This window comes from uncultured Eubacterium sp., assembly GCF_937958975.1.
Taxonomy (GTDB): Bacteria; Bacillota; Clostridia; order Lachnospirales; family Lachnospiraceae; genus Eubacterium_G.
This window is the reverse complement of sequence record NZ_CALGRE010000009.1, coordinates 1-44,270: the sequence shown is the minus strand read 5'-3', so window position 1 is coordinate 44,270 and position 44,270 is coordinate 1. Positions and strand designations below refer to the sequence as shown.

Sequence of the window (44,270 nt, the reverse complement as noted above, 5' to 3'; positions counted from 1 at the left end):
TTTTTAATGATACGGCGACCACCGAGATCTACACTCTTTCCCTACACGACGCTCTTCCGATCTAGAACAGGAAAATATAGGTTCGATTTTGAAATAGATGATGTAAACAAAGGTTATGTATTTTATATATTAGATTCAAAACAAGAAGAGAAGAGTAGAGGATATAGTTATGACACGGGAGTAACTGTTGAATTACAAGCTAATATGGAATATAAATTGGTAGTAGAGCATCAAGAAGATGAAAAAGTTAAATATAGTATAACAATTAATGTACCGGAAGAAGTCAAAAATATAGAAGGAGGGGTGATAAAAGATACAATTAGATATAAGGACCAGGAAAACGAATATACATATTTAGCAGTTAATTCAGGAGTATATAGATTTGATTTTGAAATAGATGATGTTAATAAAGAATACTATTTTTATATATATGATTCTAAAAATGAAGAATTGATGTCTAAAAGTTCCTCTGACGATGGAGGAACGATTGAATTATCTGCAGGTCAAGTTTATAAAGTGAAGATAGTTCAACGAGAAGAAATGCCACAATATAGTGTAATTATAAATAAACCTAATAGTGCCAAAGATGTAAGTAAAAATATAATTAAAGGAAATACTAAATTTACCGACCAGTTAGATATTTATTTTTATGAGGCTCCGAGAACAGGAAAATATAGATTCGATTTCGAAATAAATGATGTTAATGATAGATATGATTTTATAATATTAGATAGCAAAAAGAAAGAAATTGTCAATACTAATTCTTATTATGAAGGAAAGACAATAGAACTGGAAAAGGGGATGAGATATGAAATACATGTTATACAAAATATTGGATTTGCTAAATATAATGTACAAATACATGTACCGGATAAGGCTAAAATAATTGATAATAATGTTTTAAGAGGGAATATAAAATATATTGACCAACAAAATATTTATTATTTTACTGTAAAGAAGACAGGGAGATATTGTTTTAAATTTATGGCAAATAACAATGAAAATAGATATAAAATTACCATGTATGATTCAAAGAATAGAGATGTTTTTGATACATATAGTTCTGATTTTAATGAAGAGATAGAGTTGAAAAAAAATGAGAAATATAAAGTTTATATATGCTATTTTCAGGGGTTTGGAAAATATAAGGCAAGTATTAAAAGAGTATAAACGTATTATTTTAGAATGGGGGATTAAGGATAGAAATAAAACAAAGTAAAGGATAGGAGAAAATTTTTTCTATGTGATAGCTAAATTTTTGAAAGAGTATCTATAAAATATATAATTTATCTCAAGTATTTTATAAGAAATAGTACATTGAATATGAAGGTATTGAAACCTTCTGTCTGATAGTATAAGTGTCAGACAGAAGGTTCTTTTTTCTTTATGGTAATCGAAAATGAGAGCCTATGTTAGAAATAAGATAGGAGGAATCATTATTATGGCAAACTATTTTTATGAGGGAAATTTAAATGAGCAGGTGAATTACCATAAAAAAGGTAATATTGAATATTATGTTCGTGGTACATTGGAGGTAAATGGACGAGTTTATGAACGTTATGGCATGAAAACGCATTTTGTAGAAGAAGGAGAAGACTATATTGAATTGATAAGACAATATGTGGCTCCTTTTGTTCAGGAGGGAGATATATTAAGCATTAGTGAAAAAGTAATTTCCATATGTCAGCAAAATGTTATTCATATGGAAGATATGAAGCTATCAGGAATTACAAAACTGATGAGTAAGTTTGGCAAGAAAACAGAGAGTGGTATCGGCATTACAGAACCATATAAGCTGCAATTAATGATTGATATGAATGGTATGGGAAAAGTTTTATACGCAGGTGTTGTGGGAATGTTTGGAAAACTGATAGGAAAACATGGAATATTTTATAAAATTCTGGGAGAGGAATCGGCAGAAATTGATGGTTTTTATAGTCATTCTGCGTTTAAAGAATATAGCACTATGGCGATTCTTGTACCTCAAAAAGCCGGTGAGGTTTGTGATGAGATTTTTGAGGAGTTTCACATTCCTTCTATGATTGTGGATGCAAATGATATAAGTGTCAATATTCTTGGGAAATGTAAGATGTTGAAGGACATTTCTGACGAAGACCTTGCTGCCTATATCAGGGATAATCCGGCGGGTCAGGATGATGAGATGACACCATTTATTATTATTCGGGATATTACCGGACAAAAATCCCAACCTTATACGCCGAAGAAACCAAGAAAGCAGGCTTGAAAATTATCCTTGATACAAAATAGTTACATCTAACAACTATAAATAGTACCACAACCAATTTTTTCACCGGAGTTGCCGGATGGCTGTGTAGTAAAGTCATCTGGTGAACCGTGAATAATTACGGAGCGTCCAACAATATCCTTTATCATAAATCTTCCAGTGTAAAATACAGAGTAGGCATAGCCGTGACTTCCGAGAAGCGGCGGCATATCTCCTGCATGCATTGGGTGTGGAAAGTCACAGGGATTATAATGATTTCCCGTTTTATCGAAGGGAAGAGAACAGTCTCCGTTTTCGTGTATATGCATACCGTAAAAAGCGCTTGGATATTCATTTGACATATCCGGGAGATTTCTGATTTCTGCTTTTACTAAAGTACCGCTGCAGGGAACGTCGTAAAAACATACAGTACCATTTAAATCGGGATTATTTTCATTGCCGCAAATATTGGCATAAGCGGCAGGGCATGTGTTATTTAATATGTGCATAAAAGATGTTCTATAATTCATATGAAAGATTATCCATATTTTTTTATATTATATGTCGTAGTTAAAAATGCGTGAAAGTAAAAATAATAAATTTAAAATAGACTACCATATTAAAATCTGATTACTTGCAAATTAATTTAGGATAAAACATAATAAATGCAAATGGGAAGCGCTATATGAAATGAAGATATTGAATAGAGATATTATTTTTGTTATAATAATATGGTGTGCGAGTAAGGAAGAGATATTGAAAAAGAACAGGAAGAATGAACATGGGAAAATTTACGGGATACTTAATTTGCACAGATTGTGATGGAACACTGACATATGAGCAGGGAAAACTATCAGATGAAAATGCGAGAGCAATCAAATACTTTCAGGAGGAAGGTGGGTTGTTTACGCTTGCCACAGGTAGATTTCCAGACCATGCAAAGCTGTTTCGGGAGAAATTTCATAGTAATGCACCAATTGTATCTTTAAATGGGACAATACTATATGACGAGCAGACAGGAAAGTTATTAAATACATGGCCAATGAACAAAAAAGACTGTTTTGAACTATTGTCATATATACATAAGACTTGGCCTGAGGTTGGAGAATACTGGTTAAACGGTCTGAAGGATGATGGTAAGACATTTGAAAGCTCAGGTTTCATAGCAAGAGACCATCACAGTGATAGTAATGCATTAAGAGAATATATGGACAAGTTATCTGATACACAACTAAAAATGGTCATTATCCAGCATGAAGATATGACATCTATCGTACAAAAAGATTTAAAACAAAAATTTGGTGATAAATTTTGTTTTGATTCGAGTTGGGCGAATGGTATTGAAATAAACAGTGTGGATAGTGGAAAGGGTGTCGCAGTACGATACTTGAAAGAACATTTGGATAGGGATATTCATACAACAGTGGGTATCGGAGATTATGAAAATGATATTACTCTCTTAAAGTGTGCGGATATCGGTTATGCAGTAGGAAATGCCCTGGATAGTGTAAAAGCGGTTGCAGATAGGATAACAGTGAGAAATACTGAAAATGCGATTGCAAAAATTATAAGTGATTTGGGACAATTTTAGAAATTTATCACACAAAATAATTAGAAGTTGTTAGCAGGAGGATAAAAGATGGATAAGAAAAAGAAAAATATTATTGCGATAGCTGTAGTTGCAGTTATTTTAATTGTTATTGTTATACTTGTTGTTGTGGGTAGAAATAATAAAGATGATAAAGAAAAAGAAAGCACGGTAACTACCACAGTATCAACAGAGACAACAATTGCAGATAAGAATGCAGATAAAGCGACAGACCCTCAGGATTTACCGGTAGGTGATGAAGAGTCAACAAAGAAAAAATCGGGTTCTAAGAAAAAAGATAAGAATAAAGAAACGAATTTCTGGGATAACGTATCTGTAATAGAAGAAACACAGAGAAGCGAACCTAAGACAAACAAAAAAGGTGAAACGATAACAGAGGAATATCCGGGGCAAAATGACGGATGGTCACCAATTGTATCGCCAGATGATTTGGAAAAGGACAAATAAAATATAAAATATAGTAATTTTCAACAAAATAACAAAAAAAATGGGCTAGTGTGTTTACACTAGCTGTTTTTTGTGTATAATATAATGTGGACCGACAGATACTTTAAAGGGAAACAAAAGTTTCGTAAGGAAGAAAGGATACTGTATTGAAACAACAAGATTTTAATCAAAAAATTGAAGAGCTAGTTGAAAAATGTCAGAACAAAGATAATCAGATAACAACATCTGAGATAAAAAAATTTTTCTCAGAGGACAAGCTTACAGCAAAGCAGGAGATAACTATTCTTGCAAGATTAAGTGAAAGTAATATTAGTGTTGTCATGTCTGATATCGATGCAGAATCTAAGAGTGCAGATGTCGATGAAAAGCCAAAGACAGCAGATGGAGCAGAACCGGATAATCCGGAGGAAGAATTGAGTGAAATTGATTTAGTAACTGAGCCTACGGATGAGGAGATAGCATTGGTTGATGTCGATGCGGACGACTTACTGGGACCTACAGACGAGGACTTTGAAAACGATGATGATGAGGCAGTAGAATTAGATGCTGTAGATTTGCTCGAGGGTGTAGGAACAGAAGACCCCGTGAGAATGTACTTAAAAGAGATTGGTACAGTAGCTTTGTTGACAGCAGAAGAAGAACTTGAGCTTGCAAAGCGTAAGACAGAGGGCGATATGCTCGCAAAGGAAAAGTTAATAAATGCGAATTTACGTCTTGTAGTTAGTATTGCAAAGAGATATACAGGGCGTGGTATGAGTTTTCTTGATTTGGTTCAGGAGGGAAATCTGGGCCTTATTAAGGGTGTAGAAAAATTTGATTACACAAAGGGTTATAAGTTAAGTACATACGCAACCTGGTGGATTAGACAGTCGGTTACCAGAGCATTGGCAGACCATGCGAGAACAATTCGTGTGCCGGTTCATATGGTAGAAACCATTAACAGAATGTCAAAGATGCAGAGAAAACTTACATTAGAATTGGGGTATGAGCCATCTACAAAGGAATTGGCAGATGCATTGGATATGACAGAGGAAAAGGTTTTGGAAATCATGCAGATAGCCAGGAAACCTGCATCACTTGAAACACCGATTGGCGAGGAAGATGATTCCAATCTTGGAGATTTTGTGGCAGATAACAATACGGTTACACCGGAAGCGAATATCGAATCGGTTATGCTCCGTGAACATATTGATGTGTTGTTACAGGATTTAAAGGATAGAGAGAGAGAAGTCATCATTTTAAGATTCGGATTAAGAGATGGACATCCGAGGACGCTTGAAGAGGTTGGCAAGATTTTTAATGTCACAAGAGAGCGTATCAGACAGATTGAGGCGAAGGCTTTGAGAAAGCTGCGTAATCCTGTCAGAAGCAAAAAAATTAAAGACTTTTTAAATGATTAAGAAAAATGCTTAATAATTAAAGGATTTTTTATAAAATAGTAAGTTGAATCAGACGATAGCTTAATATAATAATAAAAAAATACACTAAAACTTAATTTTACTTGATTTTTCTTTGAAAATAGTTTATAAAATTAAGTAGTAAATAAAGAGGGTGCAAAGGCGTACCGTAGCGATTGCTATGTGTTTCTTTGCACCCTTTTTACATTAGGAGGATATATCATGAATCAGAATGTATTATTCAAACAGGCGAAAGAAAATGGATTGTATGACGAACGCTTTGAACATGACAATTGCGGTATTGGTGCTGTAGTGAATATTAAGGGCGTGAAAAGTCATGAAACGGTAGAGAATGCGTTAAGGATTGTAGAAAACTTAGAACATCGTGCGGGAAAGGATGCTGAGGGAAAAACCGGAGACGGCGTAGGTATTATGCTGCAGATTTCTCATAAGTTTTTTAAAAAAGTGACCAAATCCTTAGGATTTGATATTGGTGGAGAGAGAGAATATGGTGTGGGAATGTTCTTTATGCCACAGGATGAGTTGAAACGCAATCGTGAAATGAAGATGATTGAAATAATAACGGAAAAGGAAGGATTAGAGTTTCTCGGCTGGCGACAGGTTCCTGTCCATCCGGAAGTCCTTGGAACAAAAGCGTTGGAGTGCATGCCTTGCATTATGCAATGTTTTATAAAAAAACCGGAAAATGTAGAAAAGGGTCTGCCTTTTGACCGTATGCTTTACATAGTAAGAAGAGTTTTCTCTCACAGTAATACAGGTACTTATACAGTTTCATTGTCAAGTAGAACTATCGTATATAAGGGAATGTTTCTGGTAGACCAGTTAGGCTCATTTTTTGCCGATTTAATGGATAAAAACTATGATTCAGCAATCGCATTGGTACATTCCAGATTTTCTACCAATACACAGCCAAGCTGGAGACGTGCGCATCCAAACAGATTCATTGTTCATAATGGAGAAATTAATACAATTCGTGGAAATGCTGATAATATGCTTGCAAGAGAGGAGTCAATGTCCAGTGAGTATATGCAAAATTCTCTTCAGAAGGTTATGCCTGTTGTCGATGTAGAAGGTTCAGATTCGGCAATGCTGGATAATACATTAGAATTTTTGGTAATGAATGGAGTGGAACTTCCTTTAGCGGTTATGATGTGTATTCCTGAACCTTGGGAGAAAAATGATACCATCAGTCAGACAAAGAAGGATTTCTATCAATATTATGCCACAATGATGGAGCCTTGGGATGGTCCCGCATCTATACTTTTTTCCGATGGAGATTATATGGGCGCTATCTTAGATAGAAACGGATTAAGACCGTCAAGATATTACATTACAAATGATGATTATTTGATTTTATCTTCGGAAGTCGGTGTTTTGGATATTAATCCGGCTAAGATTGTTGTTAAGGAGAGACTGCGTCCGGGACGTATGCTGCTGGTAGACACGGTTAACGGAAAGTTAATAGATGATGATGAGTTGAAAGAAAGTTATGCGGCAAGAAAACCATATGGAGAATGGTTAAACAATAATCTTGTGTACTTAAAAGATATTAATATTCCAAATGTAAGAGTTGAAACATTCGAAAAAGAAGAAAGGCAGAGATTGCAGAAAACTTTTGGATTTACATTTGAGGATTTAAAGAGAATTATTCCTATGGCAAATAATGGAATAGAGGCGACAATGGCAATGGGTAAGGATACACCACTTGCCGTGCTGAGTGAAAAAACGCATCCATTGTTTAATTATTTTAAGCAGTTGTTTGCACAGGTTACAAATCCACCTATCGATGCCATTAGAGAAGAAATTGTGACTTCTACATCTGTCTATATTGGCAAGGATGGTAATATTCTTGAGGAACAGCCGGAAAATTGTAAGGTGCTTAAAATTAAACATCCTATTTTAACGAACACAGATATTTTGAAATTAAAAAATATTAATGTACCGGGATTTAAGACAGCAGTCGTTCCAATTATTTATTATAAAGGAATTTCTCTTGAAAAAGCGATTGACCAGGTATTTGTAAATGTAGACAAGGCACATAAGGATGGAGCGAATATTATTATACTTTCTGACAGGGGAGTAGACGAGTACCATGTACAGATTCCATCTCTTCTTGCGGTTTCGGCGGTACATCAGTATTTGGTTAAGACGAAGAAGAGAACAACCCTGTCCTTAGTTCTTGAGAGTGGCGAGCCAAGAGCAGTACATCATTTTGCTACACTTTTGGGGTATGGTGCCAGTGCAATCAATCCTTATCTTGCACATGAGACGATTAAACAGATGGTGGACGAGGGGATGATTAATAAAGACCCATATGCAGCCATTGATGATTATAATGAGGCAGTTCTCGGCGGTATCGTTAAGATAGCATCTAAGATGGGAATTTCAACGATTCAGTCCTATCAGGGGTCTCAGATTTTTGAGGCAATTGGTATTTCGAAAGAAGTCATTGATAAATATTTCACAGGAACAGTAAGCCGTGTGGAAGGTATTACAATGAAAGACATTGAGGATAACGTTGAGAAGCTTCACTCGAAAGCATTTGACCCATTAGGACTTGATGTTGATTTGACATTAGAAAGTAATGGTGACCACAAACTAAGAAGTGGAAAAGAGGAACATAAATATAATCCTGCAACGATTCATACATTACAGCAGGCAACTTGGACGGATAATTATGAGTTGTTTAAACAGTATACTCATATGATAGATGAAGAAATGGCGCCGGTTCATTTGAGAGGTCTTATAGACTTTAACTATCCGGAGGATGGAGGTATTCCTATCGAGCAGGTAGAGAGTGTTGAATCTATTATGAAGAGATTCAAGACAGGAGCTATGTCTTATGGTTCCATTTCTCAGGAAGCACATGAGACAATGGCAATTGCAATGAATATGATAGGAGGACGTTCTAATTCAGGTGAAGGAGGAGAGTCTATCGAACGTCTTACGATTGGAGAAGACGGACTGAATAAATGTTCAAAGATTAAACAGGTTGCTTCGGGACGTTTTGGAGTTACATCAAGATATTTAGTGAGCGCCGAGGAAATTCAGATTAAGATGGCTCAGGGAGCAAAACCGGGTGAAGGTGGACATCTGCCCGGAAAGAAAGTTTATCCTTGGATAGCAAAGACCAGATATTCTACACCGGGAGTTAGCCTGATTTCACCACCACCACATCATGATATATATTCTATTGAGGATTTGGCGCAGCTTATTTATGATTTGAAAAACTCTAACAGAGATGCCCGCATTTCGGTTAAACTTGTTTCGGAAGCAGGTGTTGGTACTGTGGCGGCAGGTGTGGCAAAAGCAGGAGCACAAGTTATTTTAGTTTCAGGATTTGACGGCGGTACAGGAGCTGCACCGGAAAACTCTATTTATAATGCAGGGCTTCCTTGGGAGTTGGGTCTTGCGGAAGCACATCAGACATTAATTGCAAATGGACTCAGAAATAAAGTTGTTGTTGAGACAGACGGTAAGTTAATGAGTGGTAGAGATGTGGCTATTGCGGCAATGCTCGGAGCAGAGGAGTATGGATTTGCAACAGCACCTCTTGTTACTATGGGATGCGTTATGATGAGGGTATGTAACCTGGATACCTGTCCTGTAGGCGTGGCAACGCAGAATCCGGAACTCAGAAAGAGATTTCAAGGAAAACCGGAGTATGTTGTAAACTTTATGAAATTTATCGCTCAGGAACTTAGAGAATATATGGCTAAGTTAGGTGTTAAAACATTAGATGAGCTGATTGGAAGAGCAGATTTATTAAGAGTGAAAGAAAATATCGAGTCTGATAGGGCAAAAGAAGTGTGTCTGTCAAGGATTTTGAATACGGATTTTGCAGACAAGAGAGTTGAATATTTAAAGAAAAATGAGTATGACTTTGAACTGGAAAAGACAAAGGATATGACAGTTCTTCTTAAGAAATTAGGAAAGGCATTAGATGCCAAAAAAGCAGCATCTGTAGAAGTAGATGTCACAAATATTGACCGGTCTTTTGGAACAATCTTTGGTTCGGAAATTACAAAGAAGTATCATGATACATTAGATGATGATATGTATATGATAAGATGTAATGGCGCCGGTGGACAGAGTTTTGGTGCGTTTATACCAAATGGTATGACAATCGAGCTTACAGGTGACAGTAATGACTACCTTGGAAAAGGTTTGTCAGGTGGAAAGATTGTTGTGAAGCATCCAAAGGAATCCACGTTTAAGCAGGATGAAAATATTATTATCGGAAATGTTGCCCTTTATGGTGCAACCAGTGGTAAAGCATATATTGGCGGCGTAGCAGGTGAGCGTTTCTGTGTGAGAAACTCAGGTGCAACGGCAGTTGTTGAGGGTGTCGGTGACCATGGTTGTGAATACATGACAGGTGGACGTGTCGCAGTTATCGGAAAAGTTGGAAAGAATTTTGCAGCCGGAATGAGCGGTGGTGTTGCTTATGTATTGGATGAAAACAATGACCTTTATAGAAAAGTAAATAAAACTTTGGTATCTACTGAGGAACTTTCAAATAAGTATGACGTATTAGAACTCAAGGGAATGTTGGAGGAACATGTAAAGTATACCAATTCCGTTAAAGGTAAGGAAATATTAGAACATTTTGAAGAATACCTACCAAAATTCAAAAAGATAATTCCTTATGATTATAAGAAGATATTGAATGCTATTGCAAAGATGGAAGAAAAAGGTTTGAATCCGGAACAGGCACAGATAGAAGCATTCTATGCGGCAACAAGATAGAAAGAGAGGTAGAAGTGATGGGAAAACCAACAGGATTTTTAGATTATGAGCGTGAAGAGGCAAAGGCTGTTTCACCGAAAGAGAGAATTAAAAATTTTAATGAGTTTCATGAGCCACTGTCTATGGAAAAGCAGAAATGCCAGGCGGCAAGATGTATGGAATGTGGAGTGCCGTTTTGTCAAAATGGTCAGGTTATCTCAGGTATGGTATCCGGCTGTCCGTTGAATAACCTGATTCCGGAATGGAATGATTTATTATATATGGGAAATTTAGAACAGGCATATAACCGTCTGCATAAAACAAATAATTTTCCTGAGTTTACATCAAGAGTATGTCCGGCGTTGTGTGAAAAAGCATGTACATGTGGATTGAATGGGGATGCAGTTTCCGTAAGAGCCAATGAGCATTTGATTATTGAAAATGCTTACAGTGAAGGATATGCCGGGGCAAAAGCGCCAACCGTGAGAACAGGTAAGAAAGTTGCAGTTATCGGTTCCGGTCCGGCGGGGCTTGCAGCAGCAGACCAGTTAAATAAAAGAGGACACAGTGTAACTGTCTATGAGAGAGATGACAGAGCAGGTGGACTGTTGATGTATGGCATACCAAATATGAAGCTGGAAAAACATATTATTGACAGAAAAATTGACATTATGAAAGAAGAAGGGGTTACATTTATAACCGGTGTCAATGTTGGTAAAGATATCAAGGCATCAGAGATTCTGAAAAAACATGACAAAGTAATTCTCGCATGTGGTTCAAGAAATGCAAGAGATATTACTGCCAAGGGAAGAGAGGCAGAAGGTATTTATTTTGCTGTCGATTTCTTAACATCAACTACAAAGAGTCTTTTAAATAATGGAAAATTAGTAGATGGCACATATATTTCAGCGAAAGATAAAGATGTAGTCGTAATCGGTGGTGGTGATACAGGAAATGACTGTGTGGGAACGAGTATCAGGCATGGAGCCAAAAGTGTTCTACAGCTTGAAATGATGCCAAAGGCGCCGGATACAAGAGCTGAAAATAATCCATGGCCGGAGTGGCCGAAAATCTGTAAGACAGATTATGGTCAGGAAGAAGCTATTGCTATGTTTGGTGAAGACCCACGCGTATACCAGACGACAGTAAAAGAATTTGTGAAAGATAAAGATGGGAAGCTTTGTAAATTAGTTCTTGTAAAACTAGAGGCAAAGGAAGACGAAAAAACAGGTCGTATCAACATGGTTGAAATTGCCGGAAGTGAGTACGAAGTGGATTGTCAGTTGGTATTGATTGCAGCAGGATTTTTGGGAAGTGAGGACTATGTTACAAAAGCATTTAAGGTAGACACAACACCGAGAACGAATGTAGCGACAATGCCTGGAAAATATGCGACAAGTGCAGAGAATGTATTTACTGCCGGAGATGCTCACAGAGGACAGTCATTGGTTGTCTGGGCAATCAGAGAGGGGCGTGACTGTGCGAGAGAAGTGGATGAGGCATTAATGGGATATAGCAATTTATAACTATCAGTGTATAGATTGGGAAATATTTTTAATATTATAATTTTTTGAGAACAAAAGCGTCTTTTATGTTAATTGCATAGGAAGACGCTTTGTTATTGTTAAATTTATTTCATAGTGTATAATATTCTTAATGATATTTATGATAGTATTTAGCAAAAAAATAGGAGTCAAGGAATATGGAAAATAATTTTGAACAGGTTGCAATGAAAGTGTCGTTTATAAGCATTGTTACGAATATTCTATTATCAGTTTTGAAGGCATTTGCAGGATTGGCTGCACATTCGGGGGCGATGCTCAGTGATGCCGTTCATTCTGCATCAGATGTTTTTAGTACGATTGTGGTTATTATAGGCATAAAAATATCGAGTAAAGAATCGGACAAAGAGCATCCGTATGGACATGAGAGACTTGAATGTGTGGCAGCAATTGTATTGGCTACAATTCTTTGCATTACCGGATTGGGAATCGGATATTCGGCATTGAAAAACGTAATTGGGAGAGAATATAATGAATTGGCAGTACCGGGGATGCTGGCTTTAGTTGCTGCGATTGTTTCTATTTTAGTGAAGGAATCTATGTTTTGGTATACAAAAATTTATGCGAAAAAGATTGATTCCAGTGCATTAATGGCAGATGCCTGGCATCACAGGTCTGATGCATTATCTTCTGTGGGTGCGCTGATAGGTATTGCCGGAGCAAGAATGGGATATCCGGTGCTTGATTCTATTGCCAGCCTTGTTATTTGTATTTTTATTGTAAAGGCGGCGTATGACATTTTTAAAGATGCAGTTAGAAAAATGATTGATGAGGCATGTGATGAAGAGACAGAAAACAAATTGAGAGAGCTGGCGCTTTCCCAAGATGGTGTCCTTGGAGTAGATTTACTTCGTACAAGAGTCTTTGGTAATAAAATTTATGTTGATATTGAGATTGGTGCAGATGGTGAAAAACCACTTAAGGAAACTCACGAAATTGCAGAAAAAGTACATGATACTATTGAGAAAAATTTTCCAAAGGTAAAACATATTATGGTTCATGTAAATCCGGCAAAATAACAAAAAGAGAGAAATCCTTTTCTTTGTATCTTCTGCAAAATATGTTATAATAATAAAGTTGCTGAAATATAATTTATGAAAAGAAACTATAAAGATATACTGGAGGTAGTATATGAAAGTATTGATGTTTAATGGAAGCCCGAAAGAAAAGGGATGTACATATACAGCACTTGAGGAAATGGCGAAAGTCTTAAATGAAGAAGGCGTTGAAACGGAAATTATGCATGTTGGTGCAAGACCGCAGGGAAGCTGCATGGGATGCGGTGGATGTGGAACTACAGGAGAATGTGTGTATGGCGGAGAAGTTGTTGAGGCTGCAAAGAAATTGCAGCATGCTGACGGCGTGGTTTTTGGAAGTCCGGTGCATTATGCTTCTGTAAGTGGAAATATGATGGGGTTTATGCATAGGCTTGCATGGAGTGCAGGAAAATACTTGAAGTATAAGCCGGCAGCGATGGTGGTAAGTGCAAGACGTGCGGGAACGACCAGCGCATTGGATGAGATTGCAAAGATTCCGGAATTTTATCATATGCCATTAATTAATGGAAATTACTGGCCTATGGTGCATGGAAGTAATCCGGATGATGTGAGAAAAGACGAGGAAGGTCTTCAGATTGTAAGAAATATTGCAAGAAATATGGCATGGATTTTAAAATGTATCGAGGTAGGGAAACAAAATGGAATCGAGCATCCGGAACCGGAAAATCCTGTTAAAACAAATTTCATAAGATAGTATAAATATTCATAGAAAAGTAACAAAACCTTTATTGCATATATTTAGCATAAATAATATACTGTAGGAGGTCAAACAAATAAACGGACGAAAGGAAATACGACATAATGGAAGATAATAAGAATTGTCAATCAGAAGACATTATAGAAGATGTTTCAGAAGATACAGCCGCAGACGAGGGAAGCGCTGTTGAAAAAAACACAGACACAAAGGAAAAAGAACCTTTCAGTGTAAAAAAGGAGCTTTTCAGCTGGCTGAGAATTATTGTAATTGCGGTAGTAATTGCATTTACAATTAATAATTTTATCATAATGAATGCTAATGTTCCATCAGGTTCAATGATGAATACGATTATGAAGGGTGATAGGATGATAGGTCTTCGTACAGCATATTGGTTCTCAGAGCCGGAGAGAGGAGATATTATTATTTTTAATAATCCCGATTATAATGAGAGCAGTAAGAAAGATGATAAATATTATGTAAAGCGTGTTATTGGACTTCCAGGAGAAAAGGTTGTAATAAAAGATGCAAAAATATATATCAATGACTCAGAAACACCTTTAGATGAACCATATTTACCGGAAGAATGGACATATGTAAATGGTTCCGATGAAGTGTTAGAGTATAATGTTCCAAAAGGATGCTATTTTATGTTGGGAGATAATAGAAATAATTCCAGTGATGCAAGATTTTGGAATAATACTTATTTAAAACGTTCTGAGATAATTGCAAAGGCTGAATTTAAGTATTGGCCTTGGAACCATAAAGGTTTTTTTGAAAAAGTAACATATGCGCAATAGGGATAAGCATTTTTGCAGGCTAATTGCTTTTTTAGCCGCTGATATAAATAAAAAGTTTCATGAAATATTTCATGGAACTTTTTATTTGAAAAAATACATTAGAGTAGAATAATAAAATTTTATATTTCAAAAACGAAAGCGCTTTCTACGACTTCAAATCCAAGCTTATTGTATAATTTTACAGCAGCAATATTTTCTTTTGTAACGTGTAAGATTGCATAGTGAAAATCGGAATTAAGATGTGAGAGTATACTTGTCATTAAAATGAGACCATATCCTTGATTTCTATCGTTCTCATTGATAAACACATCATGGATGCATGCGCAGGAGGAATTGATTTTATCTACTATACAGGAACCGATTATCTTATTATCTTCAATATATAAATATTTTTCTCCGGATTCCGTGGGAATTGATTTCAATAGAACGGTGTTTTTTTGAGGTTTAAATTTCTGCAAATCTGTTTTCATCAAGTATTCTGTTCTGACACATTCAAATCCAAAATGAGAAATAATATTCATTTCATTCCGGTTTCTTGGGTCTATAGTTATAGTCATAGTATAATCATCATAGTCGTTTAATAAGGTGTCAAAGAGAAGTGACATAATCTTTTGATTTCTAAATTCAGGTAAAACATACCCATAAAGTTCAGCATAGAAGTCTTCCAAACAGTCTACATGAATAAAACCAATCTGTGTTCCATTGCAGGTGGCATAATAGAGTATTGGAAGTGTAGCGTTTGCAATATTATCTTGAAAGAGCGTTGGAATAAATTTATTATATTTCAGACATTTATTGTATATATCAAAACAATTTTTTTTCAAATCTGATGAAATTTTATAAGCTTTATGAATTATTATTTTTTCCCGCATTTTATTCATTCCTTTTGCTATATTATAGATTGTAAGGGTTGATGTCCAACTTAAATCTTAATTTTGGGGTTAGAGAGAATTTTTGTATCATTGCCACTGTTATGGTTTGATTATACCAAATACAATGGTAAAAAAATAGTATCTATGATATAGTGGGAAAAGCAAAGTTTAGGATAAATAGCAGCAGATAGAAAGTGAGGATTCTATGTTAAAAATTGGTTCGCATGTTGGAATGAGTGGAAAGGAAATGCTCCTTGGTTCCGCAAAAGAGGCGAAGTCTTACGGTGCAAATGTTTTTATGGCATATACCGGCGCTCCTCAAAATACGAGAAGAAAAGATGTCAGTGAGTTGAAAATAAAAGAGGCATGGGAATATATGAATGAAAATGGCATTGAGGACATTATTATTCATGCACCATATATTATTAATCTGGGAAATACAATAAAACCGGAAACGTATGAGATTGCGGAGAAATTTTTAGCAACGGAGCTTGAGAGAACAAGCGCTATGGGAAGTCATGTAATGGTACTTCATCCGGGTTCCCATGTAGGTGCCGGAGTGGATGCGGGAATTGCCCAGATTGTGAATGGAATTAATCAGGTTCTTACCAGAGAAAGTGACGTTTATATTGCCCTTGAAACAATGGCCGGAAAAGGCAGTGAAATAGGAAGAAGTTTTGAGGAATTGGCAAGGATATATGATGGGGTGAAATATAATGACAAGCTGAGAGTATGTTTTGATACATGCCATGTGAATGACAGTGGATATGACCTTGTTCATAATCTTAGTGGTACATTGGAGGCTTTTGACAGGGTTATCGGAACAGACCAAATTGCAGTATTTCATATTAATGACAGTAAGAATCCATGTGGTGCGTCTAAGGATAGGCATGAAAATATCGGTTTTGGACATATTGGTTTTGACACGTTAAAAGAGATAATTTATATGAAAGAGTTTGAGGATATTCCAAAAATTTTGGAGACACCATATGTAAAAAATCCGGAAAACAGTAAGAAGTCGTATGCGCCATATAAATATGAAATAGCCATGATAAGAGAAGGAAAGTTTGAGCCAAACTTACAGAATGAGGTTATAAGCAATGGATAATTTAATATACAGTTTCAATGCTACAGTACCTGTATTTATTGTTATTGTGGCGGGATATCTGTTGAAAAAAGCCGGATGGATAAATGAAGGTTTTATTACATCAGCAAACAAAATTAATTTTAATATTACGCTCCCGGCACTGTTAATACAGGATATGATGAACAACGATTTTTTACAAAAATTTGACTTGTCATATGTTTTATACTGTGCGATTGTTTCATCCATCAGTTTTTTTGGCACATGGATAATCACTAAGGCAGTAATGCGGGATAAGACGATTATAGGAGAGTTTGTTCAGGCGGCATACAGAAGCAGTGCAGCAGTTCTCGGAACGGCATTTGTACTCAATATTTACGGTGATACAGGTATGGTTCCGCTGATGATTTTAGGAGCGGTACCGCTTTATAACATTTATGCAGTATGGATTTTAACGGCAGAGTGCCCTGAAAAAGACACTGCACATACTAAGACGATAAAGACAACATTAAAGGGGATTGTCACTAACCCTATTATTTTAAGTATTATTGTGGGAGTTATTTTATCAGCGCTGCAAGTAGATTTTCCAAAGATGATAGATTCTACGATAAGTAATTTTGCAAGACTCACAACACCGTTGGCTCTTTTGGCTATTGGTGGAAGCTTCGAGTTTGGAAAGGCTATTGCAAAAGTAAAACCGGCAATGGTCGCTGCTTTTTTAAAGCTAGTTGGCTGGTCAGTTATATTTTTACCGCTTGCGGTATGGCTGGGTTATCGCGATGCAAAACTTATGGCAGTGGTAATTATGTTGGCATCGCCTACCACACCGAGTTGTTACATAATGGCAAAAAGCATGAAATCAGAGGGGACACTTACAAGCAGCGTGATTGTTCTCACAACAATGTGTTCAGCTTTTACAATTACAGCGATTATTTTTGTACTGAAAAGTTTAAACTATTTATAGAGAAATAAAGGAGTAGTGAAAGAATGAAAAGAAGTGAACAGAATGTTAATGACACATGGAGAATGGAAGATATGTTTTCCAGTGACGAAGCGTGGGAAAAAGATTTTGAAAAAGCTTCAGAAATGATATCTCAGTATTCAAAGTTTGCAGGTAAAGTTTCCAAAGATAAAGAAGATTTGATTGGGTATTTTCATTTGAATGATGAAATCAATTTATTAGTAGAAAGGTTATATGTTTATTCAAACCAGAAATATCATGAGGACATGACAGAGGCAAAATATCAGGCGTATTCCGGGAAGGCACAGAAGCTTTTGGTCGATATTGGGAGTGCAAGTGCATATTTTGAACCGGAACTTTTAGAGATGGACGAGAGAAAGCTCTTAGAATGGATGGAGGATGAACGTTTATCAGATTATAGAAGGTATGTCAGCGAAGTGCTCAGAAAAAAGGAGCATACTCTGGATAAAAAGACCGAAGAAATTCTGGCAAAAAGTCAGAAGATGGCGTCGGCAGCGGATAATATATATGCGATGTATAACGGTGCCGACATTGATTTTCCTTCAGTGACAGACAGTGACGGTGAAGAGATAAAGATTACGCATGGAAATTTTGTTCCGATTCTTGGTGGAACGGACAGGGAACTTCGCAGGAGAGCTTTTATAGCGCTCTATGATACTTATGGGAAAATGAAAAATACAATTGCCGCAACATTTAATGCAAATGTGGAACAGGCATGTTTTTATGCTGATGTGAGAAATTATTTGTCGACATTAGAAATGTATTTAGATGGAAGTAATATACCGGTGTCTGTATATGATAATCTCATAGAGGTTGTGCATGAAAAGATGGATTTAATGCATAGGTATGTGAAACTTAGAAAGAAAATTTTAGGTGTGGATGAGCTTCATATGTATGATGTGTATGCACCGATTGCTAAGCCACCCAAAGAAAAAATATCTTTTGAGAAGGCAAAAGAGATGGTGTTAGAGGGACTTGCACCGATGGGGGAAGCATATTTAAGCAAGTTAAAAGAAGGTTTTGCTAACCGATGGATTGATGTATATGAAAATGAGGGAAAGCGAAGCGGTGCATATTCCTGGGGTGCGTATGGTGTTCATCCCTATGTGTTATTAAATTATCAGGGAACGTTAGATGATGTATTTACGCTGGCACATGAAATGGGGCATGCCTTGCATTCCTATTATTCAGATGCAAATCAGCCATATATCCAGGCGGGATATCGTATTTTTGTGGCAGAGGTAGCTTCTACATGTAACGAGTCACTGCTGATACACGATTTGTTGAAAAAGACAGAGGATAAGGAGACAAAAGCATATTTAATTAATCATTTTCTGGAACAATTTAAGGGAACTTTATATCGTCAGACAATGTTTGCTGAGTTTGAAAAAATAACACATGGTATGGTTGAAAAGGGAGAAACATTGACGAGTGATGTTCTATGTAAAATATACTATGATTTAAATAAACAATACTTTGGTCCGGAAATGGTCTCTGATGAAGAAATTGCATTGGAATGGGCAAGGATTCCGCATTTTTATAATCCTTTCTATGTATATCAATATGCTACAGGAATATCGGCAGCGATAGCGCTTTCAAGAAAAATAATGAAAGAGGGGGAAAAAGGCGTTGAGGATTATATGAAATTCCTGACAGGAGGAGGTTCAAAAGACCCAATCGAATTGTTAAAATTAGCCGGAGTTGATATGAATGAAAAGAAGCCGATAGAAGAAGCGTTAGAACTGTTTCGTGAGTTGTTAGACCAAATGGAAGCTTTAACAGCAGAAGTTTAGAGGTTTATTTATAATTGAATAAAAAAAGAAATGCGGAGTGATTTACTAATTTAAGAAAATTAGTAAATCACTCCGCAAATGTATATTGTAAATGGCATTGTAAAGAGTGACATTGCCGTTGAAATAAATATTGTTTTGGAAATAAATTTGGAATCAGCGCCATATTCGTCTGATAACATAAGCGCTGTGTTTGCAATAGGCATAAGAAACTCAATAAACATAACGTTAAAGAGCAGTCCGTCACCCAGAAATAATCGAAATACCGGATACAATAATATTGGAAGTAAAAGCTGTTTTATAAGTGCGAAAACATATATTTTCCATTCGTTAAATACTTCTCTGAGTTCGATAGAGGCAAGAGTGGCTCCCACCATAATCATTGCAAGGGGGGAAGTAAGATCTCCCACGGTTTCCACTACATTTGTAATCGTTGAAGGGAAACGGAAATCAAATACATATATAATAATTGCTAATATCGAACTGATAATCCCGGGCGAAAGAAGTGATTTCAGTTTTAAAGTAGTCTTTTTTGTGTCACCATAACCAATCATAATAACGCCATAAGTAAACGCGCTTAAATTAAAGAAAATGTTTATTACGGCGGCATAAAATACGGCGGTATCTCCCAGAGAACCGCATGCAGCCTGTAATATTGGAAAACCCATAAATCCTACATTCGAAAATATAAGCATAAACATATAGGCACCCTGTCTGGATTTTTTGATACGCATTGTTTTTAACATGATTTTTACCACAATAAAAGCGATAACCGGCATTATCAGGTAAAAAATAATGGATGCTGCAAACAGAGCAGCTACACTTGAGATAGATGGACGCTCTCCCATGGATAAAACAGAATTAATTATCATAAAGGGCAATGTAACATCCAAAATAAATTTGTTAATTGCATGATTGGACTTTTCATTTAAAACTTTTGTTTTAAATGCAATAAAGCCAATACAAATAATTAAAAACAATTGAATCAGCTGATGAATCAGCACAGTCATATTAATCATAATTTGTCTCCTGACGCTTTAACCGGAAGTGCCTGCCTTTCATGTGCAGACATAAGGTTGAAAGCTTTCTCCAATATTTAGTATGTCCGAAAAACTATTTTAAATCGATAAAAGTTTACAGTCAAGAATTTATTTGTTATAAAAGAATAAAGAAATTTGTATATTATAAGAGCAGGAGAAATATATGAAATTACATGAAAGGTATAGAGGAGCTATTTTTGACTTGGATGGAACAATATTAGATAGCTCATGGGTATGGGAACAGGTAGATATAAAATTTTTAGGTGATAGAGGATTTGAGGTTCCAAATGATTATGTAGAAGCAATTTCACCTCTCGGAGCATATAGAGCAGCAGCATATACAATTGAAAGATTTGGACTATGGAATGAAAAACCGGAAGATTTGGTAAGAGAGTGGTTTGATATTGCAAGGGAAGAATATGCACAAAAAGTATTATGTAAACCTGGCGCGAAAGAGTATATCAAATTCCTCTATGATAAGGGAATCAGGCTTGCTATCGCCACATCTTCAGACCGTGAATTATTTATGACTACGTTAGAAAGAGAAAATATATTAAATTGTTTTTCAGAAATAGTGACCGTTGAAGAAGTAGAAAGAGGAAAGGGATATCCTGATATTTACGAGGAGGCTGCAAGACGCATTGGATTAGGTGTTCATGAATGTGTAGTGTTCGAGGATATATTAACCGGTGTGTCAGGGGCAAAGCTTGGAGGGTTTGCTGTGGTAGCAGTAGAAGACAGTAAATCTAAGGAGAATAGAAGTCAGATAGAAAAAAAGGCAGACTTTTATATAAAAAAATGGGACTGTTGTAATAATCTATGTTTTTAATTATTGCAACGTCCCTAAGAATCATATTATTTTTTATTTTTTAATGGTATCTGTGCCAAAACAATGGCAATAAATATCATTCCACAGCCAATAAGTTCTCTTGGTCCCATTGTCTCTCCTAATATAATCCAGCCTGCGATAACAGAAAAAACTGATTCCAAACTCATTAGAAGGGAGGCAATTGCGGGATTCAGACCTTCCTGTCCGATTATCTGTAATGTATATCCCACGCCGCAAGAAAGAAATCCGGCATATAGAATCGGAATCCAGGCACTCCATGTCATTAAAGATGGAATCCATGATGCAACACCGCTAAGGGAGTGGTTCATATCAAAAATGAACATTGGTATTACAGATAACAGACCGCACACAAAAAATTGGATGCATGACATTCTCACACCGTCCACCAATGGCGAAAAATGGTCAATGATGAGGATATGAAAAGAAAATATTAATGCACATAATAAAAGTAGTAAATCAGGCAGGGTAAAGGAAAATGAGCCATCAGAGCAGAGCAGGTATAATCCAATCAGTGTAAATGCAACTCCAATCCATATATTGATACCACATTTTTTCTTTAAGAATATACCCAATATAGGAACAATTAGTATGTAACATGCAGTTAAAAATCCGGCTTTTCCCGCTGAAGCTCCAAAATATAGACCGAGCTGCTGTAAGTTACTGGCGAGGCAAAGTGCTATACCACATAAGACTCCACCGCATATTAGATTTCTTTTGTCCTGTTTTGTTTTAGGTCTCCTGTCAGAAAATCCTTTTTTTTCTAATAGGAATATAACGGGGAGAAGTATTACCGCACCGATTATGGAGCGGATGCAGTTAAATGTATATGGTCCACAGGCATTGCCCCCCGAACTTTGTGCAACGAAGGCAGTACCCCAGATTAAGGCAGTGAGTAAGAGTAATAATGAATGTTTGAGTTTGACTGAATCCATAATAATCTCCTTTGTATATGCTATTAATTTTATCTATTAGTACAACTAAGAGATGATTGTATCAATAAATAAAATAAAAATGCCCGGATAAAAATCCGGGTATAATAAAAGCGCGAGACGGGGATCGAACCCGCGACCCCCTCCTTGGCAAGGAGGTGCTCCACCACTGAGCCACTCGCGCATTGTTTCGTGTTTGTCACACGCAAGAAATATAATACTATATATAGAATCATTTGTCAATAGAAAAGTTTAATATTTAAAAAAAGTTTAAATTATGTTACATGAGGCATTGATAATAAATACCTGATACATGAATTGAAAATGAATCTATTAAATGATAAAATAATTATATAAATTTTTATGTGGAGAATATTTATGACAATAGATTGGGCTATTTTAGATGGTATACAGAAAGTTTTAGGCGGAAGTGTCATGGACTCAATTATGCCTTTTATCACAGTTTTAGGCGATGCAGGTATGATTTGGATAGTGATTGGAGTATGTCTTTTAATTACAAAGAAATATCGAAAAGCCGGTTTTTTGGTTTTATGTGGATTATTGTTGGGTCTGATTATAGGAAATGGTATTATAAAAAATTCAGTACAAAGACCCAGACCATGTTGGGTAAATCAGGATTTTAAACTGTTAATACCAAATCCAAAGGATTACTCTTTTCCATCAGGGCATACGCAGGCATCCGTTATTGCGGCTACAATTCTGACCCTGTATAAAAGGAAATGGGGAATTGTTGTGATTCCATTAGCTGCTATGATTGCTTTTTCAAGGCTGTATTTATATGTACATTTCCCATCTGATGTTTTGGGAGGAGCACTTTTGGGTTTGATAATAGGTTTTGTTACTTTTTTTTGCGGAAACAAAATATTAGAACAAATTAATAACAAAAATAAGTTATCGGGATATTGATTATAACATTTAAATAGTCTTGTGAATGAAAGGATAGGTACAAAAAATGATGATTTCTACAAAGGGGCGTTATGCACTGAGAGTTATGATAGATTTAGCTCAAAATTCCGGTGAGAGTTTTGTATCATTAAAAGATGTTGCCGGAAGACAGGAAATTTCTATGAAATATCTTGAAATGATTGTTTCTATTTTAAATCGTGGCAAAATGGTAAAAAGTCAGAGAGGAAAAGCCGGTGGTTATAGATTGATGAGAGAGCCGTCGGAGTATACTGTTGGCTCTATCATTAAACTGGCAGAAGGTTCACTCGCTCCGGTTTCCTGTGTTGAAGAGGGGGGGAGTTGTGATAGGATGGGAGAATGTGTAACATTTCCTCTCTGGAAGAAGCTGGATGATGTAATTGATGAATATTTAGAAAATATTACGTTGCAGGATTTGTTGGAAGGTAAGATAGACTAAAAAAAGATACTTCATTTGAAGTATCTTTTTTAGTGAAATTTATTGAACTATTTAAACTGATGTCCCTGGATTTGTAACCTTTTACCGCTGACATATCCGCTAAAGAATAAATAACTACTCATATCTGTGGTGACCTTTTTGTAAGTTACGAATTTATCACCATTTAATGTTGCCTTTGCAGCTTTAATACATTTTTTATTCATTTTGCCCTTGTCATAGAGCTTTAATGATTTATTTAAATAACCGTTAGAGGCCGGACCAAATTGTCCCGGGTCATATATGACACCTTTTAATGTATTAGGAAACTGTTTGGAGCGGATTCTGTTCATAACTACGATACCCACTGCCTTTTTTCCGGCATAACATTCAGCCCCGGCTTCCGCATAAATAATTGAAGACATAAGTCTCAATTGTTTTTTTGTGTAGCAGTTTTTTACCGTGACATTAATTGTAGCATAAATATTACCTGTTTTCTTTGATGTCAGTGTAATTGTAGTGGAACCTTTTTTGATTCCTTTTACTTTTCCATTTGTAGAAATAGTAGCAATTTTTGTATTGCCTGAAACTGCATTATAATATTTTGTTAATTTTGATTTTTTTATTCCAAGAACCTTATGGCTATAAAATGTCTTATTTACTTTTACTGTTTTAGAAGCTGTTTTAACAACTGCATTTGTTGTTTCAGTTGGCTTTTCATCGTTGTGTACGGCTATATTGTCATCACTCTGCACTGTTGTTTCAACCACTGTAGTATCACTTACTTTAGGGGCTGTCTTGGCAGAAACGGTCAACGAGCCGGATGTACATATAATAAATGTTGCTAATAGCAATCCATAAAATTTACGTTTCACACGAACCTCCATCTGTTACGAAAATATTACATAGTTTTTACAGTTATTAATTATGCATAAAAAAATGTAAAATGTCAATACAATTATGTCATAAATAATATGGAAAAAGTTGACTTTAACTTTTGTGTAGTAATAAAAAAGGATAATTTTTCATTTATCTGGAAATATTAAATTTATTATTTACAAATTAATTATTTAGAAGTATAATTCCTATAAAAATAATAGGAAATACAGGAGGCAGTAGAAATGCATATATATGCGGATAATGCAGCAACGACAATGATAAGTAACACAGCGAAAAAGGCTGTCATAGATACAATGGAAAATTTTTATGGTAATCCGTCAAGTCTTCACATGGCAGGGCAGAGAGCAAAAGAGGTTTTGGAAAAGGCAAGGAAAGATGTGGCAGAGTGTTTAGGTGCTGATTTTAAGGAGATTTATTTTACATCAGGGGGAAGTGAAGCAGATAATCAGGCAATTGTTTCGGCAGCCAAAATTGGCGCAAGAAAAAATAAAAAACATATTATTTCGACTAAAATTGAACATCATGCGGTACTTCATATTCTAAATAAATTAGAGAAGGAAGGATTTGAAATTACATTATTAGATATAGAAGAAAGTGGAATTGTAAAACCGGAGGATGTGAAAAGCGCAATTAGAGAAGATACGGCTCTCGTATCTATTATGTATGCAAATAATGAGATTGGAACATTGCAGCCTATTACAGAAATTGGAAGGATTTGCAGGGAAAAAGATGTTTTGTTTCATACCGACGCAGTGCAGGCGGTAGGGCATGTCAAAATAGATGTAAATGAACAAAATATTGACTTATTATCGCTCTCAGCGCATAAGTTTCATGGTCCGAAAGGTGTGGGCGCTCTTTTTGCGAGAAAGAATATCCCTCTTACAAACATGATTGAAGGAGGTGCACAGGAGCGTGGAAAGCGGGCAGGAACAGAGAATCTTCCGGCAATTGTGGGTATGGCTGAGGCTCTAAAAGAAGCAAATTCTGAAATAGAAGAGGCAGCCGCAAAGGAAATTATATTGAGAGACAGGTTAATAGAGGGACTATCGAAAATTAGTCATTCTATTTTAAATGGAGATAAAAAAAGGCGGCTTCCTGGGAATGTGAATTTTTGTTTTGAGGGAGTCGAGGGAGAGTCACTTTTATTACTGTTAGATGCAAAAGGAATTGAGGCATCTTCCGGTTCCGCCTGTACGTCCGGTTCGCTGGACCCAAGTCATGTTCTGTTGGCAATAGGGCGTCCCCATGAGGTGGCGCACGGTTCGCTCAGACTTACAATTTCCAAAGAAAATACGGAGGAGGAAATGGATTACATGATAAAAGAAATAGGAAATGTTGTGGAATATCTTAGAAGAATTTCACCTGTCTGGGAGGCGTTAGAAAAAGGTGAGACAGAACATATTATTTAAGAAATTCAAGAATATTAAATTAGCAGGAGGTATGTATGTTATATAGTGAAAAGGTTATGGACCATTTTATGAATCCAAGAAATTTAGGAAAGATAGAAGACGCTGATGGTGTAGGAGAGGTAGGCAATGCAAAATGCGGCGATATTATGAAAATATATATTAAAGTAAAAGATGATGTTATTACGGATGTTAAATTTAACACTTTTGGGTGTGGTTCCGCTATTGCCAGTAGTTCTATGGCTACGGAAATGATTAAAGGTATGCCGATATCAGAAGCATTAGAATTGACAAATAAAGCAGTGGCAGAAGCACTTGACGGATTGCCTGCTCATAAGTTACACTGTTCAGTGTTGGCAGAGGAAGCAATTAAGGCTGCTATTGATGATTATAACAAGAAAAAAGTCAAAGGTTGAGGAAACAATATGCCATATTTATCATTTCTTTCAACCTTTCATTTATTAAGGAAGAGAGTTTTATGATAAAAGATTTACAAGAGAAAATTATTCAATTAAAAAAGGAAAAAGATATTTGTATTTTAGCACATTGTTACCAGAATCCTGAAATTCTTGAGGTGGCTGATTTTACAGGAGACAGTTTTGCGCTTTCGGTTGAGGCAGCAAAGACAACTGCAAAAACTGTGATTATGTGTGGTGTAAGATTTATGGCTGAGACTGTAAAGATATTATCTCCGGAAAAGAAAGTAATTCTTTCTAATGGGGACGCAGGCTGTCCTATGGCAGAAATGATGGATAAGGAATTGATTGAACAGGTGAAAAAATCGTATTCTGATTATACAGTTGTGGCGTATATTAATACAACCAGTGAGCTGAAGACCGTTTGTGATGTATGTGTCACATCATCGTCTGCTGTAACAATTTGTAATAAAATCAAAAATGATAAAATTTTATTTATACCGGATTGTAATCTCGGAGACTGGGTTGCGAAGCAGATTCCGGATAAAACGTTTAAATTATTAAATGGAGGCTGCCCTACGCATGCCAGAATGTGTGCAGAAGATGTAAAGAGGGCAAAGGAAAAATGGCCAAAGGCAGAGTTTTTAGTGCATCCTGAATGTAAACCGGAAGTTGTAGAATTGGCAGATTATGTTGGTTCTACAACAGGTATTATGGGATATGCAAAAAAGAGTGAGGCAGAAGAATTTATTATAGGAACAGAAAACAGTATTGTTACGCATCTTCAAATGGAATGTCCGGACAAAATTTTCCATCCATTGTCTAAGGATTGTGTATGCCACAATATGAAAGCCACAACTTTGACAGATGTGTTAAACTGTTGTAAAGGTGTCGGCGGTGAAGAGATTGTTTTAAAAGAAGAAACAAGATTGAAAGCGAAGGCCTGCATTGACAAAATGATTGAGCTGGGAGAATAGTTTTGGAGTAAAATGGATAATCACATTAGGAGACAAAAGGATGAAGAAGGCTTTAGTGGCAATGAGCGGCGGTGTTGACAGCAGCGTAGCCGCTGTGTTTATGAAAGAAAATGGATATGATTGTGTCGGCGTCACGATGAAGTTATATGACAATGAAGATATAAATATGTCTCAGGAAAAGACATGTTGTTCTCTCAGTGATATTGAAGATGCAAGGAGTGTAGCATTTCACATTGGTATTCCATATTATGTTTTTAATTTTAAGACAGAGTTTAAGGAAATGGTAATTGATAAATTTGTCAATTGTTATAAGTGTGGAATGACGCCGAACCCATGCATTGACTGTAATAGACATTTAAAATTTACGGAACTCTATAGAAGAGCGGAGGCGCTTGGCTGCGATGTTATTGTCACAGGACATTATGCAAGGGTAAAATACAATGAAAAGACAGAGAAGTATGAGCTGCTAAAAGGGATTGATGATTCAAAGGACCAGAGTTATGTGTTATATCATATGACACAGGAACAGCTGGCACATACAGTTTTTCCCTTGGGGAGTTATACAAAGGATGAGATTAGAGAGATTGCAGAAAAAAATGAGCTGGTAAATGCATCAAAGCATGACAGTCAGGATATATGTTTTATTCCGGATGGAAACCACAAGAATTTCATAGAAAAATATACAAATGAAAAGATAGGCATGGGTAATTTCCTTGATATCAATGGAAAAGTAATTGGAAGACATAACGGATATTATCGTTATACTGTGGGTCAGAGAAAGGGAATTAATGTTTCCAGAGATGGAAAACATTATGTACTGGAAATCAGACCGGAGACAAATGAGGTTGTGGTTGGCAGAAATAAAGATTTATTTTCTACAGAGCTGATTGCAACAGACTTTAACTGGATATCAGGGGAAACGCCGGAGAAGCCGCTAAAAGTATGTGGAAGAACTAGATATCACCAGGCTTTGACTGAAGGAATAGCAGAAGTTTTAGAAAATGGAAATGTCAGAATAGTCTTTGATGAGCCAATTCGAGCTATAACAAAGGGACAATCGGTAGTTCTCTATGATGGTGAGGTGGTTCTTGGAGGCGGGACAATTGTTCAGGCAGGTTCAGCTATTTAGCCGGGTTTCATGGCAGCGTTGTACGATGAAATGAAACGGAGTTACATTTAAGAATAAAAATTGAATCCTATGTAAGTGAAAACTGTTTCTTAACAACAATGAATTAGCATTGATGTTTAGAAACAGTTTTTTTTTGTATAAAACAGATGATAGGAAAATTAAGGTATAAAAAATAAAATTCCTATTGACAAAATAGGAATTAAGTGGTAACTTTTTAATATCCTACAAAACAGATAGGCAATAAATAAAAAGGAGATTACGATAATGAATAGGGTGAAATCAGCTTATAATTATAACATGTTGAAAACATACTGTTGTAGTATTAAAATATACAATGGAATAAAAAATGAAGAATATCGAATGTGTATATTGTCTAATTCAATGATTGGAGGATTATAAAGATGGCAAATATAAAAAAAAGTGCAGTGGAATTAGTTGGAAAAACACCATTGTTGGAGGTTTCCAGATATCAGAAAAGTGTTGGAGCAGAGGATGCAAAGATTCTGGCAAAGCTTGAATATTTTAATCCGGCAGGAAGTGTAAAAGACCGTATTGCTCTTCAAATGATTTTGGATTTAGAAGAAAGCGGTGAGATTCAGCCGGGAGCAACGTTAATAGAACCGACATCGGGAAATACGGGAATCGGTATTGCATCTATAGCAGCGGCAAAAGGTTACAGGGTTGTAATTACAATTCCTGAAACAATGAGCGTAGAGAGAAGAAATATAATTAAGGCCTATGGAGCAGAAATTATTCTGACGGACGGGACAAAGGGAATGAAGGGCGCAATTGAAAAAGCGGAAGAAATTCATGCAAATACACCTGGTTCGGTTATTGTTGGACAGTTTGTGAATCCATCAAATCCGAAAGCACATAGACTTACGACCGGTCCTGAAATTTGGGAAGATACAGATGGAGCAATTGATATTTTTGTAGCGGGTGTCGGAACAGGTGGAACGGTTACGGGAGTTGGAGAATACTTAAAATCAAAGAATCCTGATATTAAGGTTGTGGCAGTAGAGCCACAGACAAGTCCGGTTTTGTCCGAAGGAAAAGCAGGAGCACATAAAATTCAGGGAATAGGAGCAGGATTTGTGCCTGTTGTATTGAACACAGAAGTGTATGACGAAGTATTTCCGGTATCCAATGAAGATGCTTTTGACGAAGGCAAAAAAATAGCAAAAACAGAAGGAATACAGGTGGGTATTTCATCCGGTGCAGCCTTATATGCAGCAAAAGAATTAGCAAAAAGACCTGAAAACAAAGGAAAGACAATTGTGGTATTGCTTCCGGACTCAGGTGACAGATATTATTCAACGGCACTCTTTGCGTAAGCAAAGCCGTGCATAAACAAGAAATCATAAAGCGTCAAAAGCTTGCTTTTGTAAGCTGAAATGATTTCTTGTTTATATAGGGCGAAGCCCGACAGTGAGATGAAGCGGAGCGGAATCGAACTGCACGGCTTTGAAGCATGAAAAGTAGAAATCAATGAGCAAATAGGGCGAAGCCCGACAGTGAGATGAAGCGAAGCGGAATCGAACTGCACGGCTTTGAAGCATGAAAAAAAGTCAGAAAAAACAAATTAAGGAGATAGTAAAATGAGCAAAAGAAATTATAAATTTGAAACATTACAGTTACACGTTGGACAGGAACAGCCGGATCCGGTTACCGATGCAAGAGCGGTTCCGATTTATCAGACATCTTCATATGTATTTAAAAATTGCGAGCACGCAGCAGCAAGGTTTGGACTTACGGATGCCGGAAATATCTATGGAAGATTGACAAATCCGACAGAGGATATATTTGAACAGAGAATTGCATCACTTGAAGGTGGTGTTGCGGCGCTTGCAGTAGCATCAGGTTCAGCAGCTATTTCATATACGATTCAAAATCTTGCACAGAATGGCGACCATATCGTTGCAGCAAAAAATATTTATGGTGGAACATATAATTTGCTGGCACATACACTTCCGGAGTATGGAATTACTACAACTTTTGTAAATATTTTTAATGAGGATGAAATAAGGAAAGCGATTCAGGAGAACACAAAAGCAATATTTATAGAGACTCTTGGTAATCCAAATTCAGATGTGGTTGATATTGAATCTGTGGCAAAGATTGCCCATGATAATAAGATTCCTTTGGTTGTAGATAATACATTTGCAACACCTTATCTGGTAAGACCGATTGAGTATGGTGCAGATATTGTAGTTCATTCTGCTACCAAGTTTATCGGTGGTCATGGAACGACAATCGGTGGAGTTATTGTGGACAGTGGAAATTTTGATTGGGAAGCAAGTGGAAAGTTTGCATCCTTAGTGGACCCAAATCCAAGTTACCACGGTGTAAGTTTTACAAAAGCAGTAGGTGCAGCAGCGTTCGTAACAAAGATTAGAGCAATTCTGCTTCGTGATACAGGTGCAACACTTTCTCCGTTCCATGCATTTATATTCCTTCAGGGGCTTGAAACCTTGTCACTCAGAGTGGAACGTCATGTAGAAAATGCATTAAAAGTGGTAGAATATTTGAAGAATCATCCTCAGGTTGAGACAGTAAATCATCCGGCTGTATCAGAGGATGAAAACCAGAAAAAGTTGTATGCTAAATATTTCCCAAATGGTGGAGGTTCGATATTTACCTTTGAAATTAAAGGTGACGCGCAGAAGGCGAAAGACTTTATAGATAACCTTCAGTTATTCTCATTGCTTGCAAATGTTGCAGATGTTAAATCATTGGTAATTCATCCGGCATCAACAACGCATTCCCAAATGACAGAGGAAGAACTTTTAGGTTCTGGAATTAAACCAAATACAATCAGATTATCTATTGGAACAGAAAATATAGACGATATAATTGAAGATTTGGAAGAGGCATTTAAGGCAGTGCAATAAATAAAAAATAGAAGTGCATTCTGGAAATCAGATAATATTCTGATATAGAATGCACTTTTTTCTATAAGTGGCGAGGAAAAAGCAAAAACATAGCAATTTAGTTTTCTTTGATGTATAATAAAGCGTAGGCAAAAGGAATGATAATATGCAAGGAGAATATGAGTGAAATTAGCAATTGTTCAATATGATGCGAAAGAACCGAATATTGATTTTAATACAGAAGTGGCATGCAGGTATATTAAAGAGGCAAAAGAAAATGGAGCTGATATTGTCCTGTTTCCGGAATGCTTTTTGACAGCATATTGTGTGCCGGATATATGTGAAAAATTGTTGCCATTAGAAGCAATCAAAGATGATGTTGAATTTAAGGCATGGTGCAATTTGGCTGTAACGGAAAATGAAAAACATGTGCTTAAAATCAGAGCACTTGCAAAACAATTAGAGATTGGTGTTGTGATTACGGCATTTACCAAGGGAGAAAATTATCCGCAAAATTCTGCATATATCATTGATAGAAAGGGCGAAATCATATTAAAATATTCCAAAGTACACACATGCGATTTTGATTGGGAAAGATATTTGGAATCCGGACAGGAATTTAAAGTCTGTGAATTTGATGGGATAAAACTTGGTGTTATGATTTGTTATGACAGAGAGTATCCGGAAAGTGCCAGAGAATTGATGTTGCAAGGAGCAGAGATTATTTTAAATCCTAACTGTTGCGGTGGTATGGAACCACGACTGAAAGAATTATCTGTAAGAGCAATGGAAAATATGGTTGGAATCGCAATGGCAAACCCGCCTGCAAAAGGAATGGGAAAATCCTGTGCGTTTCATCCTATGGTTTGGGGAGAAAACGGAGAAACACTGGATAATACTATCGTTGTAGCCGGAGAGAATGAAGAAGGAATTATTTATGTGGAATTTGATATGGATGTGATTCGCAAATATCGGGAGGAACAGGATTTAGGAAAGTTCCGCAAGCCGAAAGCATATAGAAATTGGGGGAATTTTGAAATATAGGAGAATGATAATTAATGGAAAAGAATACTTTTGAGAAAATTTATGATGTTGTAAAACAGATTCCGAAAGGAAGTGTGGCGTCATATGGACAGGTTGCAGCACTTGCCGGAAACAAAAGATGGGCAAGAGTAGTGGGATATGCACTTCACGTTAATCCGGACCCGGAAGGTATACCATGTTATAGAGTAGTTACAAAGGAGGGAAATGTATCGGAGGCATTTGCTTTTGGAGGAAAAAACAGACAGATAGAGTTGCTTCAGGCAGAGGGAGTATGTTTTGAGAATGGACATGTTATTATGTCAGAATATCAGTGGGAGACCCCTTGGGTTGCGTATTGAGTAAAGTGTAGAGATAGTATGAAAATGAAGAATAAAAATTCTACTCTATTTTATATTTGTTATAACTATCGAAAAATAACGTTTATATATTTGTATTTAAATTGCAAATATATGGGCGTTTTTTGTTTTTGAAAAAAGTTAGAAATTTCAACGAACGGTTGATTATATCAAAAGGTAACTCAACGAAAAAGTTATTTATTAATTTAGAAGGATTTCATATAATAACGTTATAGAAAATGAGACGGTATTTATAGAAGGTGATTAAGAAAGGAAAGTTATATGAATCTTGGAAAGAAAATAAAAGAATTACGGATAAGTCATGAGGAGAGTCAACAGAAATTAGCAGAGGTTTTGAATGTCTCTTTTCAGTCTGTTAGCAAGTGGGAAAATAACCAGAGTTGTCCAGAGATATCTATGTTAAAATTAATTTCAGAACATTATGACGTGTCTGTAGATTATCTAATAAATGACAAATTAAAAAAAGATATCCATAAAAATTTTAAAATGAAACAATTAATTATAAAATCTACTGTAAATAGAATTAGTTCTTTTCAAGTGTGGACAGATTTTGAATATAATCAATCGATTGCACCATTGTCAAAATTAAGTGATACAAGAAGGCGGACAGGTGCACAAAGATTGAATAGTCCTTCAGATGATTCAAATATGTTTACAATAGCGGTGGATAAGGAGGGGAAAATTTCTTATGCAGGAAAAAAGTCTGGATGGTCATATAGTTCACCATGTGATGCTTATTATAGTAAAAGTTCATTAGAAAATAGTAGAATGGAATGTTTTATTTTGCAACCAACATATTTGAGATATGATACAAAGAACCACGATTCTTGGTTTCATTGCAATGATTATGAATTTGTTATACCGGAAAACGGATTTGTTATGGTATTCAACCCGAATGATTGTAACTATACTAAAATTTTTGATGTTATATTAGAAAGAATTATAGCTAATCGCAAATTACAATACGAATATAAACAACGGACAATAAAGCCAGAAGATTTTATGACTTATGATTTGATGGATGACGAGCTTAAGGAAATAAAAATTGAACTCTTAGAGGATGAAAAGATTCAAATAACATATCCCCAAGTTTTACAACATGAAGTAGAGTTTAAAGAAGGATTAACATTAATAGAATTAAAAGAATATATTGATAAAGCAATTGAGCGAAAGTTATCTTTATTGAAACTGCAAACAAACGGAAATACAGGAACCAACGAAAATTTAGTCAATAGGGTACAAGATGTCTTAGATGAGTTAGAAGACTTAAATGAATTATTGGGAGAATTTCTGTCAGATAATGATGGATGGAAAGATATTGTTGATGCTTTAAAAGCGTTGAAAAATGATAGACAAAATATGGAAAATAATCTATAATTATGACATACGAAATATAGGGGATTATGTCGAGGGGAAAGTAGATTAAGAGATTTCTGAGTAGCTGAAAAACATAATTATATTGGTTCATAATGATAAGCTACAGAAGGTATCTGAATTTTGCGGAAATTGATTCCCGCAAATCCAGATACCTTTTTTATATATAGAATTGTTCCTCGAATGATATAAAACGAAATAAAAAGACGGAAAGGAGGAAATATATGAGATTCAGATTGGAATTAGCTTTGGAAAAACCTGAGCTTCCTATAGAGTATCGAAAAGCAATTTTATCTTTAATTAAAAAAAGTTTGACGCAGGCAAATGATGGACAATATTTCGAATACTTTTTTCATGGAACAAAGTCGAAAGATTACACGTTTACAGTCAAGTTACCAAAAGCTGTTTTTCAAAAAAATGTAATAGAACTGGACAGGAAGTCTTTTTCAGTGACATTTTCTACTTATGACAAAACAATGGGTTATGTCTTGTTTGCGGCGTTGAGTGAACAGTTAAAGAAAAGGTTTCCCCTGTCGAATGACAATTCCTACAATATTACAGGGATTCGCCTGTTGAAGGAGCAGGAAGTAAACGGCAATCAGGTATTATTCAAAATGTGTGCTCCATTGGTAATCAGAAAACATAATAGGGAAAATAACAAAGATTACTATTATGTGTTTCATGATGAGGAGTTTGTGCAGGAAAGTCTTATTGTTATTAAAAATCAGTTGTTAAATGCCGGGTATCGGGAAGAACAGATTACGGATTTAAAAATTACACCAATCAACATGAAAAAAGTTGTAGTAAAACATTACGGCTGTTCTATACCGTGCAGTCTGGGCTATGTGATGATGGAAGGAAATAAGTCTGTACTGAATTACCTATATAAAAGTGGAATCGGCTCAAGAAGAAGCGAAGGATTTGCTTTTGTAGATATGGCGATTGAGGAGGTGTAGAGGTGAAAAAACAACTAAAAGACTATAGATACGACACAATTTTGTTCCCTACTGATTGGAGGTACGCAGCAGCAATTATAGGATTAAAACAATATTTTGATTTTTTAGGACAGGAATATCATGACTATTATGAGATATTCACAGTGACAGAAGATTGTAACCTGTTTGAGAAACCGGAAGAACTGTTGGGGTTTGAAGGTATTGCTTATCTCAGGGAAGACATTACAGAGGAAAATTATTTATTGTTTGCAGAAGAATTTTTTGGTTCGGATATGCAGCATATAAAAGTGAGGACAAAGTTACAAAAAGAAGCGTTCACAGAAGATGATATCAGAGAAGTAAATGGTCTATTGACAGGAGTCGAGGCAAATACAATTTTAAAAAAGATATTCAAAGGAATTAAGTTTGATGGAACAAATGCAGAATATATAGTTGCTGCATTAGAAAATAACAGATTTGAAATTATAAAAGAGACATTTAGAAATAAAACCAGTATGTATCGCAATTTTGCAAATATAAATCTCTTATTTTCAGAGAATAATCTCCATTGCAGATTGGTAGGATTCAATGTCGATAAAAATCGAAAGAGTAAATCGACTTCATACAATTTTGACACGAAGACATTGGTTACGACAGATTGTGTGGAATTTGATTTCATACCTTTTGGATTTACGAAAAATTATGACGCTGTTATGATAAATAATAATTATTCGATTCATTTGCTAATGCAGACTTACAATAAAATAAATGCGGTATTGGATAATCTTTCAGAACGACAGAATATCAAAGTTACGCTGTTAAAAACGATTGCAGATTCTATTGATTTCCTGAAACATGATGTAGAGGTTATTGTTAAGGCAAGAGATAAGGAGTATTATGAGTCGCTGTTCATCAGAAAATCTGCAATTTCAGCAATGGAAAAGATAACAAAAAAGCTTGCCGGAAGGCATAAGCAAATCGGAGATTTAAAATTTCAGTATAAAATAACAGATAGTTATTGGTTAGATGTGCAGGAAGAAATCGTTGACTGTTGTCTCAATTCTTTAGGATTTGAAAAATTGATAGAGCAATTATTAAAAATAAAAGAAAATAATGATGTAAACAGATTATATTTGCATGGAATTATAAATATTCTCATCGAGCTGGATTGGGAATGGAAAGGAGAGATAAACAAAATGGAAAATAAAAAGAATATATCAGAGGACATTAAAAATGCTAAAAATTGTGCATTTGTAGTGGCGAAATCAATACCGGAGAATAAGTTGAGTTCATATCGACAGAAATTGATTAGTGCATTGGTATTTCACGATTATGACCGTGTGTGTGAAATTATATTGCAATTATCCGGGTATGCAAATGTTTCTATGCCGTTTGCGTATAAACTTTTTGAAAATCCGGAACAAAATAAAAACTTAGCTTTTGCATTTGCAAATGGTCTGGAGAAATATATGGAAAACAAAGAATAGTAGAACACAGTTATCAAAAGAACTAGGAAATACAAGGAGGAATTAGAAATGAATAAAGCTTTAACAATAACAGTAGTCGCAAATATGACGAGTAATTATTCGGAAGGATTAGGAAATATTTCGAGTGTGCAGAAAGTGTTTAAAAATCAAAAAGTATATGCGATGAGAAGCAGAGAGAGTTTGAAAAATGCAATCTGCGTGCAGGCAGGATTATATGATGACTTGCAGACACAGTTAGATGGCGCTATGCAAAAGTACGTTACAAAGGATGTGAATGCGGCGACATGCAGAGCATTAGAAGGTGGATATATGTCCACACAGGGAACTACATATGTCAGAAACAGTTCTTTTTATTTAACAGATGCGATTGCCTGTGAGAGTTTTATTAATGAGACAAGGTTCCATAACAACCTTTACCTTGCTTCGGCTCATGCAAAGGCAAATGGCTTAAATGTACAGCAAAACCCAAAAGAGGTAGGGTTGATGCCTTATCAATATGAGTATGATAAATCATTGAAGACATATAGTATGACCATAGATTTGGAGATGGTAGGCAAGGATGAGAATTTTGATGCGGAGGCAGAAAACACGGAAAAGAATGATAGAGTAGCCTCATTATTAAATGCGATTGAAAATTTATCCTTGGTTGTAAAAGGAAATCTGGATAATGCGGAGCCTATTTTTGTGGTAGGTGGATTGTCGGACCGAAAAACACATTATTTTGAAAATGTAGTCAATGTCAAAGGACAGAAATTAATAATAACCAAGGATTTAAAAGATAAAATTTCGAAAGGATTTTATGTGGGACTGTTGGAAAGCGGTGTGTTGGAGAACGAGAATGATATTGAAAAAGAATTGAATCCATTATCTATTACGAAATTTTTCGAGACTTTAAAAAGGGATGTGGAAGAATATTACGGAGTATAGCTTATGAAAGTTGTAAGAATTAAGTTGACACAAAGAATGGCACATTACAGAAGAGAGGAGACAGTTGACAATAAGATGACCTACCCTCTTCCGCCACTCTCTACCGTGATTGGGGCATTGCATAAAGCGTGCAGATATCAGGAGCACCACCCTATGGATATCAGTATTCAGGGAGAGTATGGTGGATTAAATCGGAGAGTATATTATGATAGCTGCTTTTTAAATTCTTTACAAAATGACAGAGGATGTCTGGTAAAAATGAAAAATTCAGACATGTTGTCAAATGCGTTTGATATTGTTGCAGAGGCGAAGAAGGCACAGGGAAATGATTTTAGAAAAGGAATTACAATACAGGTTTATAACAAGGAATTGTTGGACGAATACAGACGATTAAAAGACACATATGATGAGATTGCTAAATTAAAATCAGAAAAGCTGAAACCGTATCTGGATAGTATAAAGAAAGAAAAACAAATATTAAAAAAAGAAAAAGAAAGCAACAAAGATAATCTAAGCAGGGTAGAGGAAATCAAACAAAAAGAAAAGGAATTATCCTGCAAAGAAAAAGAGGCAAAAGAAAAATTGAAACAGTATGAGCAGGATAATTATCAGATTCCTATATCGAGATTTAGAACTTTGACCAGAGGACCAAAGTATTATGAAATTCTTACAGATGTGCAATTGATTTTACATGTACATGCGCAGGAAGAGGTTATGAATGATATTGTAGATAACATCGGAAATCTAACTGCTTTGGGCAGAGGGGAAGATTTTGTGGATGTGCAGGAATGTAAAATTGTAGATATTCATCCCGCACAAGAAGATGGAGAGGAATATTATCAATGCGAGAAATCTGCCTATATTGATGCAAAAGTTTTTCTGAGAGATGAGATTATTCCAAGTGGAGCTCTTGGTGTGGGAATGCGCATATATGGCACGAGATATTCACTGAACAAGAATTATGAGATTAAAGATAACAAAAGAGTATTCGAGAAGAAAAGTGTCATCTATACATCTAATTTTCAAATTATGAATGAGGCAGATAATGTTTTTATAGACAGGTTCAATGATGAAAAGTATTACATTGTAAATTTACTGTAAAAGATTGACCATCATACAAAAAGTTTGTTACTTATTTTGTGTGGTGGTCTTACTCTTATATTGGAGGAAAATTCGATTATATGAAAATAGAAAAAGATATCAGGCTACAAAATGATTTAAAAACAAAGCTGGCAAAGCCGGATGAAAGCATAAGAACACATACAGATAAACTCAAAACAGAAGCAAAGAGGCTGAGAAGTTACGGATATATAAATGATGAAATATATTCGTTATTAAATGTTGCATGTGAATATCACGATTATGGAAAACTGAATGCCGGATTTCAAAAAAGGATTGAGAATAAGACAAAATATAATGGGGAAAAAGAAGTTCCCCATAATATTTTATCAATGTTATTTTTGGATAAGGAATATTTTGAAAATAAAGAGGACTATTATATTGTATTGATGTCTATTATTTATCATCATAAATTAAGGGACGATTTGGCAGGAATATTGGAGGAAAAAGCTGATATTATTGAGGACAGCATGAAAATATATGAACCATATGCTACAAATTTGTCAAAGCTGAATAATTGGATAACAATACGAAAAATAAATGATTTAATTCATAACAAAAATCGAAAAGCTATTATAGTGAAAGGATTGCTACATAAGTGTGATTATAGTGCGAGTGCGGGGATACAGTCAGAGTTTAAAAATGACTTTATGAAAATGAAACTCGAAGAACTACGATATGGATGGATACAAAAAAATAGAAATGCGGATTGGAACGATTTACAGAAATTTTGTATGGAACATTCGAATGATAATCTGATAGTTACTGCGCCTACCGGAATGGGAAAAACGGAAGCAGGATTATGGTGGATAGAAAATCATAAAGGATTTTTTGTGTTGCCGTTGAGAACTGCAATTAACGCTATGTATGAAAGAGTTGCAGAAGATATTTTAAATAATGAAAAAATTGAGGAAAGATTGGGTCTGTTACATAGTGATATGAAGGCTTACTATCTAAATGATGATAGAGAAGTTGATAACGTACAAAACTATATGGAATGTACCGGTCAGATGGCATTACCAATAACAATATCCACAATGGACCAGTTATTTGATTTTGTGTTTCAATATCCGGGTTATGAATATAAATTGTCGCAATTATCTTATGCAAAGATTGTTATCGATGAGATACAGATGTATGATACAGCTCTATTGGCATTTTTGATTTATGGCATTGAAAGAATCCATGAGGTTGGCGGAAAGATAGCTGTTTTGACAGCAACGTTGCCGCCGTTTGTGGAGAAGGAATTAGAAAACGCTTTGGGTGGTGATTATGTAAAGAATGATTATTCTGAACAAGGCATTACAAGACATAATGTGGAAGTTTTGGATAAAATAATTGACAGTCAAGATGTTAGACAAAAATACTTAGAATTAATAGAGAGTAATAAGAATGCAAAAATACTTGTGGTGTGCAACTCAATTGAGAATGCACAAAGTATTTATGAAGAATTGTCAGATTTAAATGTGAATCTACTCCATAGTAAATTTATAGGAAGAGATAGAAAGAAAAAGGAAGAGGAAATTTTAGAATGTGGTAAAACTTTTTCTGGGAATAGCAATAAAATTTTAAATAAAAAGCAGGAAATATGGATTAGCACCTCTTTGGTAGAAGCGAGTCTGGATATTGATTTTGATTATCTGTTTACTGAGTTGAATGATGTTTTTTCTTTATTTCAACGTATGGGAAGATGCAACAGGAAAGGTGCTAAGGAGTGGTATCAATATGAAACAAATTGTTTTGTGTATTTGAATCCGAGGGGAAGTGTTAAGACATATATTGAGAAGTCAGATATGTATAAATTATCTAAAATCGCTTTGCAAGACAGACAAGGGATTATCACGGAGAAAGAAAAGAAGGAAATTATAGATGTATATTTCAGTGTAGATAAAATAAAAGAGACAGATTATGCAAAAAATTATTATTATGATAAGCGGGTTATTTCGGAAAATCTTCCATATGAACATGATACAAAAGTGAAATTGAGGGATATTTTGACGGTGGATGTTATACCGTATTCGGTCTACAAGTTATATCAGGAAGAAATTGATGACGTTAGAGAAAGGTTAAATAACAGTAGAACAGTTGCTTTTGAGAGAATTTCTCTGATATCGAAATTGAAGGAATTTTGTCTGAGTATTCAGGAATATGAGAAAAAACAATGTGAGTCAAAGGGAGAAAAAATAAACCTTGGTAAAAATCATGCAATAGAGATTATCGAATGTGAATATTCAAAGGAATTAGGTTTTGTAAAAAATCGTAAAGAAAGTAAATCTATTGAGGAAGTACGGTTACGAGAAGGAGGTATTTTTATTGATTAGTGAGTATAGTACAAAAAATATATCAGGAATGATGATATATTATTATTTTGTATGCAAGAGGAAATTGTGGTATTTTTGCCATCAGGTTTCCATGGAGCAAAATAATGAAAATGTTAAACTGGGAAAGATTTTAGATGAAAGCTCTTATGCAAATGAGAATAAACATATTGAAATCGATGGTACGATTAACATTGATTTTATACATGATTTTAAGGTGTTGCACGAAGTGAAAAAGAGCAGGAAAATTGAAGAAGCAGGAATCTGGCAGGTAAAATACTATCTTTATTATCTCAAGCAGAGAGGCGTGGAAGGAATAGAGGGAATTATAGATTATCCTCTGTTAAAGAGAAATATAAAGGTAACATTGAATGACGAGGACGAGGCTGTGCTTGAGCGGGTTATTGAAGATATAAAGTGTATTGTTAATCTTCCGATATCCAATAGGGATGAAAAGAAAAATATTTGCAAAGCATGTGCTTATTATGATTTGTGTTTTATTTAAAGAATCGTATTAATAAATAATTTTTATTTGGGCAATTTATGATTTTTCGTACATATGGATTGGAGGAGAAAGATGAAGGGGAGCTATTATATTTTTTCTATGGGGCAGATTTGCAGAAAAGATAATACATTGAGATTTACAAATGAGGAAGGCATTGCAAAGGATTTGCCAATAGAAAATATTGAAGAAATATATTTTATGTCGGAAATCACGTTAAATAGCAGTTTTTTAAATATTATTTCCCAAAATGGAATTGTGCTTCACTTTTTTAATTACTATAGTTTCTATACCGGAAGTTTTTATCCGAAGGAGAAATTGTTGTCCGGACAACTTCTTGTAAGGCAGGTTGGACATTACACAGACGGAGAAAAAAGACTGGTGTTGGCAAAGAAATTTATACAGGCAGCTTCTGCAAACATTTATAGAAATCTTAGGTATTATAATGGTCGTGGAAAAGATGTGGCAGAGCAAATGGAGCAGATTTCTGAGTATAGAAGACAAATTGATGCAACGTCGAGTGTTTCAGAATTGATGGGAGTAGAGGGAAATATAAGAAGGAGTTACTATTCAGCATGGAATATTATTATTGACCAGGAGATTGAGTTTGATAAAAGGGTGATGCATCCGCCGGATAATATGATTAATACATTGATTTCTTTTGTAAACACAATTATTTATTCTAAAGTATTGACAGAGATATATCATACGCAGCTAAACCCGACAATTAGTTACTTGCATGAGCCGGGGAGTAGAAGATTTTCGTTGTGCTTAGATTTGGCAGAGATTTTTAAACCACTTATTGGTGATAGAGTTATTTTTTCGTTATTAAATCGGAAACAAATAACCGAGAAGAGTTTTGAAAAAGAACTCAATTATCTGCACCTTACAAAAAAGGCATCACAAATTATTATGCAGGAAATCGACTCATGTATGAGCAGGACGATTATGCATAAGGAGTTGGGAAGAAATGTGTCATATCAATATTTAATACGATTAGAAGCGTATAAATTGGTGAAACACTTATTGGGAGAAAAAGAGTATTGTGGATTTGAGATATGGTGGTAGTTAAATGTATGTAATTTTAGTTTATGATATAAAAGTTGATGAGCAGGGAAAAAGAAATTTGCCCAGAGTGCATAAAATTTGTAAAAAGTATCTGACGCATATACAAAATTCTGTTTTTGAAGGCGAAATTACGGAAGGAAATTTAATGCAGTTAAAGGTAGAGCTTTCAAAACATGTACGAAAGAATGAAGATTCTGTGATTGTATTTAAAAGTCGGGATTCGAAATGGCTGACAAAAATGTTCTGGGGAATTGAAGATGATAAGACATCCAGATTTCTTTAAGAATATCTTGTCGACCTATGGTAAGGTGAAAAAGTACCTATGTCGACAATGCCTTTATTTGTCGGGCAAAGACGTTATTTTGTTGTTAAATAGTAGATAAAAATATTCTAAGTTGCTATAATTATGTTGGGGTAGACAAAATGTGCCGTTAAAAGTTAGTAAATATGGTGTTTTTAAGACGACGGATATTAATAGAACCAAAGTGGAATTTAAAGAGTGCAATAAATTTTTATAATAGTTTTAGTTATAATATTAATAGAACCAAAGTGGAATTTAAAGTTGTCAAAAACACAAGATTTTTTTAATTTTTTGTATATTAATAGAACCAAAGTGGAATTTAAAGCGTAGTATGCTATTAACATTGGAAGTAAATGAGAAATATATTAATAGAACCAAAGTGGAATTTAAAGGAAAAATTAAATCAATATGCAGGCAAAAAAGTGGTATATTAATAGAACCAAAGTGGAATTTAAAGCTTTCTGTTTGTAAAAATTAAAAAAATAGCACCGATATTAATAGAACCAAAGTGGAATTTAAAGGGAAGAAAGAGGGGAAGTTATCACATTGTTCCTGAATATTAATAGAACCAAAGTGGAATTTAAAGAAAGTTTCAGTAATATCATACAGGTGTAAAAAAAATATTAATAGAACCAAAGTGGAATTTAAAGGATTTATATAAAACAAATTATAAATATTTTCTTTAATATTAATAGAACCAAAGTGGAATTTAAAGACAAACGGTTTACATAAAATAATAAATCCAAAATAATATTAATAGAACCAAAGTGGAATTTAAAGCTCACAAACACGGGCTATGTAAGACGTGAGTTTAAATATTAATAGAACCAAAGTGGAATTTAAAGGAAGCAACAAAAAATAATTTGTTACAAGTTGGAAAAGATATTAATAGAACCAAAGTGGAATTTAAAGATTTCAAAATTTTCCGGATATGTATGTAGACCAATCATATTAATAGAACCAAAGTGGAATTTAAAGACTGTAAAAAGTTCATTAGATAATATAATTGGAATATATTAATAGAACCAAAGTGGAATTTAAAGAACAGTGCAAACGCTTTTCCTGATTTGTCAGCTTTATATTAATAGAACCAAAGTGGAATTTAAAGAAGATAGGAGGAATCATATGAACATTATAGATATCGATATTAATAGAACCAAAGTGGAATTTAAAGTATATCATTGTTGCACAAGAATTTTCTAGAAATAATATTAATAGAACCAAAGTGGAATTTAAAGAGTAACTATTAATGAAATTCAATTATTACAAGCATTATATTAATAGAACCAAAGTGGAATTTAAAGATATAGTACAACGGAAAAACGGCAGTTGGGAGGATAATATTAATAGAACCAAAGTGGAATTTAAAGATAGGTGTATAAAGATATATTTAACGAGTTGGTGGGATATTAATAGAACCAAAGTGGAATTTAAAGTTATCCCCATTGTTCACAAATTCATCATTACCTAATATTAATAGAACCAAAGTGGAATTTAAAGATAGGTGTATAATAAAGATACAGTTAAGATATATTTATATTAATAGAACCAAAGTGGAATTTAAAGATAGAATGTTGGAGATTGATGGGATTTAGTGATGCAGATATTAATAGAACCAAAGTGGAATTTAAAGATTGGAACAAGCAAAATACAAGAAATAGAACCACAGATCGGAAGAGCACACGTCAGAACTC

Annotated in this window: 38 protein-coding genes, 1 tRNA gene and 1 CRISPR repeat array; of the genes, 33 read left to right on the top strand and 6 right to left on the bottom strand. The window is 35.1% G+C overall.

Annotated elements, in window-relative coordinates:
- The first annotated feature begins 1,441 nt into the window (after window positions 1–1,441).
- Window positions 1,442–2,245: a coenzyme F420-0:L-glutamate ligase gene (locus tag Q5O86_RS01150; RefSeq protein WP_302625320.1), complete on the top strand. Its 804-nt coding sequence runs from the start codon at window positions 1,442–1,444 to the stop codon at window positions 2,243–2,245.
- Window positions 2,246–2,274: 29 nt separating this feature from the next.
- Here the strand turns inward: Q5O86_RS01150 and Q5O86_RS01145 are convergent, their stop codons facing one another.
- Window positions 2,275–2,754 carry a superoxide dismutase family protein gene (locus Q5O86_RS01145; protein WP_302625319.1) on the bottom strand — a complete coding sequence of 160 codons (480 nt, stop codon included), beginning with the start codon at window positions 2,752–2,754 and terminating at the stop codon, window positions 2,275–2,277.
- 251 nt (window positions 2,755–3,005) lie between these two features.
- Here Q5O86_RS01145 and Q5O86_RS01140 point away from each other — a divergent pair, with 251 nt between their 5' ends.
- From Q5O86_RS01140 to lepB, 8 genes are all read left to right on the top strand, one after another.
- Window positions 3,006–3,815, top strand: coding sequence for a Cof-type HAD-IIB family hydrolase (locus tag Q5O86_RS01140; protein ID WP_302625318.1), 810 nt, complete (start codon window positions 3,006–3,008; stop codon window positions 3,813–3,815).
- A gap of 48 nt (window positions 3,816–3,863) precedes the next feature.
- A complete protein-coding gene (locus Q5O86_RS01135) occupies window positions 3,864–4,280 on the top strand; it encodes a hypothetical protein (RefSeq protein ID WP_302625317.1) in 417 nt (138 codons plus the stop codon).
- A gap of 146 nt (window positions 4,281–4,426) precedes the next feature.
- Complete coding sequence (gene rpoD, locus Q5O86_RS01130; RefSeq protein ID WP_302625316.1) at window positions 4,427–5,680, top strand: RNA polymerase sigma factor RpoD; 1,254 nt, start codon at window positions 4,427–4,429, stop codon at window positions 5,678–5,680.
- A gap of 219 nt (window positions 5,681–5,899) precedes the next feature.
- Window positions 5,900–10,447: a glutamate synthase large subunit gene (gltB, locus tag Q5O86_RS01125; RefSeq protein ID WP_302625315.1), complete on the top strand. Its 4,548-nt coding sequence runs from the start codon at window positions 5,900–5,902 to the stop codon at window positions 10,445–10,447.
- A 17-nt stretch (window positions 10,448–10,464) separates the two neighbouring features.
- Window positions 10,465–11,952, top strand: a complete 1,488-nt coding sequence (locus Q5O86_RS01120) for a glutamate synthase subunit beta (protein WP_302625314.1) — start codon at window positions 10,465–10,467, stop codon at window positions 11,950–11,952.
- Between the two features lie 176 nt (window positions 11,953–12,128).
- Complete coding sequence (locus Q5O86_RS01115; RefSeq protein WP_302625313.1) at window positions 12,129–13,007, top strand: cation diffusion facilitator family transporter; 879 nt, start codon at window positions 12,129–12,131, stop codon at window positions 13,005–13,007.
- Between the two features lie 112 nt (window positions 13,008–13,119).
- A complete protein-coding gene (locus Q5O86_RS01110; protein ID WP_302625312.1) occupies window positions 13,120–13,740 on the top strand; it encodes a flavodoxin family protein in 621 nt (206 codons plus the stop codon).
- A 107-nt stretch (window positions 13,741–13,847) separates the two neighbouring features.
- Entirely contained in the window at window positions 13,848–14,540 is a 693-nt protein-coding gene (gene lepB / locus Q5O86_RS01105; protein ID WP_302625311.1) for a signal peptidase I, read from the top strand.
- Between the two features lie 119 nt (window positions 14,541–14,659).
- On the opposite strand, the gene Q5O86_RS01100 is transcribed toward lepB, so the two are convergent.
- Window positions 14,660–15,412: a GNAT family N-acetyltransferase gene (locus Q5O86_RS01100; RefSeq protein WP_302625310.1), complete on the bottom strand. Its 753-nt coding sequence runs from the start codon at window positions 15,410–15,412 to the stop codon at window positions 14,660–14,662.
- Between the two features lie 205 nt (window positions 15,413–15,617).
- On the opposite strand from Q5O86_RS01100, the gene Q5O86_RS01095 reads away from it, so the two are divergent.
- Genes Q5O86_RS01095 through pepF form a run of 3 tightly spaced genes read left to right on the top strand, consistent with a single transcriptional unit; the run spans window position 15,618 to window position 19,271 of the window.
- Window positions 15,618–16,520, top strand: a complete 903-nt coding sequence (locus Q5O86_RS01095) for a deoxyribonuclease IV (RefSeq protein ID WP_302625309.1) — start codon at window positions 15,618–15,620, stop codon at window positions 16,518–16,520.
- On the top strand, window positions 16,513–17,460 hold the full coding sequence (locus Q5O86_RS01090) for an AEC family transporter (RefSeq protein WP_302625308.1): 948 nt from the start codon (window positions 16,513–16,515) through the stop codon (window positions 17,458–17,460). Before Q5O86_RS01095 ends, Q5O86_RS01090 begins: the two co-directional genes overlap by 8 nt.
- A gap of 23 nt (window positions 17,461–17,483) precedes the next feature.
- Window positions 17,484–19,271 (top strand): oligoendopeptidase F, encoded by a 1,788-nt coding sequence (pepF, locus tag Q5O86_RS01085; RefSeq protein ID WP_302625307.1) that lies wholly within the window; start codon window positions 17,484–17,486, stop codon window positions 19,269–19,271.
- A gap of 59 nt (window positions 19,272–19,330) precedes the next feature.
- Here the strand turns inward: pepF and Q5O86_RS01080 are convergent, their stop codons facing one another.
- Window positions 19,331–20,287 carry an AEC family transporter gene (locus tag Q5O86_RS01080; RefSeq protein ID WP_302625306.1) on the bottom strand — a complete coding sequence of 319 codons (957 nt, stop codon included), beginning with the start codon at window positions 20,285–20,287 and terminating at the stop codon, window positions 19,331–19,333.
- Between the two features lie 184 nt (window positions 20,288–20,471).
- Here Q5O86_RS01080 and Q5O86_RS01075 point away from each other — a divergent pair, with 184 nt between their 5' ends.
- Complete coding sequence (locus tag Q5O86_RS01075) at window positions 20,472–21,137, top strand: HAD family phosphatase (RefSeq protein ID WP_302625305.1); 666 nt, start codon at window positions 20,472–20,474, stop codon at window positions 21,135–21,137.
- A 26-nt stretch (window positions 21,138–21,163) separates the two neighbouring features.
- On the opposite strand, the gene Q5O86_RS01070 is transcribed toward Q5O86_RS01075, so the two are convergent.
- Both Q5O86_RS01070 and Q5O86_RS01065 read right to left on the bottom strand, forming a co-directional pair.
- Window positions 21,164–22,090 (bottom strand): DMT family transporter, encoded by a 927-nt coding sequence (locus Q5O86_RS01070; RefSeq protein WP_302625304.1) that lies wholly within the window; start codon window positions 22,088–22,090, stop codon window positions 21,164–21,166.
- A gap of 109 nt (window positions 22,091–22,199) precedes the next feature.
- Window positions 22,200–22,271 (bottom strand) — tRNA-Gly (locus Q5O86_RS01065).
- Between the two features lie 194 nt (window positions 22,272–22,465).
- Here Q5O86_RS01065 and Q5O86_RS01060 point away from each other — a divergent pair.
- Window positions 22,466–23,014, top strand: coding sequence for a phosphatase PAP2 family protein (locus Q5O86_RS01060; protein WP_302625303.1), 549 nt, complete (start codon window positions 22,466–22,468; stop codon window positions 23,012–23,014).
- 46 nt (window positions 23,015–23,060) lie between these two features.
- Window positions 23,061–23,471 (top strand): Rrf2 family transcriptional regulator, encoded by a 411-nt coding sequence (locus tag Q5O86_RS01055; RefSeq protein ID WP_302625302.1) that lies wholly within the window; start codon window positions 23,061–23,063, stop codon window positions 23,469–23,471.
- Between the two features lie 47 nt (window positions 23,472–23,518).
- On the opposite strand, the gene Q5O86_RS01050 is transcribed toward Q5O86_RS01055, so the two are convergent.
- The gene (locus Q5O86_RS01050; RefSeq protein WP_302625301.1) at window positions 23,519–24,322 is read right to left on the bottom strand and encodes a cell wall hydrolase; all 804 of its coding nucleotides are present in this window, start codon (window positions 24,320–24,322) and stop codon (window positions 23,519–23,521) included.
- Between the two features lie 246 nt (window positions 24,323–24,568).
- Here Q5O86_RS01050 and Q5O86_RS01045 point away from each other — a divergent pair, with 246 nt between their 5' ends.
- From Q5O86_RS01045 to cas2, 18 genes are all read left to right on the top strand, one after another.
- A complete protein-coding gene (locus Q5O86_RS01045) occupies window positions 24,569–25,756 on the top strand; it encodes a cysteine desulfurase family protein (protein WP_302625300.1) in 1,188 nt (395 codons plus the stop codon).
- Window positions 25,757–25,791: 35 nt separating this feature from the next.
- Entirely contained in the window at window positions 25,792–26,169 is a 378-nt protein-coding gene (gene nifU, locus Q5O86_RS01040) for a Fe-S cluster assembly scaffold protein NifU (protein WP_302625299.1), read from the top strand.
- Window positions 26,170–26,231: 62 nt separating this feature from the next.
- Window positions 26,232–27,146, top strand: a complete 915-nt coding sequence (gene nadA, locus Q5O86_RS01035; protein ID WP_302625298.1) for a quinolinate synthase NadA — start codon at window positions 26,232–26,234, stop codon at window positions 27,144–27,146.
- Between the two features lie 40 nt (window positions 27,147–27,186).
- The gene (mnmA, locus tag Q5O86_RS01030; protein ID WP_302625297.1) at window positions 27,187–28,275 is read left to right on the top strand and encodes a tRNA 2-thiouridine(34) synthase MnmA; all 1,089 of its coding nucleotides are present in this window, start codon (window positions 27,187–27,189) and stop codon (window positions 28,273–28,275) included.
- Between the two features lie 264 nt (window positions 28,276–28,539).
- Complete coding sequence (locus Q5O86_RS01025; protein WP_302625296.1) at window positions 28,540–28,674, top strand: hypothetical protein; 135 nt, start codon at window positions 28,540–28,542, stop codon at window positions 28,672–28,674.
- Between the two features lie 2 nt (window positions 28,675–28,676).
- Window positions 28,677–29,609, top strand: coding sequence for a cysteine synthase A (gene cysK / locus Q5O86_RS01020; protein ID WP_302625295.1), 933 nt, complete (start codon window positions 28,677–28,679; stop codon window positions 29,607–29,609).
- A 264-nt stretch (window positions 29,610–29,873) separates the two neighbouring features.
- Window positions 29,874–31,166 carry an O-acetylhomoserine aminocarboxypropyltransferase/cysteine synthase family protein gene (locus Q5O86_RS01015; protein WP_302625294.1) on the top strand — a complete coding sequence of 431 codons (1,293 nt, stop codon included), beginning with the start codon at window positions 29,874–29,876 and terminating at the stop codon, window positions 31,164–31,166.
- A gap of 162 nt (window positions 31,167–31,328) precedes the next feature.
- Window positions 31,329–32,189 (top strand): carbon-nitrogen hydrolase family protein, encoded by an 861-nt coding sequence (locus tag Q5O86_RS01010; protein ID WP_302625293.1) that lies wholly within the window; start codon window positions 31,329–31,331, stop codon window positions 32,187–32,189.
- A gap of 14 nt (window positions 32,190–32,203) precedes the next feature.
- Entirely contained in the window at window positions 32,204–32,527 is a 324-nt protein-coding gene (locus tag Q5O86_RS01005; RefSeq protein WP_302625292.1) for an MGMT family protein, read from the top strand.
- A 279-nt stretch (window positions 32,528–32,806) separates the two neighbouring features.
- A complete protein-coding gene (locus tag Q5O86_RS01000) occupies window positions 32,807–33,922 on the top strand; it encodes a helix-turn-helix domain-containing protein (RefSeq protein ID WP_302625291.1) in 1,116 nt (371 codons plus the stop codon).
- A 221-nt stretch (window positions 33,923–34,143) separates the two neighbouring features.
- Window positions 34,144–34,875, top strand: a complete 732-nt coding sequence (gene cas6 / locus Q5O86_RS00995) for a CRISPR-associated endoribonuclease Cas6 (protein ID WP_302625290.1) — start codon at window positions 34,144–34,146, stop codon at window positions 34,873–34,875.
- A 2-nt stretch (window positions 34,876–34,877) separates the two neighbouring features.
- Window positions 34,878–36,341: a type I CRISPR-associated protein Cas8a1/Csx8 gene (gene cas8a1, locus Q5O86_RS00990; RefSeq protein ID WP_302625289.1), complete on the top strand. Its 1,464-nt coding sequence runs from the start codon at window positions 34,878–34,880 to the stop codon at window positions 36,339–36,341.
- Between the two features lie 48 nt (window positions 36,342–36,389).
- Entirely contained in the window at window positions 36,390–37,268 is an 879-nt protein-coding gene (gene cas7i / locus Q5O86_RS00985; protein ID WP_302625288.1) for a type I-B CRISPR-associated protein Cas7/Cst2/DevR, read from the top strand.
- A 3-nt stretch (window positions 37,269–37,271) separates the two neighbouring features.
- The gene (cas5, locus tag Q5O86_RS00980) at window positions 37,272–38,369 is read left to right on the top strand and encodes a CRISPR-associated protein Cas5 (RefSeq protein ID WP_302625287.1); all 1,098 of its coding nucleotides are present in this window, start codon (window positions 37,272–37,274) and stop codon (window positions 38,367–38,369) included.
- Between the two features lie 80 nt (window positions 38,370–38,449).
- Window positions 38,450–40,708, top strand: coding sequence for a CRISPR-associated helicase Cas3' (gene cas3 / locus Q5O86_RS00975; protein ID WP_302625286.1), 2,259 nt, complete (start codon window positions 38,450–38,452; stop codon window positions 40,706–40,708).
- The gene (locus Q5O86_RS00970) at window positions 40,701–41,210 is read left to right on the top strand and encodes a CRISPR-associated protein Cas4 (protein ID WP_368074715.1); all 510 of its coding nucleotides are present in this window, start codon (window positions 40,701–40,703) and stop codon (window positions 41,208–41,210) included. The genes cas3 and Q5O86_RS00970 overlap by 8 nt, the downstream gene beginning before the upstream one ends.
- A 72-nt stretch (window positions 41,211–41,282) precedes the next feature.
- Window positions 41,283–42,275, top strand: a complete 993-nt coding sequence (gene cas1b / locus Q5O86_RS00965; RefSeq protein WP_302625285.1) for a type I-B CRISPR-associated endonuclease Cas1b — start codon at window positions 41,283–41,285, stop codon at window positions 42,273–42,275.
- A 4-nt stretch (window positions 42,276–42,279) separates the two neighbouring features.
- Window positions 42,280–42,558 (top strand): CRISPR-associated endonuclease Cas2, encoded by a 279-nt coding sequence (gene cas2, locus Q5O86_RS00960; RefSeq protein ID WP_302625284.1) that lies wholly within the window; start codon window positions 42,280–42,282, stop codon window positions 42,556–42,558.
- Window positions 42,559–42,743: 185 nt separating this feature from the next.
- Window positions 42,744–44,209: a CRISPR direct-repeat array (repeat unit 30 nt; unit sequence ATATTAATAGAACCAAAGTGGAATTTAAAG).
- Between the last annotated feature and the right edge of the window lie 61 nt (window positions 44,210–44,270).

Bases quoted from the DNA above. Each gene is read 5' to 3' on its own strand.
- Q5O86_RS01090 (WP_302625308.1), top strand. From the start codon at position 16,513: ATGGATAATTTAATATACAGTTTCAATGCTACAGTACCTGTATTTATT.
- nadA (WP_302625298.1), top strand. From the start codon at position 26,232: ATGATAAAAGATTTACAAGAGAAAATTATTCAATTAAAAAAGGAAAAA.
- Q5O86_RS01100 (WP_302625310.1), bottom strand. From the start codon at position 15,412: ATGCGGGAAAAAATAATAATTCATAAAGCTTATAAAATTTCATCAGAT.
- Q5O86_RS01045 (WP_302625300.1), top strand. From the start codon at position 24,569: ATGCATATATATGCGGATAATGCAGCAACGACAATGATAAGTAACACA.
- Q5O86_RS01070 (WP_302625304.1), bottom strand. From the start codon at position 22,090: ATGGATTCAGTCAAACTCAAACATTCATTATTACTCTTACTCACTGCC.
- Q5O86_RS01060 (WP_302625303.1), top strand. From the start codon at position 22,466: ATGACAATAGATTGGGCTATTTTAGATGGTATACAGAAAGTTTTAGGC.
- Q5O86_RS01075 (WP_302625305.1), top strand. From the start codon at position 20,472: ATGAAATTACATGAAAGGTATAGAGGAGCTATTTTTGACTTGGATGGA.
- Q5O86_RS01055 (WP_302625302.1), top strand. From the start codon at position 23,061: ATGATGATTTCTACAAAGGGGCGTTATGCACTGAGAGTTATGATAGAT.
- Q5O86_RS01140 (WP_302625318.1), top strand. From the start codon at position 3,006: ATGGGAAAATTTACGGGATACTTAATTTGCACAGATTGTGATGGAACA.
- Q5O86_RS01095 (WP_302625309.1), top strand. From the start codon at position 15,618: ATGTTAAAAATTGGTTCGCATGTTGGAATGAGTGGAAAGGAAATGCTC.
- Q5O86_RS01110 (WP_302625312.1), top strand. From the start codon at position 13,120: ATGAAAGTATTGATGTTTAATGGAAGCCCGAAAGAAAAGGGATGTACA.
- Q5O86_RS01025 (WP_302625296.1), top strand. From the start codon at position 28,540: ATGAATAGGGTGAAATCAGCTTATAATTATAACATGTTGAAAACATAC.
- Q5O86_RS01145 (WP_302625319.1), bottom strand. From the start codon at position 2,754: ATGAATTATAGAACATCTTTTATGCACATATTAAATAACACATGCCCT.
- mnmA (WP_302625297.1), top strand. From the start codon at position 27,187: ATGAAGAAGGCTTTAGTGGCAATGAGCGGCGGTGTTGACAGCAGCGTA.
- gltB (WP_302625315.1), top strand. From the start codon at position 5,900: ATGAATCAGAATGTATTATTCAAACAGGCGAAAGAAAATGGATTGTAT.
- Q5O86_RS01120 (WP_302625314.1), top strand. From the start codon at position 10,465: ATGGGAAAACCAACAGGATTTTTAGATTATGAGCGTGAAGAGGCAAAG.
- cysK (WP_302625295.1), top strand. From the start codon at position 28,677: ATGGCAAATATAAAAAAAAGTGCAGTGGAATTAGTTGGAAAAACACCA.
- Q5O86_RS01080 (WP_302625306.1), bottom strand. From the start codon at position 20,287: ATGATTAATATGACTGTGCTGATTCATCAGCTGATTCAATTGTTTTTA.
- Q5O86_RS01015 (WP_302625294.1), top strand. From the start codon at position 29,874: ATGAGCAAAAGAAATTATAAATTTGAAACATTACAGTTACACGTTGGA.
- Q5O86_RS01150 (WP_302625320.1), top strand. From the start codon at position 1,442: ATGGCAAACTATTTTTATGAGGGAAATTTAAATGAGCAGGTGAATTAC.
- nifU (WP_302625299.1), top strand. From the start codon at position 25,792: ATGTTATATAGTGAAAAGGTTATGGACCATTTTATGAATCCAAGAAAT.
- cas3 (WP_302625286.1), top strand. From the start codon at position 38,450: ATGAAAATAGAAAAAGATATCAGGCTACAAAATGATTTAAAAACAAAG.
- cas6 (WP_302625290.1), top strand. From the start codon at position 34,144: ATGAGATTCAGATTGGAATTAGCTTTGGAAAAACCTGAGCTTCCTATA.
- cas1b (WP_302625285.1), top strand. From the start codon at position 41,283: ATGAAGGGGAGCTATTATATTTTTTCTATGGGGCAGATTTGCAGAAAA.
- cas5 (WP_302625287.1), top strand. From the start codon at position 37,272: ATGAAAGTTGTAAGAATTAAGTTGACACAAAGAATGGCACATTACAGA.
- Q5O86_RS01135 (WP_302625317.1), top strand. From the start codon at position 3,864: ATGGATAAGAAAAAGAAAAATATTATTGCGATAGCTGTAGTTGCAGTT.
- cas7i (WP_302625288.1), top strand. From the start codon at position 36,390: ATGAATAAAGCTTTAACAATAACAGTAGTCGCAAATATGACGAGTAAT.
- cas2 (WP_302625284.1), top strand. From the start codon at position 42,280: ATGTATGTAATTTTAGTTTATGATATAAAAGTTGATGAGCAGGGAAAA.
- Q5O86_RS01005 (WP_302625292.1), top strand. From the start codon at position 32,204: ATGGAAAAGAATACTTTTGAGAAAATTTATGATGTTGTAAAACAGATT.
- Q5O86_RS01115 (WP_302625313.1), top strand. From the start codon at position 12,129: ATGGAAAATAATTTTGAACAGGTTGCAATGAAAGTGTCGTTTATAAGC.
- Q5O86_RS01000 (WP_302625291.1), top strand. From the start codon at position 32,807: ATGAATCTTGGAAAGAAAATAAAAGAATTACGGATAAGTCATGAGGAG.
- lepB (WP_302625311.1), top strand. From the start codon at position 13,848: ATGGAAGATAATAAGAATTGTCAATCAGAAGACATTATAGAAGATGTT.
- pepF (WP_302625307.1), top strand. From the start codon at position 17,484: ATGAAAAGAAGTGAACAGAATGTTAATGACACATGGAGAATGGAAGAT.